Annotated in this window: 53 protein-coding genes and 1 tRNA gene (2 of these 54 only partly in view); 25 read left to right on the forward strand and 29 right to left on the reverse strand. The window is 68.4% G+C overall.

What is annotated here, in order from left to right:
• Positions 1–184, reverse strand: partial view of an ROK family protein gene (locus tag BGO20_RS09795; protein ID WP_291659840.1) — the beginning only. It extends 1001 nt beyond the left edge of the window; only the first 184 of its 1185 coding nucleotides appear in the window; the start codon lies at positions 182–184; the stop codon falls past the left edge of the window.
• A 132-nt stretch (positions 185–316) separates the two neighbouring features.
• Here BGO20_RS09795 and BGO20_RS09800 point away from each other — a divergent pair, with 132 nt between their 5' ends.
• Genes BGO20_RS09800 through BGO20_RS09810 form a run of 3 tightly spaced genes read left to right on the forward strand, consistent with a single transcriptional unit; the run spans position 317 to position 3331 of the window.
• The gene (locus BGO20_RS09800; protein WP_291659838.1) at positions 317–1063 is read left to right on the forward strand and encodes a glucosamine-6-phosphate deaminase; all 747 of its coding nucleotides are present in this window, start codon (positions 317–319) and stop codon (positions 1061–1063) included.
• 2 nt (positions 1064–1065) lie between these two features.
• Positions 1066–2100 carry an N-acetylglucosamine-6-phosphate deacetylase gene (locus BGO20_RS09805; protein ID WP_291659836.1) on the forward strand — a complete coding sequence of 345 codons (1035 nt, stop codon included), beginning with the start codon at positions 1066–1068 and terminating at the stop codon, positions 2098–2100.
• A gap of 34 nt (positions 2101–2134) precedes the next feature.
• Entirely contained in the window at positions 2135–3331 is a 1197-nt protein-coding gene (locus BGO20_RS09810; RefSeq protein WP_291659834.1) for an extracellular solute-binding protein, read from the forward strand.
• 120 nt (positions 3332–3451) lie between these two features.
• On the opposite strand, the gene BGO20_RS09815 is transcribed toward BGO20_RS09810, so the two are convergent.
• The 5 genes from BGO20_RS09815 to BGO20_RS09835 are packed head-to-tail and all read right to left on the reverse strand — an operon-like array spanning position 3452 to position 9434.
• Positions 3452–5167 carry an ABC transporter ATP-binding protein gene (locus BGO20_RS09815; RefSeq protein ID WP_291659833.1) on the reverse strand — a complete coding sequence of 572 codons (1716 nt, stop codon included), beginning with the start codon at positions 5165–5167 and terminating at the stop codon, positions 3452–3454.
• Positions 5164–5982 carry an ABC transporter permease gene (locus tag BGO20_RS09820; protein WP_291659831.1) on the reverse strand — a complete coding sequence of 273 codons (819 nt, stop codon included), beginning with the start codon at positions 5980–5982 and terminating at the stop codon, positions 5164–5166. The genes BGO20_RS09815 and BGO20_RS09820 overlap by 4 nt, the downstream gene beginning before the upstream one ends.
• 14 nt (positions 5983–5996) lie before the next feature.
• The gene (locus BGO20_RS09825) at positions 5997–6941 is read right to left on the reverse strand and encodes an ABC transporter permease (RefSeq protein ID WP_291659829.1); all 945 of its coding nucleotides are present in this window, start codon (positions 6939–6941) and stop codon (positions 5997–5999) included.
• Positions 6942–6977: 36 nt separating this feature from the next.
• Positions 6978–8519, reverse strand: coding sequence for an ABC transporter substrate-binding protein (locus tag BGO20_RS09830; protein ID WP_291659827.1), 1542 nt, complete (start codon positions 8517–8519; stop codon positions 6978–6980).
• A 30-nt stretch (positions 8520–8549) separates the two neighbouring features.
• Complete coding sequence (locus BGO20_RS09835) at positions 8550–9434, reverse strand: alpha/beta hydrolase family protein (protein ID WP_291659825.1); 885 nt, start codon at positions 9432–9434, stop codon at positions 8550–8552.
• A 107-nt stretch (positions 9435–9541) separates the two neighbouring features.
• Between BGO20_RS09835 and BGO20_RS09840 the strand changes: the two genes are divergently transcribed.
• Positions 9542–10201 (forward strand): GntR family transcriptional regulator, encoded by a 660-nt coding sequence (locus BGO20_RS09840; protein ID WP_291659823.1) that lies wholly within the window; start codon positions 9542–9544, stop codon positions 10199–10201.
• Positions 10202–10225: 24 nt separating this feature from the next.
• Here BGO20_RS09840 and BGO20_RS09845 read toward each other — a convergent pair whose 3' ends face one another.
• Together BGO20_RS09845 and BGO20_RS09850 are read right to left on the reverse strand one after the other, a co-directional pair.
• Positions 10226–11764 carry an ABC transporter substrate-binding protein gene (locus BGO20_RS09845; RefSeq protein WP_291659821.1) on the reverse strand — a complete coding sequence of 513 codons (1539 nt, stop codon included), beginning with the start codon at positions 11762–11764 and terminating at the stop codon, positions 10226–10228.
• A 59-nt stretch (positions 11765–11823) separates the two neighbouring features.
• Positions 11824–12966, reverse strand: a complete 1143-nt coding sequence (locus BGO20_RS09850) for a C45 family autoproteolytic acyltransferase/hydolase (RefSeq protein ID WP_291659819.1) — start codon at positions 12964–12966, stop codon at positions 11824–11826.
• An 81-nt stretch (positions 12967–13047) separates the two neighbouring features.
• Here BGO20_RS09850 and BGO20_RS09855 point away from each other — a divergent pair, with 81 nt between their 5' ends.
• Positions 13048–13935, forward strand: a complete 888-nt coding sequence (locus BGO20_RS09855; RefSeq protein WP_291659817.1) for a GntR family transcriptional regulator — start codon at positions 13048–13050, stop codon at positions 13933–13935.
• 235 nt (positions 13936–14170) lie between these two features.
• Positions 14171–15436 (forward strand): aminopeptidase, encoded by a 1266-nt coding sequence (locus tag BGO20_RS09860; RefSeq protein WP_291659816.1) that lies wholly within the window; start codon positions 14171–14173, stop codon positions 15434–15436.
• 15 nt (positions 15437–15451) lie between these two features.
• On the opposite strand, the gene BGO20_RS09865 is transcribed toward BGO20_RS09860, so the two are convergent.
• The gene (locus BGO20_RS09865) at positions 15452–16489 is read right to left on the reverse strand and encodes a DmpA family aminopeptidase (RefSeq protein ID WP_291659814.1); all 1038 of its coding nucleotides are present in this window, start codon (positions 16487–16489) and stop codon (positions 15452–15454) included.
• A 122-nt stretch (positions 16490–16611) separates the two neighbouring features.
• Between BGO20_RS09865 and BGO20_RS09870 the strand changes: the two genes are divergently transcribed.
• On the forward strand, positions 16612–17043 hold the full coding sequence (locus BGO20_RS09870) for a DUF1810 domain-containing protein (protein ID WP_291659813.1): 432 nt from the start codon (positions 16612–16614) through the stop codon (positions 17041–17043).
• A 58-nt stretch (positions 17044–17101) separates the two neighbouring features.
• The gene (locus BGO20_RS09875; RefSeq protein WP_291659812.1) at positions 17102–18961 is read left to right on the forward strand and encodes an AI-2E family transporter; all 1860 of its coding nucleotides are present in this window, start codon (positions 17102–17104) and stop codon (positions 18959–18961) included.
• An 82-nt stretch (positions 18962–19043) separates the two neighbouring features.
• On the opposite strand, the gene BGO20_RS09880 is transcribed toward BGO20_RS09875, so the two are convergent.
• Together BGO20_RS09880 and BGO20_RS09885 are read right to left on the reverse strand one after the other, a co-directional pair.
• Positions 19044–20225: a DUF5666 domain-containing protein gene (locus BGO20_RS09880; protein ID WP_291659811.1), complete on the reverse strand. Its 1182-nt coding sequence runs from the start codon at positions 20223–20225 to the stop codon at positions 19044–19046.
• Positions 20222–21058, reverse strand: coding sequence for a DUF6502 family protein (locus tag BGO20_RS09885; RefSeq protein ID WP_291659810.1), 837 nt, complete (start codon positions 21056–21058; stop codon positions 20222–20224). Before BGO20_RS09885 ends, BGO20_RS09880 begins: the two co-directional genes overlap by 4 nt.
• 270 nt (positions 21059–21328) lie before the next feature.
• Here BGO20_RS09885 and BGO20_RS09890 point away from each other — a divergent pair, with 270 nt between their 5' ends.
• The 9 genes from BGO20_RS09890 (at position 21329) to BGO20_RS09930 (ending at position 29499) form a co-directional block, all read left to right on the forward strand.
• Positions 21329–21571 (forward strand): hypothetical protein, encoded by a 243-nt coding sequence (locus tag BGO20_RS09890; RefSeq protein ID WP_291659809.1) that lies wholly within the window; start codon positions 21329–21331, stop codon positions 21569–21571.
• 123 nt (positions 21572–21694) lie between these two features.
• Complete coding sequence (locus BGO20_RS09895; RefSeq protein ID WP_291659808.1) at positions 21695–22606, forward strand: helix-turn-helix domain-containing protein; 912 nt, start codon at positions 21695–21697, stop codon at positions 22604–22606.
• A gap of 338 nt (positions 22607–22944) precedes the next feature.
• On the forward strand, positions 22945–24189 hold the full coding sequence (locus BGO20_RS09900) for an MFS transporter (RefSeq protein WP_291659806.1): 1245 nt from the start codon (positions 22945–22947) through the stop codon (positions 24187–24189).
• Between the two features lie 15 nt (positions 24190–24204).
• Positions 24205–25080, forward strand: a complete 876-nt coding sequence (locus tag BGO20_RS09905; protein ID WP_291659805.1) for a dihydroorotate dehydrogenase electron transfer subunit — start codon at positions 24205–24207, stop codon at positions 25078–25080.
• Positions 25077–26063, forward strand: coding sequence for a dihydroorotate dehydrogenase (locus tag BGO20_RS09910; protein ID WP_291659804.1), 987 nt, complete (start codon positions 25077–25079; stop codon positions 26061–26063). The genes BGO20_RS09905 and BGO20_RS09910 overlap by 4 nt, the downstream gene beginning before the upstream one ends.
• Positions 26060–27355: a Zn-dependent hydrolase gene (locus tag BGO20_RS09915; protein ID WP_291659802.1), complete on the forward strand. Its 1296-nt coding sequence runs from the start codon at positions 26060–26062 to the stop codon at positions 27353–27355. Before BGO20_RS09910 ends, BGO20_RS09915 begins: the two co-directional genes overlap by 4 nt.
• Complete coding sequence (gene pyrC / locus BGO20_RS09920) at positions 27352–28446, forward strand: dihydroorotase (protein ID WP_291659800.1); 1095 nt, start codon at positions 27352–27354, stop codon at positions 28444–28446. The genes BGO20_RS09915 and pyrC overlap by 4 nt, the downstream gene beginning before the upstream one ends.
• On the forward strand, positions 28443–29123 hold the full coding sequence (locus tag BGO20_RS09925; protein ID WP_291659798.1) for an orotate phosphoribosyltransferase: 681 nt from the start codon (positions 28443–28445) through the stop codon (positions 29121–29123). Before pyrC ends, BGO20_RS09925 begins: the two co-directional genes overlap by 4 nt.
• A gap of 70 nt (positions 29124–29193) precedes the next feature.
• Positions 29194–29499, forward strand: a complete 306-nt coding sequence (locus tag BGO20_RS09930; protein WP_291659797.1) for a hypothetical protein — start codon at positions 29194–29196, stop codon at positions 29497–29499.
• A gap of 60 nt (positions 29500–29559) precedes the next feature.
• On the opposite strand, the gene ccoS is transcribed toward BGO20_RS09930, so the two are convergent.
• The 10 genes from ccoS to BGO20_RS09980 all read right to left on the reverse strand — a co-directional run bounded on the left by ccoS (position 29560) and on the right by BGO20_RS09980 (position 39365).
• The gene (ccoS, locus tag BGO20_RS09935; RefSeq protein WP_291659795.1) at positions 29560–29730 is read right to left on the reverse strand and encodes a cbb3-type cytochrome oxidase assembly protein CcoS; all 171 of its coding nucleotides are present in this window, start codon (positions 29728–29730) and stop codon (positions 29560–29562) included.
• Positions 29727–31922, reverse strand: a complete 2196-nt coding sequence (locus tag BGO20_RS09940; protein WP_291659794.1) for a heavy metal translocating P-type ATPase — start codon at positions 31920–31922, stop codon at positions 29727–29729. Before BGO20_RS09940 ends, ccoS begins: the two co-directional genes overlap by 4 nt.
• A gap of 3 nt (positions 31923–31925) precedes the next feature.
• A complete protein-coding gene (locus tag BGO20_RS09945; RefSeq protein ID WP_291659793.1) occupies positions 31926–32456 on the reverse strand; it encodes a FixH family protein in 531 nt (176 codons plus the stop codon).
• A 36-nt stretch (positions 32457–32492) separates the two neighbouring features.
• A complete protein-coding gene (ccoG, locus tag BGO20_RS09950; protein ID WP_291659792.1) occupies positions 32493–33929 on the reverse strand; it encodes a cytochrome c oxidase accessory protein CcoG in 1437 nt (478 codons plus the stop codon).
• A gap of 1 nt (position 33930) precedes the next feature.
• Positions 33931–34821: a cytochrome-c oxidase, cbb3-type subunit III gene (gene ccoP, locus BGO20_RS09955; protein ID WP_291659791.1), complete on the reverse strand. Its 891-nt coding sequence runs from the start codon at positions 34819–34821 to the stop codon at positions 33931–33933.
• 3 nt (positions 34822–34824) lie between these two features.
• Entirely contained in the window at positions 34825–34980 is a 156-nt protein-coding gene (locus BGO20_RS09960) for a cbb3-type cytochrome c oxidase subunit 3 (RefSeq protein WP_291659790.1), read from the reverse strand.
• An 11-nt stretch (positions 34981–34991) separates the two neighbouring features.
• Entirely contained in the window at positions 34992–35756 is a 765-nt protein-coding gene (gene ccoO, locus BGO20_RS09965; RefSeq protein WP_291659789.1) for a cytochrome-c oxidase, cbb3-type subunit II, read from the reverse strand.
• A gap of 11 nt (positions 35757–35767) precedes the next feature.
• Complete coding sequence (ccoN, locus tag BGO20_RS09970; RefSeq protein WP_291659956.1) at positions 35768–37366, reverse strand: cytochrome-c oxidase, cbb3-type subunit I; 1599 nt, start codon at positions 37364–37366, stop codon at positions 35768–35770.
• A 258-nt stretch (positions 37367–37624) separates the two neighbouring features.
• Positions 37625–38965 carry an oxygen-independent coproporphyrinogen III oxidase gene (gene hemN, locus BGO20_RS09975; protein WP_291659788.1) on the reverse strand — a complete coding sequence of 447 codons (1341 nt, stop codon included), beginning with the start codon at positions 38963–38965 and terminating at the stop codon, positions 37625–37627.
• A 325-nt stretch (positions 38966–39290) separates the two neighbouring features.
• Positions 39291–39365, reverse strand: a tRNA-Gly gene (locus BGO20_RS09980).
• Positions 39366–39645: 280 nt separating this feature from the next.
• On the opposite strand from BGO20_RS09980, the gene BGO20_RS09985 reads away from it, so the two are divergent.
• The 4 genes from BGO20_RS09985 (at position 39646) to BGO20_RS10000 (ending at position 43294) form a co-directional block, all read left to right on the forward strand.
• Positions 39646–40185 (forward strand): prolyl-tRNA synthetase associated domain-containing protein, encoded by a 540-nt coding sequence (locus BGO20_RS09985; protein WP_291659787.1) that lies wholly within the window; start codon positions 39646–39648, stop codon positions 40183–40185.
• A gap of 113 nt (positions 40186–40298) precedes the next feature.
• On the forward strand, positions 40299–41198 hold the full coding sequence (trxA, locus tag BGO20_RS09990) for a thioredoxin (RefSeq protein ID WP_291659786.1): 900 nt from the start codon (positions 40299–40301) through the stop codon (positions 41196–41198).
• A gap of 18 nt (positions 41199–41216) precedes the next feature.
• Positions 41217–41888 (forward strand): LON peptidase substrate-binding domain-containing protein, encoded by a 672-nt coding sequence (locus BGO20_RS09995; RefSeq protein ID WP_291659785.1) that lies wholly within the window; start codon positions 41217–41219, stop codon positions 41886–41888.
• Entirely contained in the window at positions 41885–43294 is a 1410-nt protein-coding gene (locus BGO20_RS10000) for an MFS transporter (protein WP_291659784.1), read from the forward strand. The genes BGO20_RS09995 and BGO20_RS10000 overlap by 4 nt, the downstream gene beginning before the upstream one ends.
• A 15-nt stretch (positions 43295–43309) precedes the next feature.
• Here the strand turns inward: BGO20_RS10000 and BGO20_RS10005 are convergent, their stop codons facing one another.
• From BGO20_RS10005 to BGO20_RS10015, 3 genes are all read right to left on the reverse strand, one after another.
• Positions 43310–44746, reverse strand: a complete 1437-nt coding sequence (locus tag BGO20_RS10005; protein WP_291659783.1) for a homospermidine synthase — start codon at positions 44744–44746, stop codon at positions 43310–43312.
• A gap of 150 nt (positions 44747–44896) precedes the next feature.
• Entirely contained in the window at positions 44897–45433 is a 537-nt protein-coding gene (locus tag BGO20_RS10010) for a GNAT family N-acetyltransferase (protein ID WP_291659782.1), read from the reverse strand.
• A 229-nt stretch (positions 45434–45662) separates the two neighbouring features.
• The gene (locus BGO20_RS10015) at positions 45663–46808 is read right to left on the reverse strand and encodes a type III PLP-dependent enzyme (RefSeq protein WP_291659781.1); all 1146 of its coding nucleotides are present in this window, start codon (positions 46806–46808) and stop codon (positions 45663–45665) included.
• A 766-nt stretch (positions 46809–47574) separates the two neighbouring features.
• Here BGO20_RS10015 and BGO20_RS10020 point away from each other — a divergent pair.
• Together BGO20_RS10020 and BGO20_RS10025 are read left to right on the forward strand one after the other, a co-directional pair.
• Positions 47575–49239, forward strand: a complete 1665-nt coding sequence (locus tag BGO20_RS10020; RefSeq protein ID WP_291659780.1) for an OpgD/OpgG family glucan biosynthesis protein — start codon at positions 47575–47577, stop codon at positions 49237–49239.
• Between the two features lie 4 nt (positions 49240–49243).
• The gene (locus BGO20_RS10025; protein WP_291659779.1) at positions 49244–49516 is read left to right on the forward strand and encodes a GNAT family N-acetyltransferase; all 273 of its coding nucleotides are present in this window, start codon (positions 49244–49246) and stop codon (positions 49514–49516) included.
• 12 nt (positions 49517–49528) lie between these two features.
• On the opposite strand, the gene BGO20_RS10030 is transcribed toward BGO20_RS10025, so the two are convergent.
• The gene (locus BGO20_RS10030; RefSeq protein ID WP_291659778.1) at positions 49529–49975 is read right to left on the reverse strand and encodes a Fur family transcriptional regulator; all 447 of its coding nucleotides are present in this window, start codon (positions 49973–49975) and stop codon (positions 49529–49531) included.
• Positions 49976–50101: 126 nt separating this feature from the next.
• On the reverse strand, positions 50102–51109 hold the full coding sequence (locus tag BGO20_RS10035) for an LLM class flavin-dependent oxidoreductase (RefSeq protein ID WP_291659777.1): 1008 nt from the start codon (positions 51107–51109) through the stop codon (positions 50102–50104).
• A 203-nt stretch (positions 51110–51312) separates the two neighbouring features.
• Between BGO20_RS10035 and BGO20_RS10040 the strand changes: the two genes are divergently transcribed.
• Positions 51313–51495, forward strand: a complete 183-nt coding sequence (locus tag BGO20_RS10040) for a hypothetical protein (RefSeq protein WP_291659776.1) — start codon at positions 51313–51315, stop codon at positions 51493–51495.
• A 25-nt stretch (positions 51496–51520) separates the two neighbouring features.
• On the opposite strand, the gene serA is transcribed toward BGO20_RS10040, so the two are convergent.
• From serA to BGO20_RS10055, 3 genes are all read right to left on the reverse strand, one after another.
• Complete coding sequence (gene serA / locus BGO20_RS10045) at positions 51521–52780, reverse strand: phosphoglycerate dehydrogenase (RefSeq protein ID WP_291659775.1); 1260 nt, start codon at positions 52778–52780, stop codon at positions 51521–51523.
• Between the two features lie 107 nt (positions 52781–52887).
• The gene (locus tag BGO20_RS10050) at positions 52888–53334 is read right to left on the reverse strand and encodes an NfeD family protein (protein WP_291659774.1); all 447 of its coding nucleotides are present in this window, start codon (positions 53332–53334) and stop codon (positions 52888–52890) included.
• Positions 53335–53341: 7 nt separating this feature from the next.
• Positions 53342–54322, reverse strand: a complete 981-nt coding sequence (locus tag BGO20_RS10055) for an SPFH domain-containing protein (RefSeq protein ID WP_291659773.1) — start codon at positions 54320–54322, stop codon at positions 53342–53344.
• A 732-nt stretch (positions 54323–55054) separates the two neighbouring features.
• Here BGO20_RS10055 and BGO20_RS10060 point away from each other — a divergent pair.
• Positions 55055–56085: the 5' portion of a hypothetical protein gene (locus tag BGO20_RS10060; protein WP_291659771.1), read on the forward strand. It continues 385 nt past the right edge of the window; 1031 of the gene's 1416 nt are visible here — the first part of the coding sequence; its start codon is at positions 55055–55057; the stop codon falls past the right edge of the window.

Below are 56085 nucleotides of genomic sequence, written 5' to 3' on the forward strand. Positions count from 1 at the left end.
TGACGAGGCGGCTGGCGACCAGATCCGCCACGACGCGGGACGTGCTCGTCGAGCGCAGGCCAAGCAGGCGGCTGAGCTCGCCGCGCGAGTGGGCCTGGCCGGCAAGGACCAGGGCATAGGCCCGGGCGCAGTCGCGCTGGTGAGCGAGGGCGAAACGCGTCTCGTCGATCGCGACCAGACTCATCCCGACCGCTCCGATCGCGGCGCTGTTTTGGAACGGTTGCGTTCAAAATTAATCATTGCGTTTGGACGAAACCTTCGTGAAGCTCCATCCCAGAATATCGGAAAATTCCTAGCGTAAAAGGTTCAAAAATCGATGATCGAGATGCATGTCGCCGCCGATAAGGACGTCCTCGGCCGGCAGGCGGCGGCGCTGGGGGCGCAGGCCATCCGCGAGGCGATCGCGCGCGACGGGGCGGCCTCGATCATCGTCGCGACCGGCGCGAGCCAGTTCGAGATGCTGGCGCATCTGGTCGAGGCGGAGGGTATCGACTGGTCGAAAGTCACCGCCTTCCATCTCGACGAGTATGTCGGCCTGCCCGAGAGCCACCCGGCGAGCTTCAGGCGCTATCTGCGCGAGCGCTTCCTGGCGCCGCTGAAGAACACGCCGACCTTCGTTCCGGTCGATGGCGAGGGCGATGCGGCGGCCGCGGTGAAGCAGCTCAACCGGCAGATCGCCGGCCGGCGCATCTGCGTCTGCTTCGCCGGCATCGGAGAAAACTGCCACCTCGCCTTCAACGATCCGCCGGCCGATTTCGAGACCGGGGAGCCCTATCTCGTCGTGACCCTCGACGATGCCTGCCGGCAACAGCAGTTCGGCGAGGGCTGGTTCCCGAGCTTCGACGCCGTGCCGCAGCAGGCGATCTCGATGAGCATCCGCCAGATCCTGAAGAGTGAGCTGATCGTGCTCTCGGTCTCGGATTCGCGGAAGGCCGAGGCGGCGAAGGCGGCGCTCGAAGGGCCGGTCAGCAATCTCAGCCCGGCCTCGATCCTTCAGACGCATCCGCGCACGGTGCTGTTCATCGATCCGGCGGCCGCGGCGCTGCTCGACCGGAAGAGCTGAGCATGCGCACGCCCGGCCTCGTCGATCTGCAGGTCAACGGCTTCGCCGGGGTCGACTTCAACTCCGGGACGATCACCGCGTCCGAACTCGACCGGGCACTGGAGGCGATGCTGGCGACCGGCGTCACCACCTGCCTGCCGACGCTCATCACCGCGCATCCGCAGGAGCTGGAGACGCGGTTCGCCGCGCTCGACCGGGCCGTCGGCGACAGCCGACTCGGCCCGCTGATGTGCCCGGGCTACCACCTCGAAGGGCCGTTCCTCAATCCGGCGCCGGGCTATGCCGGCTGCCATCCGCCCGAGGCCATGACGGCGGCGAATCCCGATCTGGTCGTGGGGCTGGAGCGGAAGCTCGCGCGGCCGATCCTGATGGTGACGCTGGCGCCGGAGGTGGAAGGCGGCATCGCGCTGGCCGCGGCACTGTCGCGTTTGGGCAAGGTCGTCGCGATCGGCCATGCGGCGGCCGATTTCGAAACCGTCGCCGCCGCGGCGGATGCGGGCGCGACGCTGTCGACCCATCTCGGCAACGGCCTGCCGCAGCAGATGCACAAGCTGGTCAACCCGCTTTTCGCGCAGCTCGCCGAGGACCGGCTGATGGCGGGCTTCATCGCCGACGGCATCCATACCCATCCGAAGGCTCTGAAGAGCTTGATCCGCGCCAAGGGCCTCGAACGCTCGATCCTGGTGACCGACGCGGTGGTCGCGGCCGGTGCGGCGCCCGGGCGCTACAGCTTCGCCGGCATGCCGGTCGATCTGGCCGCCGACGGCTCGGTGCGCCAGCCCGGCGGCGTCTCGCTGGCGGGCTCCGCACTGAAGCTCGACGAAGCCGTGCGCAACGTCGTCGCCTGGGGCATCGCGACGCCGGAGCAAGCGGTCGCCATGGCCTCGGCCCATGCGCTGGCCTGCATCGCCGATGCGCTGGCCAGGGCCGGCATCACCCTGCCGCCGAGCGAGATCGAATGGTCGCCGGAGCAGCGCGTCATGCGCGTGCGGATCGGCGACATCACCTGCGACATCGCCGCGCCGACGGCGGCCTGAAGACATCACCACCGAAGCAAGAAAGGGGAGAACCATGACGGAATACTTGAAGGGCATCGACCGCCGCGCGGTGCTGGGAGGCCTCGGCGCCCTGGCCACTGGGGCGAGCGGCGCCTTCGCCGCCTCGCCGCCTTTGCCGTCCGCGCCGGTCGCGATCAACATCATCGACGTCGGCGGTGCGCTGGCGCTGATGCAGCAGGCGTTCGACGATTATCGCAGCGCCAATCCCAAGCTCGTCTCGCGCATCACCTATGTGAAGGCGCCGGCGCCGGAGCTGGCTGGCAAGATCAAGGCGCAGCAGGATGCCGGCCGCTCGGATCTCGACCTCGTCCTGACCGGCAGCGACGGCCTCGCCGCCGGCCTCGACCAGAATCTCTGGCTCAAGATCCTGCCCGACTTCGCCGACAAGTTCCCGAAGATCGACGAGAACTACGAGCCGGCGGCGCTCAATCTGCACAAGGTCCAGGGCGCCGGCTTCGGCGTGGTGATGAACTACTATCCGTCCGGCCCTCTGCTCGAATACATGCCCGACCGGGTCAAGCAGGCGCCGACCAGCGCGGAGGAGCTGCTGGCCTGGGCCAAGGCCCACCCCAACAGGTTCATGTATGCGCGCCCGACCAATTCGGGGCCGGGGCGGACCTTCATGATGGGGCTGCCCTACCTGCTCGGCGACAAGGATCCGCAGGACCCGGTCGGGGGCTGGGACAAGACCTGGGCCTATCTGCAGGAGCTCGGCCAGTACATCGAGTACTATCCAGCCGGCACCGGTGCCACGATGAAGGAGCTCGGCGACGGTTCGCGCGACATCATCATCTCGACCACGGGCTGGGACATCAATCCGCGCGCGCTCGGCATCGTGCCGAAGGAAGCCAAGATCCAGACGCTGAAAGGCTTCCACTGGGTCTCGGACGCCTTCTTCATGTGCGTGCCGAAGGGGCTGCCGAACGACCGGCTCGCCGTCGTGCTCGACATCATGGCGCATGTGCTGCAGCCCAAGATGCAGGCCTATTCCTACGACGAGGGCTATCTCTACCCCGGCCCGGCGGTGAAGAACGTGCCGCTCTCGCTGGCGCCGAAGCGCAGCCAGGAGGTCATCGCGGAGTTCGGGCGGCCGGAATATGCCGACCTCATCGCCAACAACCCGATCGAGCTGCCGCTGAAGCCCGACAAGATGGTCGTGGCCTTCCGCAAATGGGACGAGCTGGTCGGCGTCAAGCAGCGCAAGGGCTGATTGCCCGGATGCGCCGTGATTCCCGGGCGTCGCTTCGGCGGCGATCCGGGAATCACCGGATGAGACGGCGCGGGGCCTTCGCCAGCCGCGAACGCCCAGATCAATTCCGAGCGTGACGCCTCAGGCCGAGGCCTCGCCTTCGCCCCTGCGCCAGAACAGCCTGACGCCGCCGTCGCCGGTGCTTTCAAGGCCGGGGACGGCGGAGAGCAGCTTCCGGGTATAGTCGTGCTGCGGATCGTCGAAGATGGCGTCGCGCGGGCCTTCCTCGACGATGCGGCCCTCATGCATGACGATGACGCGGTCGGCGACCTGCTCGACCACGCCGAGGTCGTGGCTGATGAACAGGCAGGAGAAGCCGTGCTTCTTCTGCAGCTCGTCGAAGAGTTCCAGCACCTGCGCCCTTACCGTCACGTCGAGCGCCGAGACCGGCTCGTCGGCGATGACGAAGCTCGGCCGCCGCACGATGGCGCGGGCGATGGCGACGCGCTGGCGCTGGCCGCCCGAAAGCTCGTGCGGGTAGCGTTGGCCGAAGCCGTCGCCCAAACCCACCTCGGTCAGCACCTCGGCGACGCGGGCCTTCTTCTGCGCGGCGCTCATCGCCTCGACCAGCCGCAGCGGCTCGCCGACGAGCTGCTGAATCGTCATGCGCGGATCGAGCGAGGAATAGGGGTCCTGGAAGACCATCTGGCAGTTGAGGCGGTAGTCCCAATAGGCCGTGTCGCTCTTCGCGATCGGCTTGCCGTTGAACAGGATTTCGCCGCCGGCCGGCCTGACGAGACCCGCGATCGACTGGCCCAGCGTGGTCTTGCCCGAGCCCGAGCCGCCGACGACCGCGACGACCTCCCCGGGTTTCACATCGATGCTGACGCCGTGCAGCGCCCGCTTGGGCGCGCTCTTGCGAAAGAAGCCCTGGCGGCCGGGATAGTCGACGACGAGATCGCGCACCGCGACGATCGGCGTGCCGCCCTCCGGCAGGAAGCGCGCCGGCAGGCGCTGCGGCATCGCCGCCAGCAGCTTGCGGGTATAGGGATGCTGCGGCCGCGCGAGAATGTCCTCGGCCGTGCCCTGCTCGACGACGTCGCCCTGACACATCACGACGATGCGGCTGCAGTAGCGCGCGACCATGCCGAGATCATGCGAGATCAGCAGCACGGCGGTGTCGTTGGCCTGGGTCAGTTCGACCATCAGCTCCATGACGTCGCGCTGGACCACGGCGTCGAGCGCGGTAGTCGGCTCGTCGGCGAGCAGCAAAGCGGGCTTCAGCAGCATCACGGAAGCGAGCATGATGCGCTGGCGCATGCCGCCGGAGAACTGATGCGGATAGGATTCGAGCGCGCCCTCGGGATCGCGGATGCCGACGCGTCGGAGCATGTCGAGGACCAGCGCCTTGCGCTGGCCTGAGTCGAGCTTGCGGTGCAACTCGAGCCCTTCGTCGAGCTGGCGGCCGATCAGCATCGAGGGGTTGAGCGAGGTCATCGGCTCCTGGAAGACCATGCCGACGCGGGAGCCGCGCATGGCGCGCAGGTCCTTGCCCGACATCGCCATCACGTCCTGGCCCTCGAAGCGGATCGTCCCGCCCGTCAGCCGGACGGCCGGCGGGATGAAGCCCATCACCGCCCGCGCGGCCAGCGTCTTGCCCGAGCCGGATTCGCCGACGATACCGACGATCTCGCCGGGGAAGACCTGGAAGGAGACGGCGTTGACCAGGGTGCGGCCGCTGGCGCCGAGCTTCAACGTGAGATCGGCGACGTCGAGGAGGGGTGCGGTGGCCTTGTTCGACGCGTTTTCTTCACGCGAACCGGTGCCCACTTCGCTTGAAAACGCTTTGGTGCTCATCGAGCGCCCCTCATCCGCGGGTCGAGCTTGTCGCGCAGCGCGTCGCCGAGCAGGTTGATGCCGAGCAGGGTCAGCGAGATGCACAGGCCCGGGAAGATGCCGAGCCAGACGGCCTGGTCGATATAGGGCCGCGAGCCCGCGAGCATGTTGCCCCAGGTCGGGGCCGGCGGGGGAACGCCGAGTCCCAGGAAGGAGAGCGCGCTCTCCGCCAGCAGCACATAGCCGAACATCGAGGTCGCCAGCACGGTCAGCGGCGCGATGCAGTTCGGCAGGATGTGGCGGAGCATGGTGAAGCCCTCGCCGTTGCCCATCACGCGGGAGGCGGCGATGAACTCGCGCTCGCGCAGCGACAGCACGGTGCCGCGCACGACGCGGGCGACCGAGGGCGTATAGGCGATGCCGAGCGCGACGATGATGCCGTATTTGTTGGCGCCGAGCACGGCGAGCAGGCCGAGCGCCAGCAGGATGCCGGGAAAGGCGAGCAGCGCGTCGTTGAAGGCCATGATGATGCGGTCGGTCCAGCCGCGCATATAGCCGGAGAACAGGCCGATCGTGGTGCCCATCACCACCGCCAGCGTGACCGTGAGGATGCTGATCCAGACCGAGGTCGCCGCACCCGCCATCAGGCGCGAGAGCACGTCGCGGCCGAACTCGTCGGTGCCGAGCCAGTGCAGGGCGCCGGGCGCGACGAGCTTCTCGCGGAAGGAGAGCTTCAGCGGGTCGTAGGGCGTCCAGAGCGCGCCGGTCCCGGCGGTGGCGAGCAGGATGGCGATCAGCGTGCCGCCGACGAGCGCGTTGGGGGCGGGGAGCTTCATGCGGCCGTGACCGTTCATTCTGCAGCGACCCTTGGATCGAAGATCGGATAGCAAAGGTCGATGACCAGGTTCACCAGCACGTAGGTGAAGGCGACGAAGAGCATGCAGCCCTGGATGACCGGATAGTCGCGGGCGAAGATCGCATCGACCAGCAGCCGGCCCAATCCGGGGATGGTGAAGACCGTCTCGACCACCGCGATGCCGCCGAGCAGGTTGCCGAGCACCAAGCCGATCAGCGTCCAGGTCGGGCCGAAGGCGTTCTTGAAGGCATGGCGCCAGAGCACCGCGGATTCGCTCAGGCCCTTGGCCCGGGCGTGGGTGATGTAGTCGAGGCGCAGCACCTCGAGCGTCGAGGCCCGCGCCATGCGCAGCACCACGCCCATTTCGTGCAGGAAGAGCGTCATGATCGGCATGACGAGATAGAGCAGCCCCGCCTTCCAGTCGTCCGCGATCGAGACGTAGCCGACGACCGGCAGCCAGCCGAGCTTGAGGCCGAAGAAGAGCAGCAGCAGCAGGCCGAGCCAGAAGGTCGGGATCGAGAGCAGCAGGGTCGCGGCGCCGACGAGCCCGATATCCAGGGCCGAATCCTGCCGCCAGGCGGCGATGACCCCGGCCGGGACCGCGAAGAGGCTCGCCAGCACGACCGCCACCAGCACGATCTGCGCGCTCACCAGGAAGCGCTGCAGGATCAGCGGCAGCACCGCCTGCTGCGACGAGATCGACTGGCCGAAATCGCCGTGCAGCACGTTGCCGAACCAGATGCCGAACTGAACCGGCAGGCTCTGGTCGAGCCCGAGCCGGGTCCTGAGATCGGCCAGGCTCGCGGGGGTGGCGAGGTCGCCCAGCATGAGCTGGGCCGGATCGCCGGGGATGAGGCGGATCAGGACGAAGACCGAGACCGCCACGATCAGCAGCGTCGGCAACGCCATCGCGATCCGCGTCAAGGCGAAGCGAAACATTCCAGCCCTCCCCGGCCCATGTTTCCGGCGGCCGCCTTACTTGGCGACGCTGACTTCCCAGAGCTGCAGCTGCGAGGCCCAGGGCTTGACGCCGGTCACGCGCTTGTTGTGGGCGATGATGTCGAGATCGTTATGGGTGAAGATCGTCGGCACCTGCTCGATGAAGCGCTTGTGCAGCTCGTCGAAGATCTTCTGGCGCTCGGCCGTGTCGGTGACGACCATCGCCTTCTGGATCAGGGCCAGCGCCTCCGGATCTTCCCAGATCTTGCGCGGCTGCTTGTCCTTCGGGCCGGAGATCTGCTCGAAGCCGAGGGCGGGGTCGAAGCGGGCCGAGTAGGAGAAGGCCTGCATCTGGTAGTTGCCCTTGTTGTAGCGGTCGAGCTGCGTCGCCCATTCCAGCACCTCGATCTCGGCGTTGATCCCGACCGCCTGCATCATCGCCTGGGCGATGACGGCCGTGTTGAAGCTCGGCACGCTGGAGCGCTTGTTGGCGAGAATCGTGATCTTCTCACCCTTGTAGCCCGCCTTCTGGAGCAGCGCCTTGGCCGCGGCGGGGTCGTATTTGAAGCCCTGCTTCTCAGCCTCGCCGAAGTATTTCGAGGTCATGTAGATCGGCGAGTTGTTGGGCTTGCCGAGGCCGTTCGAGACGTTGGCGACGAGCTCGGGGAAGTCGATCGCCGCGGCGATCGCCTGGCGCAGCGCCTGGTTCTTCATCACCGGATCGCGGGTCTGGATGATCAGGCCGTGCCGGACGGGATTGGGCGCGATCGCCAATGCGAGGTTCGGCGCGTTCTTCAGGTCGGGCACGTCCGATTCCGGCACCAGCGCCAGGTCGAGCGAGCCCGACAGCAGGCCGGCCTTCACCGTCGCGGCATCCGGAATGACCATGAAGCGCGCTTCCTTGACCAGCGGACGCTTGAGGCCGATCAGCCCGTCGCGCTTGTCGGTCTTGGGGGAGACGTACTGGTCGAAGGCCAGGAGCTCGATCGACTGGCCGCGCTTCCATTCGCCGAGCTTGAAGGGGCCGGTTCCGATCGGCTTGTCCCAGCTGCCGTCGGCCTTCACCGAATCCTTGTGGAGCACCGCCGTGCCGCCGCAGTCGTTGCGGGCGAGCGTGTCGAGGAAGAGCCCGTTCGGCTCGTTGATCTCCATGACGAAGGTGCCGGTGTCGGGGGCGGTGGCGGAGACGACCTTGAGGCCGTTGCGCCCGTCGAGGTCGGACCGGCAGCGCCAGTCGGTCTTCGGGTCCATGTAGCGGTTCCAGCTCCACAGCACGTCGGCCGAGCTCATGGTGGCGCCGTTGTGGAACTTCACGCCCTTGCGCAGATGGAAGGTGTAGGTCTTGCCGTCCGGCGAGACGTCGACGCTCTTGGCCAGCAGCGGGCCGACGGAACCGTCCTCGGCATAGCCGACGAGCCCCTCGACCATGTGCTGCACCACGGCATCGGTGTTGCCGTCGCGGTTCACGCCCGGATTGGTCGAGCGGATGTCGGCATTCAGCACGGCCGTCAGCGTCTGGGCGTGCAGGGCGCCGGCCGAAAGGGCCAGCGCGAAGGCGGAGACGAGCAAGCGGTTCATCGGTTCAGTTCCCCTGTTGTCGTTGTCGGGTCAGGCGGCCTTGCGGGCGAGGCGCCGCTTGGCGATCTCGGCGGCGAAGAAATCCTCCACCGTCGGCACGACCTTGAGGCCGTCATGCGGCGTGTTCGGCACAAGGTCGAAACGGACGGAGATGCCGTTCTGCTCGAAGGAATCGCGCAGCGCCGCCAGCCGCTCGGGGCGGGTGGCGCCGGCATGGTTGGCGTCCGGCATCCAGTTGCGGCCGCCGGGCTTGTGGGTGATTTCCCAGGTCTCGAGATCGGCGGCGCCGACGACCATCTGCACCGCCACCTGGCGCATCGCCGGGATGTCGAGCTCCTGGCCGAAGCGCGCGGCGAAGTCGCGCGTGCCGACCCACCAGTCGCGGCTGGGGTCGAGCAGCGTGACCGAGCCCGGCGCGCCGATCGAGACGCCCCAGAGCCGATGCGGCTGGAGCAGCAGGAAGCGATGGGCGAAATGGCCGCCGCCCGAATAGCCGAACAGGCCGAAGCGGTCGAAGGCGATCCCGTAGCGCTCGCACACCTCCTCGACGATGGCGAGCAGCACCTCGTCGTAGCGGAGGTCGCCCTCGCGCATGTACTTGAAGCCGTCGCGATTGCCGTCGCCCATCACGCCGATCGGGAAGAGCGGCGCCAGGATGATGCAGTTGTTCCAGCGGGCGAAGGCCGAGAAGGCGTCGCGGTAGCCGGTGAAGCCGCGGCCGGTACCGTGCATCGCGACGATCAGCTCCGGCTGTTCACCGGTCTTACCCAGGCCGGGCGGCACATAAAGGCAATAAGGGAAACGGGGATCGTGCCGGGCCGCGTAGATCGAGGTCGGACCGTATTCGTAAAGGGCCCTGCCGCGCGCTGCCGCTTCGTCTTCCGGCTTGCCGGTCTGGTCTGGCACGGCGCTCACGGCTCGTCTCCTGTGGCGAAATTATTGGCGCCAATTATGTTGCATGTTATGGTTGGGGCCGCAACCGTCTTCTGTCGCGGCTGCGGATTCCTGCTAGAGAGCCTTCCATGACATCCGAGCGGAAACGTAAGACCGGCACGCGGAGGGCCGTCCTCGCCAACGAGATCGCCGAGGCGATCCGGCTGCGCCTGTTCCGCCCGGGCGAGTGGCTGCGCCAGATCGACCTCGAGGAGCGTTTCCAGGCGACCCGCTTCGACGTGCGCAGCGCGCTCGACGAGCTGGCGGTGCGCAAGACGATCGAGCATGTTCCGAACCGGGGCTATCGCGTCGCCGAGATCGACCTGAAGACCTATGGCGAGATCCTCGCGGTCCGCGTGATGCTCGAGACGGCCGCCGCCGAAGCGGCCGCCGCCCGCATCGACGCGGCGGCGATCGCACGGCTCGACGAGCTGGCGGCCCACTTCTCCAGCGCGGTGCTGACGGGCAGCCGCACCGAGCAGAGCGAGATCAACCGGGCCTTCCATCAGCTGATGTACTCCTTCTGCGGCAATGCCGTGCTGCAGGAAACGATCTGGGCCCTGCGCGATCGCGGCCGGGGGTCTCGGATCACGGTCTGGAGCTCGCACGAGGCGCTGCTGCGCAGCGACCGCGAGCATCACGCGATGATGGCGGCCCTCAGGGCGCGCGATGCGGCCGGGCTAGCGGCGCTGGTCGCGGCGCATGTCGCCAAGGGCGACCCCGCTTCGCCCCCGGTCGAGCCGGATTGAGCAGCCTCGCGCCGGCGGGTGCCGTCACTTGTCGAGCGAGACTTCCCAGGCCCGCGGCAGCGACATCACGGTCGAGACATAGCCCTGGGTCTTGGTGCTCATCGCGCCGCCGACAATGCCGTTGTAGAGCATCACCATCGGCACTTCGGCGAGGAAGCGCTTGTGCAGCTCGTCGAAGATCGCCTGGCGCCGGGGCCGGTCGTTCACGACCATCGCCTTGTCGAGCAGGGCCTGAACCTCCGGATTGTCCCAGAGCTTGCGCGGCTGCCTGTCCTTGGGGCCGGTCATCGAGTCATAGCTCAGCGCCGGGTCCATGCGGCCCGAATAGGGGAAGGCCTGCATCTGGTAGTTGCCCTTGCTGTAGCGGTCGAGCTGCGTCGCCCATTCCAGCACCTCGATCTCGACATTGAGACCGACCGCCTGCAGCATCTGCTGGGCGACGACGGCGGCGTCGAAACTCTCGGGATAGCGCTTGTTGGCGAGCATCACGATCTTCTCGCCCTTGTAGCCGGCTTCGGCGACGAGCTTCTTCGCGGCGGCCGGATCGTATGTCCAGCCTTGCTTCTGCACGGGGCCGTAATAGGCGGAAAGGGCCGGCACGATCGAGTTGTTCGGCTTGCCGATGCCGTCGGTGACGGCGGCGACGAGTTCGGTCGAATCGATCGCGGCCGCGATCGCCCGGCGCAGCTTGACGTTCTGGAGCAGGGGATCGCGCGTCTGGATGATCAGCCCGACCAGGCCCATGCTGCTGACGACGGAGGTCCTGACCTTGTCGTTCTTCTTCAGCTCGGCGATGTCGCTGTTGGCGATATCGGGGACGATGTCGATATCGCCGCCGAGCAATGCGGCCTTTGCCGTGGAGTTGTCGGGAATGACGACGAAACGCACTTCGTCGACCAGGGGCTTCTTGGCGCCGGCCAGCCCGTCGATCTTGCCGGGAAGCGCGGCATAGTCGGCAAAGCGCTCCAGCCGGATGTACTCGCCGCGTTTCCATTCCGCGAACTTGAACGGACCGGTGCCGATCGGCTTGTCGAAGGAGCCGTCCGCCTTGACGGAATCCCGGTGCAGGATGCCGGTCATGGCGCAGTCGGTGCGGGCGAGCGAGGACAGGAAGAGCGCGCTCGGCTTGTCGAGCTGGAACACCACGGTCCTGTCGTCGGGCGCCGAGACCTTCTCCACCTTGACCTGGCCGCGTCCATCGAATTCCGAAAGGCAGCGCCAGTCGGTCTTCGGGTCCATGTAGCGCTGCCAGCTCCACAGCACGTCGGCGGAGGTCAGCGGGGCGCCGTTGTGAAACTTGACGCCCTGGCGCAGGTGGAAGGTATAGGTCTTGCCGTCCGCCGAGGTGTCGATCGTCTCGGCCAGCAGCGGCTTCGGCAGGGCGTCCTCGCCATAGGCGACCAGGCCTTCGACCATCTGTAGAACGACGCCGTCGGTATTGGCGTCGCGATTGACGCCGGGGTTGATCGAGCGGATGTCGGCGCGCAGCTGGATCTTCAGCGTGCTCGCCTCCGCGGCTTGGACCAGGCCGCCGCACAGCAGTGCGGCAGCGAGAGCGGTCATGGTTCGGCGCATCATGTTCCCCTGTTCTTGTTCGGTTGTGACGCGGGACCCGGATCTGATTATTCAGCCGCTTCGGCGAGCAGCACGGGATCCTCGGTCAGGCTGTAGCGGGTGAAGACACGGTTCTGGGCCGGCAGCGGCGCCACCTCCATGATCCCCTTGGCGGGTTGCATGACGACCATCGCGACCGTCGCGGAGAGGTTGCCCTGCTCGTTCGGGCGGGCCGGACGGCAGACCGAGTACGGCGTCAGGAAATCGTCGAAGAGCGCCTGCTTGAGGTTGTCGACGGTCAGCTTGCGGCCGGCCTCGTCGAGCAGCTTCTTCACGCGCCAGTCGCGGTAGAAGCTTTCCGGCACGCGCGGGATGCTGGTATTCTTGACCTTTCCCAGCGCAACCTGGCCGACCCAGTGATTGGCGTGCACGATCATCCCGTCCTGCGGATAGATCGGGAAGGCCTCGTCGGGGGCGCATTCGAAGTCGATGCCGAAGCCCTTCACCGTCGAGAGCATCATGTTGTTGGAGCAGGCCTTGGGCGTCGCCGCCACGGCCTTGATCGCGAAGGCGAGATGCTCCTGCTCCAGCACCTTGCGGCGGATCAGCGCGAGCGGCACGCCGCTCTGGGTGAAGTCGCGGTCGCATTCGAGATAGTTGGCAGTGATCGAGACGCCCGCCGCGTTCATGCCGCAGCGGGCAAGCCCGCCGGCCTCGACGAAGGTCAGAAAGTCCGGGCCGTCGTCGCGGCGCACGCGCAGCACGATCGCGGTCTCCGCGCATTCGGCCCGCCAGTCCCAGTTCTGGCCGTGGATGACTTCCCCGTCGGCGCTGCGCTCGGGCAGGATGATCGCGCCGGTGCAGCCGTCGTCGAGCTCTTCCGTCGCCTCGACCGGCCTGTTCTTGATCATCCGCGCCTTGGCGATGACCTCGGTGCGGGCATTGACCATGATGATGTCTTCGAGCGCCACCCCGGCGCCGTCGGCGATGCCGCGCATCTCCTCGATGTAATGCGCGCCGAAAGCTTCGATCTCGCCGGCGAACTCGCCGATCAGGGCGGATTTGGCCTTGGCGTCGTAGCCGAGATCGCCGAGCTGGCCGCCATAGAGCTCGATCGAGCGCTTCACACGGCTCGGCACAGCCGCGCCGTGCTGGCGGCCGCGTTGATAGGGCGAGCCCGAGACATCGACGAAGGGGCAGGGCTGGACCATGGCGGGCATCTTTCCGGTATGCTGGCGTGACGGTGATCGCTAATGTATTTCATCGAGAACTAAAACAATCAAGGCTTTCCGATGTCCATTCCGACGCGGCTGCAGCAGGAGATCGCGGGGCGCATCCTGCAACTGGTCAGGGACGATGCGCTCGATGCCGGCGCCTGGCTGAACGAGAATGCGACGGCGCGGCGTCTCGGCGTCTCGCGGACCCCGGTGCGCGCCGCTCTCGACCACCTCGCCGAGCAGGGCGTGGTCAGGCGCCATCTCAACAAGGGCATCGAGATCCTGAAGCTGCCGGCCGCCGGCGACGGCGCGCTGCCGCCGGAGGAGATCGACCTCGCCATGGTCCGGCTCGCGCATGAACGCGAGAACGGCCTGCTGCCCGACGAGGTCTCGGAACTCGAGGTGATGCGGCGCTACGAGCTCGGCCGGCCCGAGGCGCAGAAGCTGCTTGCCCGCCTCGCCGATCTCGACATGGTCGAACGCAAGCCGGGCTATGGCTGGCGTTTCCTGCACGAGCCGCGCGACCAGCGCCTGCGCGACGAGAGCTATCGATTCCGCCTGCTGATCGAGCCGATGGCGATGCTCGAGCCGGGATTCAGGCTCGATCCCGCATGGATCGCGGAGATGCGGACGCGGCATCTCGAGGCGCTGCAGCGGCCGTGGCGGGAATCGTCGAGCATCGCCTTCTACGAGATGAACGCCGATTTCCACGAGGGCCTGGCCGCTGCCACCGGAAACCGCTTCTTTCATTCGGCGATGCGCCGCCAGAACCAGCTCAGGCGCCTGTCGAACTATGACTGGGACCAGGGGCTGGAGCGCGTGCGGGTGAACTGCACCGAGCATCTCGGCATGCTCGACCATCTGGAGGCGGGCGAGAACGAGGTCGCCTCGGCGTTGATGCGCAGCCACCTGCTGCGGGCGAGCAAGCTCAAGCGGATGCCGAAGGTGGAGGAGGCGAAATAGGAAAGCGGTCGGCGCAGCACCCGTCCGTCATCGCGAGCGCAGGCGAAGCAATCCAGGGGACTGGGCTGAATGGCCTCTCCCGGTCGCCTGGATTGCTTCGTCGCTTCGCTCCTCGCAATGACGGGAAGCGCCTTGCTCACCACCATCGGATGGCCGTCCTGCCGTCGCGGTGGTTGACCCGGCTGCGATTTGGGCCAGCAATGGCGGCAATCCCGAATCCGACAGGTCGAGTGCCATGACTGTTCACCAGCGTCCGCAAGTTCAGCATTCTCCTGCCATCGATCCCGCCAGGCTCGACAGGCTGGCCGAGGTCGCGATCCGCGTCGGCCTGAACCTGCAGCCGGGGCAGGACCTGTTCCTGACCGCGCCGCTGGCGGCACTGCCGCTGGTCCGGCGCATCGCGGAGCATGCCTACAGGGCCGGCGCCGGGATCGTCACGCCGATGTTCTCCGACGAGGAGATGACGCTAGCGCGGTACCGCTACGCCGCGGATGCGAGCTTCGACAAGGCGCCGGCCTGGCTCTACAAGGGCGTGGCCGAGGCCTTCTCCGCCAATACCGCGCGTCTCGCCATCGTCGGCGACAACCCGATGCTGCTGGCGAACGAGGACCCGGCCAAGGTCGGCCGCGCCAGCAAGGCGAATTCGCTGGCCTATCAACCCGCGCTTGAGAAGATCGCAGGCTTCGACATCAACTGGAACATCCTGGCCTATCCGAGCGCGGCCTGGGCGAAGCAGGTCTTCCCGGATGATGCCGAGGAGGTCGCTGTCGGCAAGCTGGCGGAGGCGATCTTCTCGGCCTCACGCATCGATCAGGCCGATCCGGTCGCGGCCTGGGCCGCGCATAATGCGGCGCTGCGGGCGCGGCGCGACTGGCTGAACGGCCAGCGCTTCGCCTCGTTGCATTTCACCGGGCCGGGCACCGACCTGACGGTGGGCCTCGCCGACGGCCACGACTGGCAGGGCGGCGCCTCGCCGGCCAAGAACGGTATCGTCTGCAACCCGAATATCCCGACCGAGGAGGTTTTCACCACGCCGCATGCACGCCGGGTCGAGGGGCACGTTTCCAGCACCAAGCCGCTCTCCTACCAGGGCTCGCTGATCGACCAGATCCAGGTGCGCTTCGAGGGCGGGCGGATCGTCGAGGCCAAGGCCTCGCGCGGCGAAGCCGTGCTGAACAAGGTGCTCGATACCGACGAGGGCGCGCGCCGCCTCGGCGAGGTCGCGCTGGTGCCGAACTCCTCGCCGATCTCGAAGAGCGGCATCCTGTTCTACAACACGCTCTTCGACGAGAACGCGTCGTGCCACATCGCGCTCGGCCAGTGCTATTCGAAATGCTTCGTCGACGGCGCGAGCCTGACGCCGGAGCAGATCGCGGCGCAGGGCGGCAACAAGAGCCTGATCCATATCGACTGGATGATCGGCTCGGGCGAGGTCGACATCGACGGTGTTCACGCCGATGGCCGCCGCGTACCGGTGTTCCGCAAGGGCGAGTGGGCCTGAGCGGCCCGCATCGCTTCAGCTCGCGTTCGCCCTAAGCCAATCCCCCAGCGACGGGCGGTGATGTCCGTCCCGGCCGGTCGTGGCGGGCGCGGCGATCATCGCGTTGAGCACCGCCTCTTGCGTCGCCTCGGCGGCGGCGCGGAAGAGAGTGTCGATGCGGTTCTCGTTGAGCGCGCGCAGCGGGACCAGATCGTTCGGCTGATCGTGGTCGATCGTGTCGGCCGTGGTGAAGGCGACGGCGATGTCGCCGCTGCCATTGCCCCAGAAGGCGCCGAGCCGGGCGAGGCCGGCGCCGCCGCGCCGCGCCACGCGCTGCAACTGGCGCGATTCCAGCGGCACATCCGTCGCGATGACCAGGATCACCGAGCCGCGCTCGGCTTGCGGCCTGGCTTCCGGTGGAACCGGGCGGCGGCCATCGGGCAGGACGAGATCGCCGGCATTGCCGAAATTGGCTAGCGCCAGTACGCCAAGGATATGCTCGGTGCGGTCGAGATCGAAGCGCCGCGAGGCCGTGCCGATGCCGCCCTTGAAGCCGAAGGCGCTCATGCCGGTGCCGGCGCCGACCGCGCCTTCCGCGACGGTGCCCGAGGCCGCCGCGTCGAGGGCGGCGAAGGCATGCTCCTGCGTCAGCGCGCGGGCGCGGATGTCGGAAAGATAGCCGTCATTGCATTCGAGCACGATGGGGTTGACCGTGCCGGTCTCACGACCGATGTCGGAATTGGCGGCAAGCGCGCGCGTCACCAGCGCGTCGAAGCCCATGCCGACTGCGAGCGTGTTGCCGAGCAGGATCGGCGTCTCGATCTGGCCGAGCTCGGCGAGCTGCATCAGCCCGGCGCTCTTGCCGAAGCCGTTGATGACGTCGACCGCGGCGCGAACCTTCCGCCGGAACAGGTTCCCGCCATGCGGCAGCAGAGCCGTGAAGCCGGTATGAAGATCGCCTTGGCGCAAGCTGCTGTGGCCGAGCATCACGCCGGGAACATCGGTGACGGCATTGAGCGGGCCGGGGCGCATGATGCCGCAGGAGAGGTCGAGGTCGCGCGCGCGTGGGGCCATGGTTCCGCTCCGGGGTGACGAGGGGACGGGCTTAGCCGATCCTGCCGGCCTGGGGGAGCCGGCCTGGCGCATCGCCGGTTTCGATTTCGCATGTCCGGCCGCGGGCCGGGTGGGAGGCAGGGATGGCCGACGATTTCGATCTGGAGCGCTTCACAGCGGCGCAGGAGGGGATCTACGACAGCGCCCTGGCCGAGCTGGAGGCCGGGCGGAAGCGAACCCATTGGATGTGGTTCGTCTTCCCGCAGCTGCGCGGGCTCGGCCTGTCGCAGACCTCGCTGTTCTACGGGCTCGCCTCGCTCGACGAAGCGCGCGCCTATCTGGCCCATCCGCTCCTCGGAGCCCGGCTCGCAGCTTGCACGCGGGCCGTTCTCGCGCATCGGGACCGGAGCGCGCAGGCGATCTTCGGCTCGCCGGACGACATCAAGCTGCGCTCGTCGATGACGTTGTTCGACCGCGCCGATGCCGGCGCCGACAACATCCATCGCGCCGTGCTCGACCGTTTTTTCAGCGGCGAGGACGATCCCCTGACGCTCGCGCTGCTCCAGCGCCGCTGACGCAGCGGATCAAAGCGCGGCGGGGCGCGTTATGCATGGCGGCGAGGCGGGGGCTGCGATGGATCCAGACAAGACGATGCGTGCCGAGTCGCCCGGACATTCGGCTGCTGACGGGCCGGCGGCGGGCCATGGCGGGTTGCCGGCCAATTGGCCGCAGATCGTCGCCCTGCTCGGCGTCGTGGCGGTGCTCTACGTCGCGCGGGAGGTGTTCATTCCGCTCGCGGTCGCGGTGCTGCTGACCTTCGCACTGGCGCCGCTGGTCTCGATCATCCGGCGCGCCGGCATCTGGCGGACGCCGGCGGTGATCGCCGTCGTGACGGCCGCCTTCATCGGTATCGCGGCGTTCAGCTTCCTCGTGGTCAGCCAGCTTTCCGAGCTTTCGGGACAGTTGCCGACGTACCAGTCCAACATCCTCGAGAAGGTCCGCAATCTCAAGGACGTCGGCGCCGGCCACGGCGTCATTGCCCAGATCACCGAGGCGGTCGAGCGCGTCGGCCGTGAGATCGGCGTCAGCGGCGACTCCGTCCCCGGCGCGCCCGATGGCGGCAGCAGCCACCCCCTGCTGGTGCAGATCTATTCGCCCGAGCAGCCGATCCAGATCCTGACCAGCATGATCTCGCCGCTGATCGGCCCGCTCGCGACGGCCGGTCTCGTGATCGTGGTCGTCATCTTCATGCTGCTGGAGCGGGAGGATCTGCGCGACCGCTTCATCCGCCTCGTCGGCTACAGCGACCTGCACCGGACGACCGAGGCCCTGCAGGAGGCGGGAAGCCGGGTCGGCCAGTACCTGCTGATGCAGCTGGTGGTGAACGCGACCTATGGCGTGCCGGTCGCACTCGGCCTGTGGTGGATCGGCATCCCCAATGCCGCGCTGTGGGGGGCGCTCGCCATCGTGATGCGCTTCGTGCCCTATATCGGCCCGGCCGTCTCGATGGTCCTGCCGCTGTTCCTCGCCGTGGCCGTGTCGCCGGGCTGGACCCTGCTCCTGTGGGTCGGCGCGCTGTTCCTGGTCATGGAACTGGTGATCAACAATGTGGTCGAGCCCTGGCTCTACGGCTCCCGGACCGGATTGTCGCCCCTGGCCATCATCGTCTCGGCGATCTTCTGGACCTGGCTGTGGGGCCCGGTCGGGCTGGTGATGTCGACGCCGCTCACGGTTTGCCTCGTCGTGCTCGGCAAGCATGTGCCGCAGTTCCAGTTCTTCGAGGTGCTGCTCGGCAGCGAGCCCGTTCTCGACCCGGAGATGCGGCTCTACCAGAGGCTGCTCGCCAACGACCCGAACGAAGCCACGGACCAGCTCGAGGAATTGCTGGAAGAGCGGACCCTGTCCGAGGTCTATGGCGATGTCGCCATCCCGGCGCTGATCCTGGCGGAGCGGGACCGGCAGCGCGGCGTCATGGCCGACGACCAGCTCGGCACGCTTGCCTCGGCGGCACGCACCGTGGTCGCCAATCTCTCCGACGATATCGAGCCCGCGGACGACACCGGGGACGACGAGGCCCCGGCCACGTCGGCGAAATCCCTCCTCTGCGTCGGGGGGCGGAGTGCGATCGACGACGTCAGCGCGACGATGCTCGCCCATGCCCTCGCTGCGGACGGGCATCGCGCCACCGCGGTTGCGCGAACGTCGCTTGGCGCGGCGAGAGCCGAGCGTGCCTCCGATGTCGACGCCATCGCCGTCTGCCTTCTGAACGCGGCGTCGATCCGCAGCGGGCGCTTCCTGATCAGGCGCCTGAAGCGGCAGTGGCCGCAGGCCCGGGTCGGCCTCGTCATCTGGCGCGATCCTGACAGCCCGGAACCCGCGGCCGGGCCGGGGCCGATGCCGGAGGCGGATTTCGTCGTGCGCAGCATTGCCGAGGCAGCGGCGGCGGTCGCGGGAGCGCCGGACGGCGCATCGCGGAGCCGGGCATCGGCGTGAACCCGGCTCCGGGGCGGGACGGTGAACCGGATGTGCAAAGCGCGCGCGGTCGTCGGTTTCCGCTTCGGGTCTGAGTGATGCTTCAGCGGCCCGGCCCGCCGCTGCCCGCTCCTCCCGGCCCGCCGCCGGGGCCGCCACCTGGCCCCCCGGGGCCACCGCCGGGCCCGCCGCCGGGGCCACCGCCAGCTGCGCCGCCTGGTCCCGGCGTGGCGCTGCCCGAGCCGCCGGCGGGGCCATGGCCGAAGCCTCCCGGCCCGAAGCCGCCAGGTCCGGCGTGAGATCCAAAGCCTTGCGGGCCGGGGCCGTGCGGCCCGGCAGAATCGGGAGAAGGCCCGTCGCCGCCGCCATCGCCGCGCGCCAGGCGAATGCTGTCGATGCGGAGCGCGCCGTCGGGTCCGAGGCGTCCGTCCAGGACGGCCCGGACATCGGCCCAGGCCGGCAAGCCGTCGAAAGCGTCGCTGCGCAGCGAGAGCCCGGAGCCGAGCAGCAGCCGCCCGTCGCGGGCCCTGACATAGCTTTCGATCGAAACCGAGCCGGCGGGCGGCAGGGCGGGCGCGTCCTCGATCTGCGCCGGATCGAATCCACCGCGCCGCAACAGGCCGGTGGCCAGCACGCGGCGGCCGAGGAGGGCGCGCTCTGCCCGGAGCAATTTGAGGTCGCCGATCCAGAACCCGTCCTCGTCCTGCTCGAGAACGCCGTAGACGTGCATCCGCCCGGGTTTCCGCGGCTCGATCAGGCTGGCGTCGATCGCGCCGTCCAGCCGGCGCAGGCCGCTGACGGCGACGTGCTCGCCCGGATGCCATGCGCGCCGCTGCCCGCTCCTGGCCGTCAGTACGCGCTGCCCGAGGATCTCGAGCCGACCGGGCCCGACCGCGGTGACGGGTCCTGCGACCTCGCTGTCGACGCGGATCGCCCGCGTCACGAGCCCCGTGGATGCGGGGATGGCGACGACGCGGACGACGTGACCGACGCGCAGGTCGCGCGCACTGCGCAGCAACCCGTCGATCGTGACGGGGACATCGGGGCCGTAGGCGATGCGCCGGTCGTTCACGACGATGCTGCCGAAGCGCTGGATCGTTCCGACGAAGCCGGTGCCGCCAATACCGCGATCGGTGCCGTCCTGCCCCTCCGGTGCGGCGCCGGTACCACCGATGCCGACGTCGCGCGGCCGTTCCGGCGCGGCGATGGCGTGCCGCGGCGACACGGCGGCCATGCCGAGCGAGGCCAGGACGCCCCGGCGGGTCAGGGCAGGAGGCGGACTCACGCCGGGCCGCCGTCGTCGGCTTGGCCCGACCGCTCGCGGAAGACGTAGAAGCCGCAGTTCCAGCGATGCTCGCCGCCCGGATCGGCCGCGCTGGCGGCGTTGGCCTCGCGATTGATCCGCTGCAGCAGGTCCAGCGCCAGCTCGCGCGAGCGCGCCTCCAGATGCCGGGCCAGCTCGGCGGAAAGCCCGTCGTAATGGACGGAACGCTCCAGGAAGGGTGGCGGGGCGTTCAGCACGTTGGCGGCGGCGGCGGCGAGATGGTCGTGCAGGTTGCGGCCGAAATAGTACAGCTTGTCGTCGTCGCCCTGCTGCGGGATGAAGGCGGCCTCGGCCAGCACGATCCGGTCCTCGGCATCGAGGGAGGCGATGCCGCGGTCGATCCACTCGTCGAGGACGGCGCGCGGGCGCAGGTCGCGCGTGACGGAGGCGACGAGTTCCTCGAAGGAGGGGCGCCCGTCGTCGGCGGTGCGCGGCAAGGGTAGAGGCGTGCCCTGAGCGTCGCAGAAGCGCGGAGCGGCCAGCCAGCGCGCGATGATCGCACCCGTGCGCGAAACCGAGGCCGGCACCGTGTTGACGGGCGCGCCCGCTCCGCGCAGGCGGCTCACCTCCTTGCGGTGGATGCCGGTCAGCAGGCTGACGCGACTGTCCGTCTGCTCCTTGCCGGGCAGGGCGAAATCATGTTCGGCGACGTTGACGTAGAGCTCTCGGAGAAGCTGGCTGAGAGCCGGAAAGGTCATTCCGGCGCGGATGCACAACCGCACGAGCGGGCGCAGCAGGCGCGCAAGCGGCGGATACAGCTTCTCGGCGGTCGGGCCCGGTGCGGCTTCCGTCATGACGATGCACTACCGGCATTTCGCGTGGGATACAATCCCACGATGTGCTTGCGGATATCTGGCCGATCCTTTATGTGGGTATTATTCCCACATAAAGGATCGGAATGAATGCGCCTCCGCCGCAGCGACCGCGATGCAGGCCGCAGCCGCTCCTTTCCGCCGCGGTCCCGCAAGCCCTGCATGGGGCGCGATGCGTCGCCCGGCTTCCCGCTGCGTGATGGTCCCGTCGATGTCCCCTGCGATGGGCCTTCTCGATCCGGCCCTGCGAACATGAGAGCGCCGCGCCGGCTCGAGGCGAGCGGTGAAGCTCGCTCCGATTCCCGCGTCGAGGCGAGCCGATCCGGCTGGTTCGCCGTATTGCGGGCCGTGCTGAAGCTGCTGCTCCTGCTCATGGCATTGGGCGTCGCCGGGCTGCTCGCATCCTCTGAGATCCTGCGCGAGCGGCAGGGAGACTGCGTGCACCGCGCGGATCGCGACCCCGTGACCGGACGGCCATCGTTCCATCGCTGCTAGCGGGCCGGCGCAGGCCTGGGTCTGGGCGTGGACACCAAGCCTCCGCGAGACAGGTTCGCGCCGGGGCGAAAGCGCTGTATCTCATGCAAGGTTCGGGATTCGGCACGTCTCTGGGAAATCTTGATGATCCGATTTGACGAAATCGGTGAGCGGCTGAAGGCCTATCGCCTCGGACGAGGCCTGCTGGCCGAGGATGTCGCCGAAAGACTCGGGATCTCCCGGGCCGCGGTCTACCGGATCGAGGGTGGCGGGGTCGTCAAGATCGAGACCCTGGAGCGTCTGGCTGTCCTGCTCGAAACGACCGTCGCCTCGCTGCTCGGCGCCGGCGTCGAATATTATTCCAGCCCGGTGAGCTATTTCGAGCGGATGCGGCAGGTCGAGGAGCAGGCGGACCAGGTCGTCGCGCATTTTCCGCCGCTATCCTATCTGCTGACCTCGGACAGCTACTCCGCCCATCTGCGGCAGACCCTGGTCGAAGCGCTTCCCCCGCATGTCGAGGGCCGTGAGGCGATCGAGGAAATCGACGCGATCATCGCGATCCTCGACGATCGCAAGATGGCCCGCAGGCGGCGCAGGCTGAGCGTCGTCAATTTCGTCAACCTCCTCGAGATCGAACGCTGGCTCAAGCTCGGCGTCGTCGGCCGCTTCGACCTGCCCGCGGCCGAGCTCGGCCGGCGGCGTCTGGCGGCGCGCGTGGAGGTGGAGCACCTGATCGGCCTGATCGAGAGCGAGCCCATGGGCGTGCAGATCGGCCTGATCGAGGAAGCGCTGCCGAACATCACCTTCCAGCTGTTCCGCATGGCGGAGAAGACGCTGCTCGGGCTCAGCCCCTTCCGCCTCGGCGGAGAGCTGCCGAACATCAGGTCGGGTATTGCCATGCTGACGGCGGACGAGCAGCCCGTGCGGCTCTACGAGGAGATCGCCGACGACCTGTGGCGCCGCGCGCTGAAGGGCAGCGAGGCGGCCGCGATGCTGCGCGCGGCGCTCGACCGCTCGGCCATCGCGCCCCGGAAGCAGGTGCCCCAGCTCGCCTGACCCCTCGAAGCTGCCGTGGCCTCTCCCTGCGCTTGCGGTCGATGGGCGCGTGGCCCGGCGACAAGTTTGTCGCAAAATTGAGATTTGATATTGCAATTGAGACAAGGCTGTGCTCAGGATGCCGGATGGCCGCTGCGGACGCTCCGTCGGCGGGCAGGCTTCTCGCGGCCGGACCTCGCGCGTCGGCCGCCAAGCGGCGCGGTCAAGCGCCCGGAGAGGACGGGTCCAGACCCAAACTTTGACCACCTTGCGGAAACCGGAGGGCGGTGTGCCGGGGCGCGCCGATGTTTCGGCGTTTCCGCGGCAGACCAAAAAACAGCAGTCAGGGGACCGACACCGTGAGCGACCACCAAGCAACCCTCGATCCGATCGCCATCGCCTCCCCCGCCGCCGTCGACGGCAAGGCGCGCAAGGCCGTGTGGGGGGCCGCGATCGGCTATGCGATGGACGGCTTCGACCTGCTGATCCTCGGCTTCATGCTGAAGGCGATCTCGGCGGAGCTCCATCTCAGCCCGGGCCAGGCCGCCTCGCTGGTCACCGCGACGCTGGTCGGGGCCGTGCTCGGCGGCATCGGCTTCGGCATGCTCTCCGATCGCATCGGCCGTGTGCGGGTCCTGACCTGGACCATCGTCCTGTTCGCCGTCTTCACCGGCCTGTGCGCCCTGGCGCAGGGCTATTGGGACCTGCTGCTCTACCGGACCATCGCCGGCCTCGGGCTGGGAGGCGAGTTCGGCATCGGCATGGCGCTCGTCGCCGAGGCCTGGCCGGCCTCCAAGCGCGCCCGCGCCTCCTCCTATGTCGGCCTCGGCTGGCAGGCGGGCGTGCTGGCGGCGGCGATCGCCACGCCGCTGCTGCTGCCGGCGATCGGCTGGCGCGGCATGTTCGCCATCGGCATCCTGCCGGCGCTGGCGGCCTATTTCATCCGGCACTCCCTGCACGAGCCCGAGGTTTTCGTGGCCCGCTCCAAGGACAAGCCGCGCGAATCGGCGCTGCGGCTGCTGGTCAAGGATCGCGACACCGCCAAGCTCAGCCTCGGCATGGTGATCCTCTGCTCCGTCCAGAACTTCGGCTACTACGGCGTGATGATCTGGCTGCCGAACTACCTCTCGACGCGGTTCGGTTTCGCCCTGACGCAGTCCGCGGTGTGGACCGCCGTGACCATCGCCGGCATGGCGCTCGGCATCTTCGCCTTCGGCCATATCGCGGACAGGATCGGCCGGCGCCCCACCTTCTTCGGCTACATGGTCGGCGCCGCCGTCATGGTCGTGGTCTATTCGCGGCTGACCGACCCGTTCGAGCTCCTGATCGCGGGCGCGGTCATGGGCTTCTTCGTCAACGGCATGCTCGGCGGCTACGGGGCGCTGATCAGCGAGCTGTTCCCGACGGCCGCACGGGCTACGGCCCAGAACGTGCTGTTCAACATCGGCCGCGGCGTCGGCGGCTTCGGTCCGGTCGTCGTCGGCACCATCGCCGCCACCCATGGCTTCCAGATGGCGATCGCCCTCCTCGCCGCGCTCTACGTCCTCGACATCGTCGCCATGTGGTTCCTCATCCCGGAACGCCGCGGCGCCGAGCTCGCCTGACGACGGGGCGCCGCGATGCCGATCGAGCTTGAGCCGCTGCAAGCCTGCCCCCCGCCAGCGGCGGTCGCCGGTCCGCCGGCCTGCGCGCCGTGGAAGGCCAGCGTCGTCGCCGAGCTGGCGGAGGTGGTGCGCAACGAGCCGGTGAACGCCGAATACCGGCATCTCGTGGTGAGCTGCAGCGAGGCGGCGGCCCAGGCGCAGCCCGGCCAGTTCTTCCAGCTGCTCTGCCCGCAGCCGGCGGGCGAGCAGCCGTTCCTGCGCCGGCCGATGAGCCTGTACGGAGCCGATCCGGCCGAGCGGCAGGTCGCTTTCCTCTACAAGGTAACCGGCGCCGGGACGCGCGGGCTCGACACGTTGCGGACGGGCGACCGGCTCGACATCATGGGACCGCTCGGCGTCGGCTTCAGGCTGGATCCCCGCTGGCGCCGCATCATCGCCGTCGGGCGCGGGGCCGGGCTGGCGACGCTGGCCCCGCTCGCCAGGGCGGCGAAGGCGAACGGCACCGAGGTGACAGCGATCTTCAGCGCGCGGCGGCCGGAGCTGCTCGTCTCGGTCGCGCTTTTCGAGCGCCACGGGGCCGAGGTCATCGCCGTCACCGATTCGGAATCCACCAGCGGTCCGGCCAATGTCGAGCGCATCCTGCGGCGGGAGATCGCCGAGCGGGGCTGCGACGCGTTCTTCACCTGCGGGTCGAGCCGCCTGATGCGCGTGCAGCAGCGTCTGGCGCGCGAGTTCGGCCTGCCGGGCCAGGTCGCCATGGAGCAGCAGATGGCTTGCGGAATCGGCCTCTGTTACTGCTGCGTGCGCGATTTCAACCGCGACGGCGAGATCGTCAGCCGGCGCGTCTGCTGGGACGGGCCGGTCTTCGACCTGATGGAGGCGCTGCCATGAACGCAGCGGTTCGGCCCGGCCCGCGTTCGGTGGATGCCGTCGATCTGTCCGTCAGCATCGGCGGGCTCAGGCTGCGCAATCCGGTGATGCCGGCCTCCGGCACCTTCGGCGAGGGGCTCGGAAAGGCGCTGGATTTCAGCCGGCTCGGCGCCTTCGTCACCAAGACGGTCACGCGGGAGCTGAGGGCGGGCAACCCGCTGCCGCGCGTGGTCGAGCGGCCGAGCAGCCTGATCAACGCGATCGGGATTCCATCGCGGGGGGTGCCGTATTTCATCGCGCAGACGATGCCGCACTATGCGGCCTTCGACACGCCGCTCGTCGTCTCGATTTCGGCGCCGACGGCGGAGGGCTTCGCCAGCCTCGCGGCCGAACTCTCGATTCCCGGCATCGCCGCGATCGAAGCCAACATCTCCTGTCCGAACATCGAGGAGGATGGCAAGGCCTTCGCGATGCGGGCGGAATCGACGGAGAGGGTGACGCGCCTGCTGCGGGCCGCGACCGAGCTGCCGGTCTGGGTCAAGCTGACGCCGAACACCGGCGACGTCCCCGAGGTGGCGCGCGCGGCGGAGGCGGCCGGTGCCGACGCGGTCGTGGTGGCCAATACCATCCTGTCCATGGCGATCGACCTCAAGACCTTCAAGCCCTGCCTCGGCAACATCATGGGCGGCCTTTCGGGACCGGCGATCAAGCCGATCGTCCTGCGCCAGGTCTTCCAATGCGCCAAGGCGGTGACGATTCCCATCATCGGCTGCGGCGGCATCGCGACCGCCGAGGACGCCGTCGAATACATGCTCGCCGGCGCGAGCGCGGTGCAGGTCGGCACCGCGACCTTCCTGCAGCCGGCGGCGATGACGACGATCATCGACGACCTCGCCGCCTTCTGCCTGCATCGCGAGATTCCGCGCGTCACCGACCTGATCCGCGGCGTGGTGATCGAGGAGGCCGACGAGCCCGACCTCTCCTGGCTGGACCCTCTCCCGTGACGGCCGGCCTCGTGGCGCTGCGCAGGACGTTCGACGGTGAGGACCGGGACAGCGCCCTTGCGGAGGCGCTGTTCGACGGGCTGCGCGCGGCCACGGGGGACGGCGTCGGCATCACGCGCGAGGCCTATAGCGGGCGGGAGTCGCAGGCGCTCGACCTCGTCGAGGCGAAGGCTCGCGAACTCGGCCTCGCGACGGAGCGCGACGCCGGGGCCAATCTCGTCGTCACATTGGCCGGCCGCGAGCCGGAACTGCCCTTCCTCGCCTGCGGCTCGCATCTCGATTCGGTTCCGCAGGGCGGCAATTTCGACGGTGCGGCTGGTGTGGTCGCCGGGCTCGCGGTCCTGTCGCGCTTCAGGGACGAGGGCTTCGTCCCGCGTCGGACGATCAAGCTCTACGGGTTGCGCGGAGAGGAGAGCGCCCGCTTCGGCAAGGCCTATATGGGCTCGAGCGCCCTTTTCGGGCAGCTCTCGGCGGCCGATCTCGCGGCGCGCGACCACGCGAGCGGCGAGACGCTGGCGGAATGCATGCGCGCCGTCGGCGTCGACATGGCCCGGGTCGAGACGGGCGAGCCGCTGCTCGATCCCGCCGCCGTCGCGGGCTGGATCGAACTGCATATCGAGCAGGGGCCGGTGCTGGCGGCGCGCGACCTGCCGATCGGCATCGTCACGGGCATTCGCGGCAACATCCGCCACCGCAACGTCGCATGCCGCGGCGAGGCCGGGCATTCCGGCGCGGTGCCGCGCTGGCTGCGGCGCGACGCGGTCTTCGCCACCGCGGAGCTGATCACCCATCTCGACCGGCATTGGCGCACGCTGCTGGAGCGCGGCCGCGACGTGGTGGTGACCGCCGGCATCCTCGGCACCGATCCGCAGGAGCATGCCATCGCGCGCATACCCGGCGCGGTGAACTTCTCCTTCGAGGTGCGCAGCCAGAGCCGCGAGACCCTCGAAGCCTTCTACGACCTGTTCCTGTCGGAGTGCGGGCTCGTCGGCGAGGAGCGCGGCGTCGCCTTCGAGGTCGACCGGCGCCTGGAATCGGCGCCGGCCGTGATGGACCCGGGCTGGATCGCACGGCTCAAGGCGGCGGCGCGCGACCTCGGCCTGCCGGACGAGGAGGTCCCGAGCGGGGCCGGCCACGATGCGGCGGTCTTCGCCAATGCCGGCATCCCCAGCGCGATGATCTTCGTGCGCAACGAGCACGGCTCCCACAACCCGCGCGAGGCGATGGCGATGGCGGATTTCCTTGCCGGGATCGCGGTGATGCGCGAGGCTGTCCGGGAGGCGGTGCGATGACGATATCGAGCCTGTTCGACGCGGTGCCGCGCAAGGATGGCGAGGCCTTCGCGGCGCTGACGATCCGCCGGCCCGACGACTGGCATGTGCATCTGCGCGACGGCGCGATGGTGAAGGCCGTGCTGCCCTTCACCGCCGCTCAGTTCAGGCGGGGCATCGTCATGCCGAACCTGGTGCCGCCGATCACCGGCGTCGAGGCGGCCGAGGCCTATCGCGCACGCATCCTGGCGGCGCGCCCCGACGGTTCCGACTTCGCGCCGCTGATGACCTGCTACCTGACTGATGCGACCCGGCCCGACGAGATCGAGCGCGGGTTCCACACGGGCGTCTGGGCCGCGGCCAAGCTGTATCCGGCCGGCGCGACCACGAACGCCCATCACGGAGTCACCGATATCGCGAAGCTGGCTCCGGTGCTGGAGCGGATGGAGCGGATCGGCATGCCGCTCCTGGTTCACGGGGAGGCGACCGATCCGGCCGTCGACATCTTCGACCGCGAGGCCGTGTTCATGGAGCAGGAGATGCTCCCGCTGCTGAAGCGGCACCAGGGTCTGAAGACCGTGATCGAGCATGTCACCACGGCCGAGACCGTCGCGCTGGTCCGCGCCCATGCCGGCCGGGCGGCGGGTACGATCACGCCGCATCACCTGGTCATCAACCGCACCTCGCTCTTCCAGGGCGGCCTGCGACCGCATCTCTACTGCCTGCCGGTCGCGAAGCGCGAGCGCCACCGCCAGGCCCTGCGCCGGGCGGCCACCTCGGGGGACGGCAATTTCTTCATCGGCACCGACACCGCTCCGCACCTGCGCGGCGCCAAGCAGGCGGAGTGCTGCTCGGCGGGGGTCTTCGCCGGTGCGACCGCCCTGCAGACCTATGTCCAGGTCTTCGAGGAGGAAGGCGCGCTCGATCGTTTCGAGGCCTTCGCGGCGGTGAACGGCGCGCGCTTCTACGGGCTGCCGCTGAACGAGGGCACGATCACGCTGGAGAAGCGGCCCTGCCGGATCGCGGCGGCGGTCGCTGTGGGCGCGGAGGACGTCGTCGTCTTCCGCGGCGGCGAGGAACTGCCCTGGTCGCTGGGCGAGGTGAAGCCATGACGGCGGACGCGATCGGCGGGGCGGTGGCGCGGCTCCTGTTCGAGGCCGGCGCGATCCATGTCGCCCGGGCGCAGCCCTTCATCCTCGCCGCCGGCTGGGCGAGCCCGGTCTATGTCGATGCCCGGCTCCTCATCGGCGAGCCGCGGCTGCGCCGGGCCGTGACGGCTCTGGCGCTGCGCCATGCCGAAGCGGCCTTCCCGCCCGGCAGCCTCGATGCCGTCGCCGGCGCCGAGACGGCCGGCATCGCCTTCGCCGCCTGGCTCGCGGACGGCATGGAGCTGAAGCTGCGCTACGTCCGCAAGCGCCCGCTCGGCATCGGGCGCAACGCCCAGGTCGAAGGCGGCCCGGTCGAGGGCATGCGGGTGCTGCTGATGGACGATCTGACGACCGATGGCGGCAGCAAGCTCAATTTCGTTCGCGGCCTGCGGGCCGCGGGGGCCGAGGTCCGTCACGTGCTGACGATCTTCTATCACGACGTCTTTCCCGGGGCCGGCGCCCGCCTGCGGGAGGCAGGCCTCACGCTGCACGCGCTGGCGCGCTGGAACGATGTGCTGCGCGCCGCGGCCAGCGAGCGGCTTCCACCGGACGACCGCGCCGAGATCGAACGCTTCCTGGCCGATCCGGTGGCCTGGTCGGCCCGTCATGGCGGCCGCGCCGGCCACGCCGGGCGCGGCTGAAACCGGGCACCACCATGCCGATTGCCGCCGGTGCGCCGAAGCGGCCTACAGGACAACGCAGAGAGAACCGATGAACGAGCTTCTGGATTGGCTGCAGCAGCAGAAGGGCAGCCTCCTGACCCATCTCGCATTTCAGGACCGGGCCCTGGCGCTGCGCGCCGCGGAACCGGACCATGCCGCCCTTTTGCGGCTGCTCGCAGACCTCGCCGGACGCTTCGCCGATGCTTATGACGGCCAGCCGCTCTCGGCCGAGCTCGCCGCAGGCGCGCGCGAACGGCTGATCGGACTTCTCGAACGAGCCGTCCGGCAAGGGGCCGCTGGGCCTTCCGAGCGGCTCTCGCTGCTGAACGAGATCGGAACCTGCGAACTCGCCTGACCGCGCGGGCAGGCCTTCTCGGGCTGGGCGCCGCGCGCGTGCTCGCGGCGAGGCCGGCGCTCAGGGTTGTCCGTCGGGACGCGGTTCGACCATGTCGTCATCCCTGAGCACGCGCCAGCTCGCCCCTTCGAGATCGGCGAACTGCCCGCTCCTCATGCACCACAGGAAGGCGGCGAGACCGGTGGCACCGAGAAGCAGCGCCAGCGGCAGCAGAATGGCGATGATGTTCATGGCGCGCTCCCTCCTCCCGTGCTCCGCGCCCGCAACGCGTTGAGCGTGACGACGAGCGAGCTGCCGGACATGGCCGCAGCCGCGATCAGCGGCGTCACCAGGCCCGCGATCGCGACGGGGACGGCGATCGCGTTGTAGAGCACCGCGAGCCAGAGATTCTGGATCATCAGCCGGCGGGCCTTGCGGCCGATCGCGACGGCCTGCGCCACCGGCGCGAGACTGTCCCCGAGGAAGACGATGTCGGCGGCGGACTGGGCCAGATGCGAGGCGCTGACGGGCGAGATCGAGACATGCGATGCCGCCAGCGCGGGCGCGTCGTTCAGCCCGTCGCCGACCATCAGGACCTTGCGGCCCTTGCGTGCCAGCCCGTCGAGCAGCTCGAGCTTGCCTCCCGGCAGGAGCCCGGCGCGCGCCTCGGTGATGCCGAGCGCCGCGGCGACCGGCGCGACCGCCTGAGGCCGGTCGCCCGACAGGATCATGACCGCGAAGCCGGCTTCCTGCAATGCGGCGACAGTCTCCCGCGCCTGCGGCCGCAGGCGCTGCCCGATGGCGATGGCAATCCGCCTGTCGCCATTGCGGTAGGCGATCAGCGACGCATCGGGATGGGCGCGGATCGCCACGTCAGCCTGTTCCTGCGCCTGGCAGAAATCGACGCTGCCGAGGCGGCGCTCGCTGCCGCCGCAACGGCTCGTGAGCCCCTGACCCGGATATTCGCGCACCTCCTGCGCCGGAGCCGACGCGCCGAGCGCCTGGGCGAGCGCCTGCGCCAGCGGATGCCGGCTGGCCGCGGCGAGGGCGGCGATCTCGGCGCGCTCCGCTTCGGGAACCGCCTCCGGATTCAGGATGCCCGCCTCGGGCAGCGTCAGGGTCCCGGTCTTGTCGAAGACGACCGTGTCCAGCTCCGCCAGGCGCTCGAGCGCGTCGCCGTGCTTCAGCATCACGCGCTGCCGGAAAAGCGCCGAGGCGGCGACGACCTGCACGGCGGGAATCGCGAGCCCCAGCGCGCAGGGACAGGTGATGATGAGGACCGTGACCGCGATGAGCAGCGCCTGCTGCCAGCCGAGTCCCAGGGCGAGCCAGCCGAGGAACGTCGCCAGCGCAGTGGCATGGACGAGAGGAGCGTAGAGCCGCGCCGCCCTGTCCGACAGCTTGACGTAGCGGGAGCGGTTCTCCACCGCCTGCGACATCAGCCGGTCGATGTCGTCGAGCAGGGTGCCGGAGCCCGCGGCCTCGACGCGTACGCGCAGCGCGCCGCTGAGATTGAGCGTGCCGGCATAGACGCGCTCGCCCCGCCCGACCGTTGCAGGGGCGGTCTCGCCGGTGACCAGGCTCTGGTCAAGCTCGGAGCGGCCCCCCTCGACGATGCCGTCGACACTGACGCGCTCGCCGGGAGCCACCAGCACCAGGTCGCCCGGCACGATGGCCGCGATCGGCAGCGCGACGGCCGTCCCGTCGGGGGCGAGACGCGTTGCCGTCTCCGCCTTGAGCGCCGCCAGATTGCCGGCGAGATCGCGCGTGCGCCGCCGCATCAGCTGATCGAGATAGCGCCCGACGAGCAGGAAGAAGAGCAGCATGACGGCGCCGTCGAAATATGCGTGCCGGGAGTGCTGCCAGGTCTCCACCACCGACATGGCGAGGGCCAGCACCACGCCGAGCGTGATCGGTACGTCCATGTTGACGCTGCCGGCCCGCAACGCGCGCAGCGCGCTCTCGAAGAACGGGCGCCCGGCATAGGCCGCCGTCGGCAGGGCGATCAACGCCGACAGCCAGTGGAAGAGATCGCGTGTCGAGGGCTCGATGTCGCTGGCGTTGCCCGCCCAGACGGACACCGAGAGCAGCATGATGTTCATCGCGGCGAAGCCGGCGACGCCGAGGCAGCGCAGCAGGCGGGCTTCCTCGCGGGCTTCGCGACCTTCCTGGTCGGCCGGCAGGAAGGGATAGGCCTTGAAGCCGAGCGCGGCGAGGCGCTCGACCACGGCCTCGGGCCGCAGCGCGCCCTCGCGCCATTCGACGGTGACGCGCTTCAGCGCCAGGTTGACGCGCGCGGACAGAAGCCCGGCCTCGCGGGCGAGCCCGTCCTCGATCGCATGCATGCAGCCGGCGCAGCGGATGCCGTCCACGGCGAGCTCCATGCCGGCGACGCCGCCGGGGGCGTGCCTGACGAAAACCGAAAGGTCCTGCGGCGTCGCCATCGCTCAGCCCTTCAGCTCGATCCGGTTCTGCGAGACGAAGACGGTTTCGCCGCCGCGCCGCACCGTGATGGCGAGCAGCCAGCGGCCATCATGCACGGCATCGAGCGCGGCGGTATAGACGCCCGGCGCCGTCTCGCGCAGGGCCACGGTCCGGTCGAGCGCATGGGTGGCGGGATGCTCGAGCAGCGCCTCGGCCGTGAGCCCCGTCACCGGGGCGCCGAGGCGGTCGCGCAGCTGCAGGCTCACCGCCGCGCCGCCGCCCTGGCGCCGCACCGCCCCTTCCGCGCGCCAGCCCCGCGCAGCCTGCGCGCGCATCCGGCCGATCTCGGCGTTGAAGTGCTGGCTGGTTTCGTAGGCGCTCATGGCGTCGACGCCGGGCATGGTCCGGATCGCGACGGTCATCATCGTGGCATTGACCCCGGCGACGACGAGGAAGAAGCCGATCAGCGCTGCGAGGACGAGGCGGCCGGTGACCCTGAAGGGTCGATGGGGCGGCTGTTCGGCCGGGCCGGAGGCGGCCAGTTCGATCGGCATGACGAAAGCTCCGCAACAGGACATGGCGTCCTCGCTTCAGGGGGCGATGAAATGGTCCTGCGTCCGCACCACCTCGCCCGCGAAGAGGTCCGACGCCGTGAAGGTGATGACCTGGCTCTGCTCGAGCGGCGTGCCGGGCGGAACCGTGACCAGCACGCGCACCTCGCGCGAGGAGTCCGGATCGACGTCGATCACCGGCCGGAAATCGGCCGTGGCCCTGACCCCGACGGCTTCGACGCCGATGCCGGGCAGACCGGCGACGCTCAGGGCGAAGGGCCGCGTCTCCGGCCGCTTGTTGAGCAGGCGTACCGTGTAGGCGTTCCGCAACGAGCCGTCATGCAGGCGCACGAAAAGCGGCGTACGCTCGTGCAGCACCGAGATCCCGACGGTCGAGCGCGTGGCGAGCTGATAGAGCATGGCGCCGCCCACCAGCAGGATCAGCGCGGCATAGATCGCGGTGCGCAGCCGCAGCGGCCGGTAGACGGGCGCGAGCCCGTCCTGGCGGCGCTTGAGATTGGCCTCGGTGTCGTAGCCGATCAGCCGCGCCGGGCGGCCGATCTTGTCCATCACGGTGTCGCAGGCGTCGATGCACAGGCCGCACTGGATGCAGTCGAGCTGGGCGCCGTCGCGGATGTCGATGCCGGTCGGGCAGACGGCGATGCACTGGCGGCAGTCGACGCAGTCGCCCGCCGGCTGGCCGGCCGCCCGCAGCCGCGCCGCCTGCTTGACCGAGACGCGCGGCTCGCCGCGATCGTAGCGGTAGGTGACGTTGAGGGCCTCGTCGTCGGTCAGTGCCGCCTGGATGCGCGGCCATGGGCACATGAACTTGCAGACCTGCTCGCGCATGTGCCCGGCAAGCGCGTAGGTGGTGAAGGTCAGGATGCCGATCCAGACATAGGCCATGCCCGGCGCCGTCAGGGTCGCAAGCTGGCGCACCAGCGTCGGCGCGTCGGCGAAGTAGAGGACCCAGGCACCGCCGGTCCACCAGGCGATCATGAGCCAGACGAGATGCTTGGCGCCCTTGCGCCAGAGCTTGTCCGCGCTCCACGGCGCGTCGTCGCGCTGCATGCGCTCGCGCCGGTCGCCCTCGAAGGCGCGCTCGACGGCGAGGAAGAGGTCGGTCCAGACCGTCTGCGGGCAGAGATAGCCGCACCAGATCCGCCCTGCGACGGCGTTCATCAGGAACAGGACGAAGGCCGCGAGAACCAGCAGGCCGGTGAAGTAATAGACTTCCTGCGGCCAGATCTCGATGAAGAAGAAGTAGAAGCGATTATGCGCGAGGTCGAGCAGGATGGCCTGGTCGGGCAGGTTCGGCCCGCGGTCCCAGCGCAGGAAGGGCAGCAGATAGTAGATCGCGAGGCAGACGACCAGCAATCCCCATTTCAAGCGCCGGAACGGGCCCGACACGCTCTGGGGATAGACTTTCTTCGACGGTGCGAAGAGGGGCAGGTCGTCAGCCTCGCTGACCGACATCTCACTGTCCCCCGCCGAGCGAATGGACATAGACGGTCAGGGCCTTGATCGTGGTTGGATCGAGCCGCGGGCCCCAGGCCGGCATGACGCCGCCGCGGCCGTTGGTGATCGTCTCGGTGATCGTCGGCAGGTCCATGCCGTAGAGCGTGATCGCATCCGTCAGGTTCGGCGCGCCCATTTCCTGGTTGCCCTTGCCTTGCGGCCCGTGGCAGGCGGCGCAGGTGTCGGCGAAGATCTGGCGCCCCCTGGCGAGATCCGCCTTGGCGTCGGTCGGCAGGCCGGCGAGCGCGCGCACATGGTTGGCGACGGCGACGATCTCGTCGCGCTTGAGGATGCCGTCCCTGCCGAAGGCCGGCATCTGGCTGATCCGCGTGTCGGAATCGGTGGCGACGCGGATGCCGTGCTGCAGGGTTTGCTGGATCGCGTCCGGGGTACCGCCCCAGAGCCAGTCGTCGTCGTTGAGATTGGGGAAGCCTTTCCCGCCGGCGCCGCCGACGCCGTGGCAGGCGACGCAATTGTCGCCGAAGGCGGCCTTGCCCTGCGCCATCGCGATGCGGAACAGGTTGGGATCGGCCTTGATCTGCTCCAGCGAGGCCTGGGTGAGGCCGGCCGCCTGGCTGGCCCGGCGGGCCTGCAGCTCGGCCATGTCGTCGGCGATGGCGGCGCGCGTGGCGTAGCCGATCACGCCTCGGGTGGCGCCGCTGATCAGCGGCCAGGACGGGTAGACGATCCAGTAGCCGATCGACCAGACGATCGTGGCGTAGAAGATGCCGAGCCACCAGCGCGGCAGCGGGGTGTTGAGCTCGCGGATGCCATCCCATTCATGGCCGGTCGTCGCGATGCCGGTATGGGCGTCGATCTCGTGGGAATGGGGCTCGTGATGCGGATCCATGTCTCAATCCTCCTGCAGAGGCTGGAGGGCGGCCCGCTCGAAGCGGCTGCGGTTCCGCGGCCAGAAGGCGTAGGCGCAGACCGAGAGGAAGACGGCGACGAAATAGAGGAGCCCGGCAGACTGCGCGAAGCGGGCCAGTGCGTGATAGGTCGTTTCCATGGCAGCCTCGCTCAGCGGATGTTCGCTTTGTCGTCGTAGAGCTTGAAGTCGATGAACGTGCCGAGGACCTGCAGATAGGCGATCAGCGCGTCGGCCTCGGTGATCCGGCCGGGGTCACCGTCGAAATCGCGGGCCTGCGCCTTGGGATAGCGCTTCGCCAGATCGTCCTGGCCCGGGTGGTCGGGCGTGGCCTGGGCCTTCAGGTCCGTCCGGGCTGCGGCGATCATCTCGTCGGTATAGGGCACGCCGCCGGCGCGGTTCGCCCGCATCTCGTCGCCGATCTCCCCCAATGGCAGCTCGTTGCGGAACAGGAAGCCGTAGCCGGGCATGATCGATTGCGGCACGATCAGCCGCGGGTCCTCGAGATGCAGGCGATGCCACTCGTCCGAATACTTGCCGCCGACGCGGGCGAGATCGGGCCCGATCCGCTTCGAGCCCCACTGGAACGGCTTGTCGTACATGCTCTCGGCGGCGAGCGAGTAGTGCCCGTAGCGCTCGACCTCGTCGCGCAGCGGCCGGATCATCTGGCTGTGGCAGTTGTAGCAGCCCTCGCGGACGTAGATCGCCCGCCCGGCCAGCTCGAGCGGCGTGTAGGGCCGCATGCCCTCCACCGTCTCGATGGTGTTCTTCAGGTAGAACAGCGGGGCGATCTCGACGAGGCCGCCGACCGAGATCACCAGCAGCACGCCGATGATCAGGATGATCGAGTTGGTCTCGAAGATCTTGTGCTTGGACCAGAGCGAGCGGCGCGGCCCGGCCGCGTTGGACAGGGACATCGGCTGGGTCCTCACTGCGCGGGAACGAGCTGCGGGGCGAGGCGGCCGGCATCGGCGGGCTCGCTCGCGGGGGCGTCGACGGATTCGCTGCGCACCGTCATCCAGAGATTGAAGGCCATGATCAGCGCGCCGGTCAGGAACAGCGCCCCGCCGAGCGCGCGGATGACGTAGTAGGGGTGCATCGCCGCGACGGTCTCGATGAAGGAGTATTCGAGGAAGCCCAGCGAGGTATAGGCGCGCCACATCAGGCCCTGCATGATGCCCGCGACCCACATCGCCGAGATGTAGAGCACGATGCCCAGGGTCGAGATCCAGAAGTGCCAGTTGACGAGCTTGAGGGAATAGAGCTCGCGCCGGTTCCACAGCCAGGGCACGAGGCAGTAGATCGCGCCGAAGGAGATGTAGGCGACCCAGCCGAGCGCGCCGGAATGGACGTGGCCGACGGTCCAGTCGGTGTAGTGCGACAGGCCGTTGACGGCCTTGATCGACATCAGCGGGCCCTCGAAGGTCGACATGCCGTAGAAGGCGAGCGAGACCACCATCATCCGCAGCACCGGGTCGGTGCGCAGCTTGTCCCAGGCGCCCGAGAGGGTCATGATCCCGTTGATCATCCCGCCCCAGGACGGCATCCACAGCATGATCGAGAAGGTCATGCCGAGCGTCTGCGCCCAGTCGGGCAGGGCGGTGTAGTGGAGGTGATGCGGCCCCGCCCAGATGTATAGGAAGATCAGCGCCCAGAAATGGATGATCGAGAGCCGGTAGCTGTAGATCGGCCGGTTCGCCCGCTTCGGCACGAAGTAGTACATGATCGCGAGGAAGCCGGCTGTCAGGAAGAAGCCCACCGCATTGTGGCCGTACCACCACTGGAACATCGCATCCTGCACGCCCGACCAGACGATGTAGGATTTCGGCGAGAGCACCGAGGCGGGGACGGTCAGGTTGTTGCCGAGATGCAGCACGGCGATCGTCAGGATGAAGCCGAGATAGAACCAGTTCGCCACGTAGATGTGGGGTTCGCGGCGCTTGGCGAGCGTCGCTAGGAAGACGAGCAGGTAGACGACCCAGACGACGGTCAGCCACAGATCGGCGTACCATTCGGGCTCGGCGTACTCCTTGCCCTGGGTGATGCCCAGCAGGTAGCCGGTGCCGGCGATGACGATGAAGAGATTGTAGCCGAGCACGACGAACCAGGGGGCGAGATCGCCCGCGAGCCTTGCCCGCGACGTGCGCTGGACCACGTAGAAGGAGGTCGCGATCAGCACGTTGCCGCCGAAGGCGAAGATGACGGCCGAGGTGTGCAGCGGCCGCATCCGCCCGAAATTCGTCCAGGGCAGGTCGAGGTTCAGCGCCGGGAAGGCGAGCTGGGAGGCGATGAGCAGGCCGACCGCGAAGCCGGCGATGCCCCAGAACATGGCGGCCACGACGCCGAACTTCACCGGCCCCATGTTGTAGTTCGGCTTGCCGTCGATCTCCTGCGGCACCGGAAGCACCCGGCCGTCGAAGCAGCGGTTTCCGATGAACAGGACGGCGCCGAGCGCGGCGAGAAGGCCGAGGACGGCATGGAAGGCGAAAGCCGAACTCTCGGTCAGGCCGGCAACCAGCATGAGCATCGGAATCGCGGCTGCCGCCAACCCGATTCCGAGCATCTCTCCGACTTCCAGTCGCCGGACCGGATACCCAAGCGCTGACATTGTGCGTGCCCCTTGCCCCAAGCGTTTCACATCGCTTAGGCGCGGTTGCGGGGGGGCGCCTTGATGCAGATCAACCCGGCCGCCGCGCCGATCGCGCGTGGCGCCGCCGCCCGGTAGGGCGCTCCCGGGCAGGTGTGGCGCGGCATCTCGCGGATGGCTTCGGCAGGCCCGCCGGGCTCAGGCGGCGGGGCTGTAGCGGCGCGCTGATTGCTGCAGATGGGCGTCGAAGGCGGAAGCGACCTTGCGGACCATCCAGCGCGCCTGCGGCGCGACCTGCAGATGGGTGCCGTCGAACGCGATCAGCCCCTCCGACGCGAGCGCGCGCAGCGCCGGCCCGGCATCGGCCAGGACGGTCCGATCCAGGCCGTGGCGGCGGCAGACGGCCTCGATGTCGACCTTCATGTCGCACATCAGCCGCTCGATCACGTCGCCGCGCAGCCTGTCTTCGGCGCTCAGCCGGTAGCCCCTGGCGACGGGCAGCTCGCCGGCGGCGATGCTTTGCCGGTACGGGCCGATGACCGGCTCGTTCTGGACATAGCCCTGCGGCAGGCGCCCGATCGCCGACGGCCCGAAGCCCAGCAGGGCCTGGCAGGCGTCGGTGGTGTAGCCCTGGAAATTGCGGTGCAGCCGGCCCTCCTTCCAGGCGATCGCCATCGGGTCGCATGGCCGGGCGAAGTGATCGAGCCCGATCCGCACGAAGCCGCCGGCGACGAGGCGCTGCGCGATCGCCTCGGCCTGCGCGCGCCGGGCCTCGCCGCCCGGCAGATCCGCCTCGGCGATGCGGCGCTGGTGCTTCTTGAAGCCGGGAAGATGCGCATAGCCGAAGACCGAGATCCGGTCCGGCGCGAGCGCCAGGCATTGCTCGACCGTCTCGATGCAGGAGTCGACGCTCTGGCCGGGCAGCCCGTAGATCAGATCGAAGCTGATCGCCGCGACACCGGCCTTGCGCAGCCCGGCTACGACTTCCGCGGTCTGCTGCGGGCTCTGGATCCGGTTGATCGCCCGCTGCACCAGCGGGTCGAAGCTCTGGATGCCGATGCTCGCGCGGTTGACGCCTTGGCTCGCCAGTGTCGCGATCATCGCCGACGCCATGCGGCGCGGATCGATCTCGACCGCGATCTCGGCATCCGGCGCGAAGGCGAAGCGATGCCGCAACAGGGCCAAGAGCCCGGCGAAATCCTCGGGCCGGAGGATGGTGGGCGTGCCGCCGCCGAAATGCAGGTGCCGGACGTGAAGCGGCCGCACCGGCAGCGCCGCGACCGCCTCGATTTCCCGACGCAGCGAGGCGAGATAGGCCTCGATCGGTCCGTCGCGCAGGGCGACCGTCGTATGGCAGCCGCAATACCAGCACATCGACCGGCAGAAGGGCACGTGGACATAGAGCGAGACGTCGAGCTCGGCCGGCAGCTCCGCCAGCCAGCGCCGATAATCCGACGCGCCGACGGCCGTGCTGAAATGAGGAGCGGTCGGATAGCTCGTATAGCGCGGAAGGCGCTCGTCCAGATAGTTCGGTTGCATGGGCCGCCTTCGAAAGCCGGTTTGAGCCCGTCCTAGGAGGAGCCTCGTCCGCTCGCATTGATCTAGGACAAGCGCGGAAGGCCGCGATCCGCGCCCGTGGGGCCGGCGCCGTCATGGCGACTGGCAACGGATAGTCAGGGATGACGGTCGATAGAGCAGGGTGGGGGGAGCGAAAAAGGATGCGACCAGAAACGGCGGCATGCCGGAAAGCCCGCCTCGCCGAGCTGGCGATCGGACGCGTCAGGGGGGGGCGCGGAAGGCGTTCAAAAAGCAAAAAGCGCCGGAAGATCCGACGCTTGCATGCTTCTCAGCGCTTTCGATTGTCTGGAGCGGGCGAAGGGATTCGAACCCTCGACCCCAACCTTGGCAAGGTTGTGCTCTACCCCTGAGCTACACCCGCATCCGAGACAGTCGCACCGTGGCGGCGCGGCCGGGTTATTGCCCCAAAGCGCTGCGGAGCGCAAGCGTTTCGGCAAAGTTTTTTTGGGCCTGTCGATAAGATCGGGTCCGGGTCGCGGGAGAGCCCGCTGCCGGAGCCCGGTCGCGGGCGTCGCGGGGCTGGCCGGTCCGCTGCCCGCTTCCGGCGCGGAGCGCGCGTGCGGGAATCCGAATTCCGCTTCGGGCCGGAATCGGCTAGAGCCCGGACGGATCGGAACGAAACGGTTGGCCACGTCCTTGCCATGACTGCGATTGTCCAGAACGCCCCCCTCGGCCCGGAGGAGCTGTGCGCCAGGCTGACGGCGAGCGGCATCGCCTTTCACCGCACCGACCATCCGGCCGTGTTCACGGTGGCCGAGACGGCGCCGCATCGCGACGCGATGACCGGGCTGCAGACCAAGAACCTGTTCCTGAAGGACAAGAAGGGTCGGCTGTTCCTGGTCTCGGCGCGATCCGACGCCCGCATCGACCTGAAGCGGCTGCACGAGCGGCTGGGAGCGAGCGGGCGGCTTTCGTTCGGCTCGGCCGAACTGCTCCTGGAGACGCTCGGCGTGACGCCCGGATCGGTCACCGCCTTCGCGGTCGTCAACGACCGCAAGGGCGCGGTGACCATGGTGCTCGACGCCAATCTGACGACAGGGGAGGAGGTCAACTTCCATCCGCTCGTCAACACCGCCACGCTGCGCGTCGCGCGCGACGATCTCCTGGCCTTCCTGCGCGAGACCGGGCACGAGCCGATGATCGTCGATTTGCCGGTGCCGCCCGATGGACAGAACGGCTAAAGCTCCCCATCTATGGGACGGTTCCGCCGCGGCGGGCCAATGGCGAACGGACAGATTCTCCGGACGGCGGCAGACGCCCTGAACCGGAGCGACGGCATCACGAAGGGCGACCCATGCTGGTCAATGGCGAGGCGGCCGAGCAACCCGGCCTGATCAAGGACACCACCACCCAGGGCTTCCGGCAGGACGTCATCACCGAATCGATGCAGCAGCCGGTGCTGGTCGATTTCTGGGCGCCGTGGTGCGGGCCCTGCAAGCAGCTCACCCCCGTGATCGAGAAGGCGGTCAAGGCGGCCGGCGGCAAGGTCAAGCTCGTCAAGATGAACATCGACGACCACCCGCAGATTCCGGGCCAGCTCGGGATCCAGTCGATTCCCGCGGTCATCGCCTTCAAGCAGGGCCAGCCGATCGACGGCTTCATGGGCGCGCAGCCGGAAAGCCAGGTCAAGGCCTTCATCGAGCGGCTCGTCGGACCGGTCGGGCCGGGCGAGGCCGAGGAACTGATCGCGGCGGCGCAGGAAGCGCTCGCGGCCGGCGACGCCGCCGGCGCGAGCGAGCTCTATGCACATGTGCTGCAGATGGAGCCCGAGAACCTTGCCGCCATCGCCGGCCTGTCGCGGCTGCATCTGGACACGGGCGACCTGGAGGGTGCCAAGGGCATTCTCGCCATGGCGCCGCAGGACAAGGCGGGCGATCCGGCGATCGCCGCGGTGCGCGCCGCGATCGAGCTCGCCGAGCAGGCGGCCGCGCTCGGCGACACGGCGGAGCTGGAGCGGAAGGTTGCGGCCGATCCCAAGGACCATCAGGCTCGCTTCGACCTCGCGCTGGCTCTCAACGCCCGGGACAGGCGCGACGAGGCGGTCGACCATCTGATCGCCATCATCAAGGCCGACAGGACATGGAACGACGACGGCGCGCGCAAGCAGCTGCTGCAGTTCTTCGAGGCCTGGGGGCCGATGGACGAGGCGAGCGTGGCCGGGCGCCGGAAGCTCTCGACCCTGTTGTTTTCCTGAAGGCGGAAGGACGAGCGGATGGGCATGAACGCCGTCTACAAGGGGGCCGGGGATTGCCCGCAGGTGATTCCGCTGTTCCCCCTGTCCGGCGCCTTGCTGCTGCCGCGCGGGCAGATGCCGCTCAACATCTTCGAGCCGCGCTATCTGGCGATGATCGACGACGCGATCAGGGGGAACCGCGTCATCGGTATCATTCAGCCGGAACCTGACGACGGGCGCAGCCCCGAAGTTCCGCCGCTGCTTCGGGTCGGCTGCCTCGGTCGCATCACCCAGTTCGCCGAGACAGGCGATGACCGCTACATCATCAGCCTCACGGGCATCAGCCGCTTCCGCGTCATCGAAGAGCTGCCGGTCGCGACGCCCTATCGGCAGGCGCGGGTGGACTACGAGCCGTTCGCCGTCGATTTCGTCGCACGGGCCGGCGAGGAGGAGGTCGATCGCGACGGGTTGCTCAGGGCGCTGCGCGACTTCGCCAAGGCGAACGACCTCAAGATCGACTGGAAGGGCGTCGGCGAGGCGCCGAACGAGGCGCTGGTCAATGCGCTGGCGATGATGTGTCCCTTCGGCCCGCGCGAGAAGCAGGCGCTGCTCGAGGCCCGCAGCCTGGGCGAGCGGGCCGCGGTGCTGGTGGCGATCACCGAGATCGAGCTCGCCCGCGGCGGCAACGATCCCGATACGACCCTGCAGTGACGTCCAGTCTTGCCTCGACCGAGCCGGCGACCACGGCGCCGCCAGCGACCTGGCCGCCGCGGCGCGCGGTCGTGGCCTGGATCTTCTTCGACTGGTCGGCGCAGCCCTTCTTCACCCTCATCACCACCTTCGTCTTCGCGCCGTTCTTCGCCTCGGCCCTGGCCAGCGATGCGGCGGAAGGGCAGGCGCTCTGGGGTTATGCGACCGGCTTCGCGGGCCTGTGCATCGCGCTGCTCTCTCCCCTCCTCGGCGGCATCGCCGACCGGACGGGGCCGCGCAAGCCCTGGATCGCGGCCTTCGGAGCGTTGCTGGTCGTCGGCTCGGCCATGCTCTGGTATGCGGCGCCCGGCTCGCCCTGGGCGGTGACGATCGCACTCTCCGGCTTCGTCATCGCGACGATCGGCGCGGAGTTCGCGACCACCTTCAACAATGCGATGATGACGCGGCTGGTGCCGCCGGAGCGGCTTGGCTGGCTCTCGGGCACCGGCTGGGCCGTCGGCTATCTCGGCGGGCTTTTGTCGCTCGCGATCACGCTCGGCCTGCTGGCGGCCGATCCGCATACGGGCCGGACGCTCGCCGGCATTCCGCCGATCCTCGGGCTCGACGCGGCCGCGCGCGAGGGCGACCGCTTCTCGGGGCCGCTGACGGCGCTGTGGTTCATCGTCTTCGTGGCGCCGATGTTCCTGCTGACGCCGGATTCGCCGCCGACGGGCATGCGGCTGGCGCAAGCCGCGCAGGGCGGCGTCGGGCGGCTCAGGGCGACCGTGGCGGAACTGCCGAGCCTGCCCTCGCTCGGGCGCTTCCTGCTCGCCAACATGATTTATCAGGATGCGCTCGTCGCGCTCTTCGCCTTCGGCGGCATCTATGCGGCCGGCGTGTTCGGCTGGCAGACGATCGAACTCGGCGTCTTCGGCATCCTGCTGACCGTCACCGGCACGCTCGGGGCCTGGCTCGGCGGCAAGCTCGACGATGCCGTCGGCGGCAAGCCGGTGATCCTGGGTGCGATCGCCTGCCTGCTCTTCGCCTGTCTCGGCATTCTGTCGCTCAGTGCCGATCACATCTTCTTCGTGATTCCGGCCGCGCCGCCCGCACCGGGCGACGGGCTCTACGCCTCGCTGCCGGAGAAGGTCTATCTCGGGCTCGGCCTGCTGATCGGCCTCGTCGCCGGGCCGCTGCAGGCGGCTTCGCGCAGCCTGATGGCGCGGCTCGCGCCCGAGGGGCGCATCGGCGAGTTCTTCGGGCTCTTCGCGCTGTCGGGGAAGGTCACCTCCTTCATGGGGCCGACGCTGGTCGCGCTGGCGACGAGCCTCTTCGCCAGCCAGCGCGCGGGGCTGGCCGTGCTGATCGTGTTCTTCCTGGCGGGAGCATGGCTGTTGGCCGGCGTCAGGATAGAACGGGCGCCGTAGCGCCCGTTCCGGCTGTCACCGAACCAGGATGTTCCTGAACTGCCAGGGATCGCTCACGTCGATATCCTCGGGGAACAGGCCCGGGCGGCCGTCGAGCGGCGTCCAGTCGGTATAGTAACCCTTCACCGGACCGAGATAGGGCATCTGGATCTCCAAGCAGCGGTCGAGATCCATCTCCTCGACTTCGACGATGCCGGCCTTCGGATTCTCCAGCGCCCAGACCATGCCGGCGAGCACGGCCGAGGTGACCTGCAGGCCGGTCGCCGTCTGGTAGGGGGCGAGCCTGCGCGCCTCCTCGGTCGAGAGCTGCGAGCCGAACCAGTAGGCGCCCTTGTCGTGGCCGTAGAGCAGCACGCCGAGCTCGTCGATGCCGTCGACGACCTCGTTCTCCTCGAGGATGTGGTGCTCCTCCTGCGGACGGCCGGCATTGCCGAACATCTCGTGCAGCGAGAGCACCGCGTCGTTCGCCGGATGATAGGCGTAATGGCAGGTCGGCCGGTAGATCGCTTTGCCGCTCTCGTCGCGCACGGTGAAATAGTCGGCGATCGAGATCGATTCGTTATGCGTCACCAGGAAGCCGTATTGCGGCCCCGGCGTCGGGCACCAGCTCCTGACCTTGGTCTCGGCGCCGGGCTGCATCAGGTAGATCGCGGCCTGCGAGCCGGTCTCGTGGGTGCGCGCATTCTCCGGCAGCCACCTCTCATGGGTGCCCCAGCCCAGCTCGGCCGGCTGCACGCCCTCGGAGATGAAGCCCTCGACCGACCAGGTGTTGACGAAGACACCCGGCGGCTTGGGGTTCTTCGAGCGCTGCGTGTCGCGCTCGGCGATATGGATGCCCTTGACGCCGACCTGCTTCATCAGCGAGGCCCATTCCTCGCGGGTCTTCGGCTGCGGCACGTTGAGGCGCATGTCGGCGGCGACGTTCAGCAGGGCCTTCTTGGCGAGCCAGGAAGCCATGCCGGGATTGGCGCCGCAGCAGGAGACGGCCGTCGTCGAGCCGGGCGCGCGGGCGCGCTTGGCGGCCAGCGTCATCTCGCGCAAAGCATAGTTCGAGCGCTCGCCCGGCCCCTTGCTCTCGTCGAAATAGAAGCCGAGCCAGGGCTCGTTGACCGTGTCGATATAGAGCGCGCCGAGGCTGGAGCAGAGCTCCATGATGTCGCGCGAACCGGTGTCGCAGGAGAGATTGACGCAGAAGCCCTGGCCGCCGCCGGCGGTCAGCAGCGGCTCCAGCATCGTCTTGTAGTTCTCGATGGTGACGGCTTCGTGGATGAAGCGGATGCCGCGCTCGTCGAGCAGGTGGCGGTTGGAATCATCGGGAGCAATGACGACGAAGCGGCTCTTGTCGAACTTGAAGTGCCGTTCGAGCAGCGGCAGCGTACCGCGGCCGATCGAGCCGAAGCCGATCATCACGATCGGGCCGGTGATCTCGCCGTAGACGGGCCAATTCGTCATTCTCTGTAACTCCTGGGTTCCGGGGTAAAAATGGTCGAAAGGGTCGTATGGGCGCAAAATCGCGCCGTCAATCGCGAGGGCGCCTTCCACGCGGGTGAGCGCATGGAAAGCGCCGGGCGATGACGGCGCGATGACGATGGATCGAAGGCGTCAGGCGGCCTGCGCGACCTCATCCGTTTCGAAGGCTTCAGGGATGGCTGCACCGCTGGCGACCAGCACGCCGCGCGCGCCATCGAGGGCGCCATGGCGCAATTCGATCGCGAGGAAGCGCTCGCGCTCGACCGGGCCGGGCATGGCGAGCTCGCGCGTCAGCGCCGGGCCGAAGCCGAAGCGGCCGTAATAGGGCGCATCGCCGACGAGGATGACGGCGCCATGCCCGCGGCAGGCCGCGCGCCAGAGCGCCTCGCGCATCATCGCCTTGCCGAGCCCCTCGCCCTGCAATTCAGGCTTCACTGCGAGCGGGCCGAGCAGCAGCGCCGGCACGCCATTGGCTTCCACATGCCAGAGGCGGACGGTCGCGAGCACTTCGCCGTCGCGCTCGGCGGTGAGCGCCAGGCCTTCGGCCGGCAGGCGGCCCTCGCGCAGACGCTCGCTCGACTTGGCGGTGCGGCGTTCGCCCAGGCACCGGTCGAGCAGCGCCTCGCGGGCGGGAATGTCGACGGCGATCTCGTCGCGGATCGTGATCATGACGCACCTCCGGCCGGAGCGCCCATTCTCATGGACCTGCCCGGCGCCACGCTCGCGCGCGGCCACAATGGAACGATGTGGGGAAGAGGGGGCCGGCGGGAGCCACGCCCATACCTCCGTTCTGGAGATACGAACGCTCCACCCGACTTGGCATCGGACAGCCTGCCTTGCGACAGGGCGCTTCGCCGGACCCGATGGGATCAGGAAGGAGCTCGCGCTCCTTCCGACGTCAGATGACGTACTGCTTCAGCGGCGGGAAGCCGTTGAAGGCGACGGCCGAATAGGTCGTCGTATAGGCGCCCGTGCCCTCGATCAGCACCTTGTCGCCGATCTCCAGCGAGAAGGGCAGCATGTACGGGGTCTTCTCGTACATGACGTCGACCGAGTCGCAGGTCGGGCCGGCGAGCACGCACGGGACGGTGGCATCGCCATCGCGCACGGTGCGGATGGGGTAGCGGATCGCCTCGTCCATGGTCTCGGCGAGACCGTTGAACTTGCCGATGTCGAGATAGACCCAGCGGACCTCGTCCGTTTCGGCCTTCTTCGAGATCAGCACGACCTCGGCCTCGATCAGGCCGGCTTCACCGACCATGCCGCGGCCCGGCTCGATGATCGTCTCGGGCAGCTGGTTGCCGAAATGCTTCGACAGCGCCCGGAAGATCGCGTCGCCATAGGACGGCACGCCCGGAATCGGCTTCAGGTAGCGCGCCGGGAAGCCGCCGCCGAGGTTGACCATCGACAGCGAGATGCCACGGGTGGCGCATTCCTTGAAGATCGCCGAGGCCGAGGCCAGGGCCGAATCCCAGGCATTCACGTTCGCCTGCTGCGAGCCGACATGGAACGAGATGCCATAGGCCATGAGGCCCATGCGATGGCCATGCTCGAGCACGTCCGCGGCCATCTCGGGCACGCAGCCGAACTTGCGCGAGAGCGGCCAGTCGGCGCCGGCACCGTCGCAGAGGATGCGGCAGAAGATGCGCGCGTCCCTGGTGGCGGTCTTCTCGGCGGAACGGGCGACCTTCTCGACCTCGGCCGTGCAGTCGACGGCGAACAGGCGCACGCCGAGCTCCATGGCGCGCACGACGTCGCGCTCCTTCTTGATGGTGTTGCCGAAGGAGATGCGATCGGCCGTGGCGCCGGCCGCGAGCGCGAGCTCGATCTCGACGACCGAGGCGCAGTCGAAGCAGGAGCCGAGCTTGGCCAGCAGGGCGAGCACCTCCGGCGCCGGGTTGGCCTTCACCGCGTAGAAGACGCGGGTGTCGGGCAGCGCACGGGCGAAGGTCTGGTAGTTCTCGCGAACCACGTCGGTGTCGATGACGACGCACGGGCCATCGTCGCGGCGGGTGCGCAGGAATTCACGGATGCGGTCGGTCATGAGACGCGACTCCCCTTCGACGCAAGCGGCGTCGATGCGATGTATCGCCGAATGAATCGCTGTCATCGCAAGGCGCTGTGGAGACGCCTTCGACAACGGACGATACGTCCGGACCCGAAACACCGTTCGATTGGGGAAGACCCCGCACGGCCGGCAATGAAGGACAAGCCTCTTCGGTGCCGGCCTGTGGAAAGCCGGCGAGACCAAAAAAGCCCGCTCCGTCGTTGCTTTAAGCTGCGTCCCCCGTGGAGATTCGGGGTTCGCCGGTTTTGCCTCCGGCTGCCGGTCTGTGTCGGGGAGCAATCTCCTCGCGGAGACTGGGAAGCGTGATTTGAGGGATGTCCATCCCCTCCATCCGTCTTCCAACCCCTGGCGGCTGTCCGGCCTCTTGTCCGGATGCCCACCGACCGGCACGCGGCCACAGGCACGTGCGAATTGGGTGAACGCGATATACGGATGCCGACTCCGGATCACAAGTATTTTTTGAGCCCGGAGCCGGATTTTTTTGCAGGGCCGAGGCGCGCTGGTCAGGATCCGGGCCAACGGCCGCAAGTCCTTGGCTGGCTACGCTTTATTCCCCTTTCCGCAGAAACGGATTCAATTGCCGGAAGGATCGGCAATCTCCGCCTCGCGGCGGCGTGGGCGGCAGGATGTCGCTCTTCATGCATTGTCAATCGCGCTGCCCTAGACGGGCCTCATTTCATGGCCTTAAGTCGCTGCGGCAATGGATGTTTGTCGCGACGGGCGACGAGAAGACGGACTGAGAATGACGATGCTGGACCGCCGCCATGTTCTGGGCGGGCTTTCTGCCGCCCTGTGCCTTTCCGCTGCGCCATCGGTCCTGCTCGCCCAGCAGCCCCAGAATCCAAATCCGCCGCCGCCGCAGACGCCTCCGCAGCCGCGCTTCGGCTTCGAGGACGTGCAGCGGCGCGCTCGCGAGGTCGCCGCGGTCGCCTATGAGCCGCCGGCAGGGTTGCCGGAGCCGCTCGCCCGGCTCGACTACGACGCCTGGCGCGACATCCGCTTCCGGCCGGAGCGGGCGCTGCTCGGCCAGAACGGCTCTCCCTTCCGGATGCAGATGTTTCATCCCGGCTTCCTGTTCAACCGTCCGATCACCGTCAACGTGGTGCGCGACGGCGTGCCGACGCCGGTTCCCTACGCCGCCAACCTGTTCGACTACGGCAAGGTCAAGTTCGACAAGCCGCTCCCGGTCAATCTCGGCTTCGCCGGCTTCCGGCTGCATTACCCGCTCAACGACCCGCGCGTCCTCGACGAGCTGATCGCCTTCATCGGCGCCAGCTATTTCCGCGTGCTGGGCCGGGAGCAGCGCTACGGGCTCTCGGCGCGCGGGCTTGCGATCGGCGCCGGCACCGGAAGCGAGGAGTTTCCGGCCTTCCGCGAATTCTGGGTCGAGCAGCCCGGTGCCGGCGCCGAGCGCATCGTCGTCAACGCCCTGCTCGATTCGCCGTCGCTGACCGGGGCCTATCGCTTCACCATCTATCCCGACGTCGATACGGTGGTCGAGGTCGCGGCCAGCCTGTTCCCGCGCAAGCCGATCGAGAGGCTCGGGCTCGCGCCGCTGACCTCGATGTTCTTCACCGGCGAGAACGACCGGCGCTTCTTCGAGGACTACCGCCCGGAACTGCACGACTCCGACGGGCTGATGATCCATTCGGGCTCCGGCGAATGGCTGTGGCGGCCGCTGCGCAATCCGAAGCAACAGGCCGTGTCCTTCTTCGGCGAGCGCAACATGCGCGGCTTCGGCCTGATGCAGCGCGACCGCAACTTCGATCACTATCAGGATCTCGACCTCGCCTATGAGCGGCGGCCGTCCTACTGGGTGGAACCTCAAGGCGATTGGGGCGAAGGCGTCATCGAGCTGATCGAGATGGCGACCGGGGACGAAAGCAACGACAATGTCGTCGCGCTCTGGACTCCGAAGGCGCCGCTGGAGCCGGGAAAGGAGTTTTCCTTCGGCTACCGGCTCACCGCCATGCTCGATTCCAACGACCTGCATCCCGGCGGCCGGGTGGTCAATACCTTCCAGGCGGTGCCGAAGGCGCTCGGCTCGAGCGAGGCCGTGATCGAGGGCGCGCGCCGCTTCATCGTCGACTTCGCCGGTGGCGACCTCGACTATCACCTCAAGCAGCCGGACAAGGTGGCGATCGTGCCGTCGATCACCCGTGGCAAGATCGATCGCGCCTTCCTCGTCCCGAATCCCAGGATCGACGGGTTCCGCGCCTTCATCGACGTGACGGGCGAGCCCGGCCAGCTCGCCGAGATGCGTGCCTTCCTGAAGAGCGGCAACAAGACGCTGACCGAGACCTGGAGCTATCCGTGGCGCGCCGAGGCCAAGGAGCCGCCGGCCGCTGTCCCGCAATCGCAGCCTGCCGCCGCCCAGCAGCCGGCCCCTGCACCCGCCAAGGAATGACGCGATGGATGTGGTCGAAAAGCCCGAGGAGAACCGCTTCGAGCTGGCGCTCGACGGCGGCACCGCGCTGGTCGCCTATCGCACCGACGGAAACCGGCTCGTGCTGATCCATACCGAGGTGCCCGAGGCTCTTGCTGGCCAGGGCGTCGGCTCGCGGCTGGCGAAGGGCGTGTTCGAGCTGATCCGGGCGAGTGGGCGCAAGGCGGTGGTGCGTTGCCCGTTCCTGAAGGCCTGGGCCGCCCGGCACCCGGAATACGACGACATCATCGACGGCTGAGCCGGTCCCCGGCTATTTGCGGCCCTTGCGCGCCGGCTGCTTCTTGCGGCCGTAAAGCTCGAGCCGGTGCCGGACAAGCTCGTAGCCGAGTTCGGCGGCGATGCGCCGCTGCAGCTCCTCGATCGCGTCGGAGGAGAACTCGATCACCGCGCCGGTCTCGACGTCGATCAGATGGTCGTGATGCTCCTGGTCGGCGTGCTCGTAGCGCGAGATGCCGTCCTCGAAGGCATGACGTTCGATCGCCCCTTGCGATTCCAGCACCTTCATCGTGCGGTAGACCGTCGAGAGCGACAGGGTCGGATCGAGGGCGAAGGCACGGGTGAAGATGCCCTTCGCATCGGGATGATCATCCGATTCGGCCAGCACGCGCAGGATCAGGCGCCGCTGCTGCGTCATGCGCAGCCCCGCCCCCTTCAGCTGGCTTTCGAAAACGGCGACGCGCCGGTCGGTCTCGGTCATGACCAGCCCATAGCAACGCGCGCCGGCATTTGCAAAAGCAGGCTATCTGAAAATCATTCGCATTCGCATGAATAATGCAAATGCGCGTCATTATTGTCTCGGCGCATGGCCGTGGTGGCCTGCGCCTCAGGCGCCGACGCGCGCCTTGCCGAGCTCGGGGGCGAGTGCGGCGACGATCTCGTAGGAACGCTTGCGCTTCTCATGGTCGAAGATCGGTGCCGTGACCATGATCTCGTTAGCGCCGGTATTGGCGACGAAGGCGCCGAGCTCGCGCCGCAGCGTCTCGGGCGAGCCGATGAAAGCGTAGCGCAGCATCTGCGAGACATGCGCCTTCTCCGCCGGCGACCAGTACTGCTCGATATCGTCGATCGGCGGCTGCAGCTTGCCGCGCGCACCCCTGACCATACCGACGAAACGCTGCTGCAACGAGGTTGCGAGGTAGCGCGCTTCCGCGTCCGTCTCGGCGGCGACCACGTTGATGCCGGGCATGGCGTGGGGGGATTGCAGCTGCTCGGACGGCTTGAAGCGCTCGCGATAGACGGCGAGCGCCTGCATCAGCGCGTCGGGCGCGAAATGCGAGGCGAAGGAATAGGGCAGGCCGAGCTCGGCGGCGAGCTGCGCGCCGAACAGGCTGGAACCGAGGATCCAGAGCGGGACGTTCAGCCCCTCGCCCGGTACGGCGCGGATCGCCTGGCTGGGGCCGGCGGGGGCGAAGAGCGCCTGCAGCTCCAGCACGTCCTGGGGGAAGGTATCGGCCGACATCGGGCTGCGGCGCAGCGCGCGCATGGTGAGCTGGTCGGTGCCGGGCGCGCGGCCAAGCCCGAGGTCGATGCGGCCGGGGAAGAGCGCCTCCAGCGTGCCGAACTGCTCGGCGATCACCAGCGGCGCATGGTTCGGCAGCATGATGCCGCCGGCGCCGATCCGCATCGTCGTCGTCGCGGCGGCGAGCTGGCCGATCACGACCGAGGTCGCCGCGCTCGCAATGCCGACCATGTTGTGATGCTCGGCCACCCAGTAGCGGGTAAAGCCCAGCGCCTCGGCATGGCGGGCAAGGTCGATCGACTTCAGCAGCGCGTCGCGCGGTCCCTCGCCTTCGACGACGGGGACGAGATCAAGGACGGAGATCGCGACCATGGCAGGCCCTGCTGGCTGGCACCGGTGCGGACCGGCGATGACGACGTGGCCTCACCAGATGGGAAGGCCGGGCGTCCCGATCCAGAGGCCGGCCTGCGGCGTCATGGCATGGCTGCGCTGACGTTCTGGCGGAACGCGGGCAGCGCTGCCGCGTTGCTTGGGCGACGGCCGCGTCGCGACGCGGCGCCACCCAGGGGGAAGCCATGAACGCAACCGCCAATCCCGCCAAGGAAAGCTTGCGCAAGGAACAGAAGCAACAGCGCGAGGCCGCGCGCAGGCGCGGCACGGACGACGAGCTGGACGAGGCCCTGAAGGAGACCTTCCCGGCCAGCGATCCCCTCGCCACGCAGACGCCGATCAAGCCCGGCGGCAAGGACAAGCGCTGACGCGTCAAGCCCGCCGAGGCGGGCTTCAGTCCCGCTGATAGAGCAGGCGGGCGCGGATGGTGCCGTCCAGCGCGCGGATCTCGCGCAGGATGTCGCGCGCTTCCGTGCTCGATACGCCGTCGGCCTCTATCACCGCATAACCGACCTCGCCGTCGGTATGGTAGTTCTGCGCGGCGATGTTGACCTGGCGGTTGGCGAAGACGTCGTTGAGGCGCCGCAGCATGCCGGGCACGTTGCGCTGGACATGGATGAAGCGGGTGCCGTTGGCCCGGACCGGGATCTGCACCTGCGGGAAGTTGACCGCGCCCACCGTGGCGCCGACATCCGAGTAGTCGACGAGCTTGCGCGCCACCTCGGCCCCGATGCGCTCCTGCGCCTCCTCGGTCGAGCCGCCGATATGCGGCGTGAGGATGACGTTGGCGCAGCCCTGGAGCGGCGAGACGAAGCGCTCGGCATTGGAGGCCGGCTCGACCGGGAAGACGTCGACCGCCGCCCCGGCGAGGCGGCCTTCCTTGAGGGCCGCGGCCAGCGCACCGAGATCGACCACCGTTCCGCGCGAATTGTTGATGAGATAGCCGCCGGGCTTCATCCGGGCGATCTGCGCCGCCCCGATCATGCCATGGGTCTGCGGCGTCTCGGGCACGTGCAACGAGACGATGTCGGCGGTGGCCAGCAGCGTGTCGAGGCTGTCGACCGGCTCGGTGTTGCCATGGCGCAGGCGGTCGGTGTGATCATGATAGATCACCCGCATGCCCATCGCCTCGGCCAGCGTCGAGAGCTGGCTGCCGATATTGCCGTATCCGACGATGCCGAGCGTCTTGCCGCGCACCTCGAAGGAGCCGTTGGCGGACTTGTCCCAGCCGCCGTCATGGGCCGAGCGCGAGCGATCCGGAATCCGGCGCAGCAGCATGACGATCTCGCCGATGGTCAATTCGGCGACGCTGCGGGTGTTGGAGAAGGGCGCGTTGAAGACCGGCACGCCCTGCTGGCGCGCGGCCTCGAGATCGACCTGGTTGGTGCCGACCGAGAAGCAGCCGACGGCGAAGAGCCGGTCGGCGGCGGCGAAGATCTCCGGCGTGAGCTGGGTGCGCGAGCGGATGCCGAGCACGTGCACGCCGCGGATCTTCTCGATCAGCGCCGCGCGGTCCAGCGCCTTGGGCAAACGCTCCAGATTGGAGTAGCCGGCCTGCTGCATCAGGGCGACGGCGGAATCATTGATGCCTTCCAGCAGCAGGACTTTGATGCGGTCCTTGGGAAGGGAGAGGCGTTCGCTGGCAGGGGTCATGGAGGTCGCGCTCGTGACGGAGCGGTTGCTATAGTCCTCGCCGGGCGCCAGGCCAACGCCCTAGATGCAATGCCGACGCGCGAAACGTCGCAAGCGATGCAAAAATCTCATGCCTTCTCGATGACCAGGGTCGAGCCCTCGACGCGCACGACGCGGATCTCGGTGCCGGCCAGCAGCTCGGGTCCGGTCACGCGCCAGGACGAATCGCCGACGCGCACGCGGCCCTCGCCGCCCGTCATCGTCGTCTCCAGCCGGAAGACCTTGCCGATGAGCTGGCGGCCGCGATCGTTGAGCCCGGTCGCGGCATCGGGCTCCTCGCTCTTGCGGCGCGTCAGCATGCGGCCGGCGGCGACGCAGGCGATGGCGAAGATCGTGAAGACGATGCAGGCGGCCTGCCAGCCGAGCCCGAAGGCGCCGACCGCCGCCCCGGTGAGCAACGCCGCCAGCCCGAGCCAGATCAGGAAGACGCCGGGCGCCAGCACCTCGCCGCCGATCAGGACGAGGCCGAGGATGGCCCAGAGCCAGCCATTGTGGACCATGAGCCAGTCGGGCATGGCCGCCTCAGCCGCTCGCGCGCCCGGCCGCGGGCACCGAGCCGGAGGTGCGCCGGGCCTGCTCGGCATCCTCGCCGAAGACCGCCTTGGTGAGCTGGGCGATGCCGCCGACGGTGCCGGCGAGCGCGGCGGCCTCGATCGGCACGATCACGACCTTGCTGTTGTGGCCGCTGGCGATGGCCTTCAGCGCGTCGGTGTAGCGCTCGGCGATCAGGAAGTTGGCGGCCTGGATGTCGCCCTTGCCGATCGCCTCCGAGACCATGGCGGTCGCCGTCGCCTCGGCCTGGGCGAGCCGTTCGCGCGCCTCGGCGTCGCGCAGCGCGGATTCCTTGCGGCCCTCGGCGGCGAGGATCTGCGACTGCTTCTGCCCTTCGGCCTTGAGGATCTCGGCCTGGCGCAGGCCCTCCGCCTCGAGGATCGCGGCGCGCTTCTCGCGCTCGGCCTTCATCTGCCGGTTCATCGCGCCGGCGATGTCGGCCGGCGGCAGGATGTCGCGGATCTCGATGCGGGTGACCTTGACGCCCCAGGGCGAGGCGGCGGCGTCCATCACGCGCAGCAGCCGCTCGTTGATCTCGTCGCGATGGGAGAGGAGCTGGTCGAGGTCCATCGAGCCGACGACGGTGCGGATATTGGTCATGGTGAGGACCATCAGCGCCTCGTGGAGCGAGGCGACCTCGTAGCAGGCCTTGGCGGCGTCGAGCACCTGGAAGAAGGCGGCCGCGTCGATGCGCACGCCGGCATTGTCCTTGGTGATCGCCTCCTGCGAGGGAATGTCGAGCACCTGCTCCATGACATTCACCTTGTGGCCGATGCGGTCGATATAGGGCACGATCAGGCCGAGGCCGGCGCTCAGCGTGCGCGAATAGCGGCCGAAGCGCTCGACGGTGTAGTTGTAGCCCTGCGGAACGGTGCGGACGCCGCGTGCGATCGTCAGGATCACCAGCGCCACCACGACGATGACCGCGATGTTGAACCCCGACAGATCCATCTCGTTTTCCCCTTAGCCGCCGGCCGCTGTCGCGGCGGCCGCCCAAACTGGCGGTTGCGGCGGGCGGATGCAAGCCGCCAGCGGAGCCGCGCCGCGAAACATCGCGGCTTCGGCGCGGCGGGCAGCCAGGCCGACAGGTTTATGCCGGCAAGCGCCTTCGCCCGCCCGCGTTGCCGCGTTCGGCTGTCATGAGGGGCAGCGGAGCGCCGCGAGGCGCTAGGTGTATAGGGCCGCTTCCATTGAGCCAGGATGCGGCGCGGAAGGATTGAGCCACCTTCCGCACGCCCCGTGGCGCTCCGCCTGCCGGCGTTCTTAAGTCTTCGGGCCGCGCTTATAAGGGCGCGGCGGGCCTGCCCTGCCGTCCTGCGGCCTCAACGCCCCATGGGGTGCGCCACACCGCGGTGTCGGACAGGACCGCTTCCGCCAGCCCGTCCAGCGAGCTCCTCGCACAGGGATCGTAGTATCCCCAGGGCGGTGCCCCGAAGCCTCCCGGGAGTGAGTCGTAACCCCACCCGCAGGCGCCGCCCCCGTCCCCACCAACGGCATACCTCCGGATGGCTGCCCCTCGGGGACGAGGCGCAGCGATCATAGGCGAGGCGTGTGGGGGCGGGGATAAGTTCGCGGCAGTGTCTGCTATCGGCCCGCTGCGGACATTGTAGGGAAGGCCCAATCACCCGAAAGGATTTCCTAGCACCATCGCTCTAGTGTCGAGCGCCATTCAAGTTGCGAGACATGATGCGCTCCCTCACACTCAGCCCGATCGAAGGCAAAGCGTTCGCCAGACAGACGCTCGTCGTCTTCCTTATAGCGCTCGCAGTATTATTCGCGTTTCCTTGGTCATTGTCTGCGAACAATAGATTTATCGCGGGCATCTCCATCACTACAGCGCTGCTTTTCGTGTCTGCAATTGCTGCGCTCCCCATTGTCGGCGTAGTCGGCCTCATCCTGAAAAATTTTGCCTCGCGCCTCCTCACGCTCGGGCTTCCTGTGCCCTTGACGGCGGCCGCTTTCATGCTCGTCCTCAACGATCTGGCCATGGGTTTAGTGTTCAACAGGTATTTTCTTCTGAGTGGAAATATTTTGATCCTGGCTGGCTTATTGGGTGCGGTTGCGATCATGAGACCGGTGGGAAACTGGCGGCGTGACCAGACCACGCTGTGTTTTGTCGGGGCTGTCACCTTGATTGGCTTCGATCAGTACGCGAGCCTGATAAGGGCGATGCTGCTGCCAGGCACCAACGACACATTTCTCTGGTCGCTGCGAGCTGCCAGACTCACCGGCCTCCCCAAGCTCCTGGATTTGCCTCCTGGCTCTGTTCCGGGGGGCTTGCTGTTTGGGCTAGGTTACATGCAGCGCAAACTGGCTCGTGATGTCCCCTCGTATCAGTTCTCGCCAATACCACTCGGGGGGCCGCTTACTGCCGCGATCGTATTTGGCGTGGCCACCAGTACAGTAATGTATATGCAGTTTGACGCAGCTACCGGAGCGGGTTCACCGCGCCGCCTATCCGTCATGGTTCCATTGAACAGCTTGCTTTATACAGTGCCCGCGTTCTGCTTTTTGGTAGGTTCCGCCATTAAGCGCAGCAAGTTAGTCTCGTTTTCAGTCTGCTTCGCGTCGCTGCTGCCGATTGTGGCATGGGTCGGCCAGCGTCATCTCGTCGACTGGCGAGCGATTGAGGTCGCAGAGCTAAACGCAAAGCCGATCGATTGGTCCACCGTTCCGATTCAAGGTCGCCCCCTCATGGTCGACATCACCACTCC

This window comes from Allobosea sp. 67-29 (assembly GCF_001898115.1).
In the GTDB taxonomy this organism is placed as follows: domain Bacteria; phylum Pseudomonadota; class Alphaproteobacteria; order Rhizobiales; family Beijerinckiaceae; genus Allobosea.

Coding starts and splice junctions, on each gene's coding strand:
- BGO20_RS09800 (WP_291659838.1), top strand. CDS start 317: ATGATCGAGATGCATGTCGCCGCCGATAAGGACGTCCTCGGCCGGCAG.
- BGO20_RS09805 (WP_291659836.1), top strand. CDS start 1,066: ATGCGCACGCCCGGCCTCGTCGATCTGCAGGTCAACGGCTTCGCCGGG.
- BGO20_RS09810 (WP_291659834.1), top strand. CDS start 2,135: ATGACGGAATACTTGAAGGGCATCGACCGCCGCGCGGTGCTGGGAGGC.
- BGO20_RS09815 (WP_291659833.1), bottom strand. CDS start 5,167: ATGAGCACCAAAGCGTTTTCAAGCGAAGTGGGCACCGGTTCGCGTGAA.
- BGO20_RS09820 (WP_291659831.1), bottom strand. CDS start 5,982: ATGAAGCTCCCCGCCCCCAACGCGCTCGTCGGCGGCACGCTGATCGCC.
- BGO20_RS09825 (WP_291659829.1), bottom strand. CDS start 6,941: ATGTTTCGCTTCGCCTTGACGCGGATCGCGATGGCGTTGCCGACGCTG.
- BGO20_RS09830 (WP_291659827.1), bottom strand. CDS start 8,519: ATGAACCGCTTGCTCGTCTCCGCCTTCGCGCTGGCCCTTTCGGCCGGC.
- BGO20_RS09840 (WP_291659823.1), top strand. CDS start 9,542: ATGACATCCGAGCGGAAACGTAAGACCGGCACGCGGAGGGCCGTCCTC.
- BGO20_RS09845 (WP_291659821.1), bottom strand. CDS start 11,764: ATGACCGCTCTCGCTGCCGCACTGCTGTGCGGCGGCCTGGTCCAAGCC.
- BGO20_RS09850 (WP_291659819.1), bottom strand. CDS start 12,966: ATGGTCCAGCCCTGCCCCTTCGTCGATGTCTCGGGCTCGCCCTATCAA.
- BGO20_RS09855 (WP_291659817.1), top strand. CDS start 13,048: ATGTCCATTCCGACGCGGCTGCAGCAGGAGATCGCGGGGCGCATCCTG.
- BGO20_RS09860 (WP_291659816.1), top strand. CDS start 14,171: ATGACTGTTCACCAGCGTCCGCAAGTTCAGCATTCTCCTGCCATCGAT.
- BGO20_RS09865 (WP_291659814.1), bottom strand. CDS start 16,489: ATGGCCCCACGCGCGCGCGACCTCGACCTCTCCTGCGGCATCATGCGC.
- BGO20_RS09870 (WP_291659813.1), top strand. CDS start 16,612: ATGGCCGACGATTTCGATCTGGAGCGCTTCACAGCGGCGCAGGAGGGG.
- BGO20_RS09875 (WP_291659812.1), top strand. CDS start 17,102: ATGGATCCAGACAAGACGATGCGTGCCGAGTCGCCCGGACATTCGGCT.
- BGO20_RS09885 (WP_291659810.1), bottom strand. CDS start 21,058: ATGACGGAAGCCGCACCGGGCCCGACCGCCGAGAAGCTGTATCCGCCG.
- BGO20_RS09890 (WP_291659809.1), top strand. CDS start 21,329: ATGAGAGCGCCGCGCCGGCTCGAGGCGAGCGGTGAAGCTCGCTCCGAT.
- BGO20_RS09895 (WP_291659808.1), top strand. CDS start 21,695: ATGATCCGATTTGACGAAATCGGTGAGCGGCTGAAGGCCTATCGCCTC.
- BGO20_RS09905 (WP_291659805.1), top strand. CDS start 24,205: ATGCCGATCGAGCTTGAGCCGCTGCAAGCCTGCCCCCCGCCAGCGGCG.
- BGO20_RS09910 (WP_291659804.1), top strand. CDS start 25,077: ATGAACGCAGCGGTTCGGCCCGGCCCGCGTTCGGTGGATGCCGTCGAT.
- pyrC (WP_291659800.1), top strand. CDS start 27,352: ATGACGATATCGAGCCTGTTCGACGCGGTGCCGCGCAAGGATGGCGAG.
- BGO20_RS09925 (WP_291659798.1), top strand. CDS start 28,443: ATGACGGCGGACGCGATCGGCGGGGCGGTGGCGCGGCTCCTGTTCGAG.
- BGO20_RS09930 (WP_291659797.1), top strand. CDS start 29,194: ATGAACGAGCTTCTGGATTGGCTGCAGCAGCAGAAGGGCAGCCTCCTG.
- ccoS (WP_291659795.1), bottom strand. CDS start 29,730: ATGAACATCATCGCCATTCTGCTGCCGCTGGCGCTGCTTCTCGGTGCC.
- BGO20_RS09940 (WP_291659794.1), bottom strand. CDS start 31,922: ATGGCGACGCCGCAGGACCTTTCGGTTTTCGTCAGGCACGCCCCCGGC.
- BGO20_RS09945 (WP_291659793.1), bottom strand. CDS start 32,456: ATGCCGATCGAACTGGCCGCCTCCGGCCCGGCCGAACAGCCGCCCCAT.
- ccoG (WP_291659792.1), bottom strand. CDS start 33,929: ATGTCGGTCAGCGAGGCTGACGACCTGCCCCTCTTCGCACCGTCGAAG.
- ccoP (WP_291659791.1), bottom strand. CDS start 34,821: ATGGATCCGCATCACGAGCCCCATTCCCACGAGATCGACGCCCATACC.
- BGO20_RS09960 (WP_291659790.1), bottom strand. CDS start 34,980: ATGGAAACGACCTATCACGCACTGGCCCGCTTCGCGCAGTCTGCCGGG.
- ccoO (WP_291659789.1), bottom strand. CDS start 35,756: ATGTCCCTGTCCAACGCGGCCGGGCCGCGCCGCTCGCTCTGGTCCAAG.
- ccoN (WP_291659956.1), bottom strand. CDS start 37,366: ATGCTCATGCTGGTTGCCGGCCTGACCGAGAGTTCGGCTTTCGCCTTC.
- hemN (WP_291659788.1), bottom strand. CDS start 38,965: ATGCAACCGAACTATCTGGACGAGCGCCTTCCGCGCTATACGAGCTAT.
- BGO20_RS09985 (WP_291659787.1), top strand. CDS start 39,646: ATGACTGCGATTGTCCAGAACGCCCCCCTCGGCCCGGAGGAGCTGTGC.
- trxA (WP_291659786.1), top strand. CDS start 40,299: ATGCTGGTCAATGGCGAGGCGGCCGAGCAACCCGGCCTGATCAAGGAC.
- BGO20_RS09995 (WP_291659785.1), top strand. CDS start 41,217: ATGGGCATGAACGCCGTCTACAAGGGGGCCGGGGATTGCCCGCAGGTG.
- BGO20_RS10005 (WP_291659783.1), bottom strand. CDS start 44,746: ATGACGAATTGGCCCGTCTACGGCGAGATCACCGGCCCGATCGTGATG.
- BGO20_RS10010 (WP_291659782.1), bottom strand. CDS start 45,433: ATGATCACGATCCGCGACGAGATCGCCGTCGACATTCCCGCCCGCGAG.
- BGO20_RS10015 (WP_291659781.1), bottom strand. CDS start 46,808: ATGACCGACCGCATCCGTGAATTCCTGCGCACCCGCCGCGACGATGGC.
- BGO20_RS10020 (WP_291659780.1), top strand. CDS start 47,575: ATGACGATGCTGGACCGCCGCCATGTTCTGGGCGGGCTTTCTGCCGCC.
- BGO20_RS10025 (WP_291659779.1), top strand. CDS start 49,244: ATGGATGTGGTCGAAAAGCCCGAGGAGAACCGCTTCGAGCTGGCGCTC.
- BGO20_RS10030 (WP_291659778.1), bottom strand. CDS start 49,975: ATGACCGAGACCGACCGGCGCGTCGCCGTTTTCGAAAGCCAGCTGAAG.
- BGO20_RS10035 (WP_291659777.1), bottom strand. CDS start 51,109: ATGGTCGCGATCTCCGTCCTTGATCTCGTCCCCGTCGTCGAAGGCGAG.
- BGO20_RS10040 (WP_291659776.1), top strand. CDS start 51,313: ATGAACGCAACCGCCAATCCCGCCAAGGAAAGCTTGCGCAAGGAACAG.
- serA (WP_291659775.1), bottom strand. CDS start 52,780: ATGACCCCTGCCAGCGAACGCCTCTCCCTTCCCAAGGACCGCATCAAA.
- BGO20_RS10050 (WP_291659774.1), bottom strand. CDS start 53,334: ATGCCCGACTGGCTCATGGTCCACAATGGCTGGCTCTGGGCCATCCTC.
- BGO20_RS10055 (WP_291659773.1), bottom strand. CDS start 54,322: ATGGATCTGTCGGGGTTCAACATCGCGGTCATCGTCGTGGTGGCGCTG.